This is a genomic window from Actinomycetospora callitridis, from assembly GCF_028737265.1.
GTDB classification, from domain to species: Bacteria; Actinomycetota; Actinomycetes; order Mycobacteriales; family Pseudonocardiaceae; genus Actinomycetospora; species Actinomycetospora callitridis.
In genome coordinates, this window is the sequence record NZ_JAQZAK010000002.1 from 169,842 (window position 1) to 225,290 (window position 55,449).

60 protein-coding genes and 1 pseudogene (2 of these 61 running past the window's edge) are annotated in these 55,449 nt (G+C 75.1%); 22 read left to right on the top strand and 39 right to left on the bottom strand.

The window, feature by feature from the left end:
- Window positions 1-1,349 carry the 3' portion of a sensor histidine kinase gene (locus PH191_RS06730; RefSeq protein ID WP_274193855.1) on the top strand. Its footprint begins 361 nt before the window's first position, so 1,349 of the gene's 1,710 nt are visible here — the last part of the coding sequence; its start codon lies beyond the left edge, outside the window; it ends in the stop codon at window positions 1,347-1,349.
- Here PH191_RS06730 and PH191_RS06735 read toward each other — a convergent pair.
- Window positions 1,313-2,020 (bottom strand): response regulator transcription factor, encoded by a 708-nt coding sequence (locus tag PH191_RS06735; protein WP_274193856.1) that lies wholly within the window; start codon window positions 2,018-2,020, stop codon window positions 1,313-1,315. The two genes, PH191_RS06730 and PH191_RS06735, sit on opposite strands and share 37 nt — an antisense overlap.
- Window positions 2,021-2,142: 122 nt before the next feature.
- Between PH191_RS06735 and PH191_RS06740 the strand changes: the two genes are divergently transcribed.
- Complete coding sequence (locus tag PH191_RS06740; protein ID WP_274193857.1) at window positions 2,143-3,591, top strand: cation:dicarboxylate symporter family transporter; 1,449 nt, start codon at window positions 2,143-2,145, stop codon at window positions 3,589-3,591.
- 153 nt (window positions 3,592-3,744) lie between these two features.
- Here PH191_RS06740 and moeZ read toward each other — a convergent pair whose 3' ends face one another.
- From moeZ to PH191_RS06755, 3 genes are all read right to left on the bottom strand, one after another.
- Window positions 3,745-4,920 carry an adenylyltransferase/sulfurtransferase MoeZ gene (gene moeZ / locus PH191_RS06745; RefSeq protein WP_274193858.1) on the bottom strand — a complete coding sequence of 392 codons (1,176 nt, stop codon included), beginning with the start codon at window positions 4,918-4,920 and terminating at the stop codon, window positions 3,745-3,747.
- A 99-nt stretch (window positions 4,921-5,019) separates the two neighbouring features.
- Window positions 5,020-6,063 carry a DUF3152 domain-containing protein gene (locus tag PH191_RS06750; RefSeq protein WP_274193859.1) on the bottom strand — a complete coding sequence of 348 codons (1,044 nt, stop codon included), beginning with the start codon at window positions 6,061-6,063 and terminating at the stop codon, window positions 5,020-5,022.
- Entirely contained in the window at window positions 6,060-7,178 is a 1,119-nt protein-coding gene (locus tag PH191_RS06755) for an alpha/beta fold hydrolase (RefSeq protein ID WP_420791786.1), read from the bottom strand. The genes PH191_RS06750 and PH191_RS06755 overlap by 4 nt, the downstream gene beginning before the upstream one ends.
- Window positions 7,179-7,431: 253 nt before the next feature.
- Between PH191_RS06755 and PH191_RS06760 the strand changes: the two genes are divergently transcribed.
- Complete coding sequence (locus PH191_RS06760) at window positions 7,432-8,016, top strand: TetR/AcrR family transcriptional regulator (protein ID WP_274193861.1); 585 nt, start codon at window positions 7,432-7,434, stop codon at window positions 8,014-8,016.
- A gap of 50 nt (window positions 8,017-8,066) precedes the next feature.
- Here PH191_RS06760 and PH191_RS06765 read toward each other — a convergent pair whose 3' ends face one another.
- Together PH191_RS06765 and PH191_RS06770 are read right to left on the bottom strand one after the other, a co-directional pair.
- Entirely contained in the window at window positions 8,067-8,297 is a 231-nt protein-coding gene (locus tag PH191_RS06765; protein WP_274194678.1) for a DUF3107 domain-containing protein, read from the bottom strand.
- Window positions 8,298-8,366: 69 nt separating this feature from the next.
- Complete coding sequence (locus tag PH191_RS06770) at window positions 8,367-9,116, bottom strand: ferritin-like fold-containing protein (RefSeq protein WP_274193862.1); 750 nt, start codon at window positions 9,114-9,116, stop codon at window positions 8,367-8,369.
- Between the two features lie 272 nt (window positions 9,117-9,388).
- Between PH191_RS06770 and PH191_RS06775 the strand changes: the two genes are divergently transcribed.
- From PH191_RS06775 to PH191_RS06790, 4 genes are all read left to right on the top strand, one after another.
- Window positions 9,389-11,185 carry a DEAD/DEAH box helicase gene (locus PH191_RS06775; RefSeq protein ID WP_274193863.1) on the top strand — a complete coding sequence of 599 codons (1,797 nt, stop codon included), beginning with the start codon at window positions 9,389-9,391 and terminating at the stop codon, window positions 11,183-11,185.
- Between the two features lie 12 nt (window positions 11,186-11,197).
- Entirely contained in the window at window positions 11,198-12,550 is a 1,353-nt protein-coding gene (locus PH191_RS06780) for an Rv3212 family protein (RefSeq protein WP_476293560.1), read from the top strand.
- A gap of 75 nt (window positions 12,551-12,625) precedes the next feature.
- Window positions 12,626-13,630 (top strand): alpha/beta fold hydrolase, encoded by a 1,005-nt coding sequence (locus tag PH191_RS06785; protein ID WP_274193865.1) that lies wholly within the window; start codon window positions 12,626-12,628, stop codon window positions 13,628-13,630.
- Window positions 13,630-14,460 (top strand): oxygenase MpaB family protein, encoded by an 831-nt coding sequence (locus PH191_RS06790; protein ID WP_274193866.1) that lies wholly within the window; start codon window positions 13,630-13,632, stop codon window positions 14,458-14,460. The genes PH191_RS06785 and PH191_RS06790 overlap by 1 nt, the downstream gene beginning before the upstream one ends.
- A 1-nt stretch (window position 14,461) precedes the next feature.
- On the opposite strand, the gene PH191_RS06795 is transcribed toward PH191_RS06790, so the two are convergent.
- The 5 genes from PH191_RS06795 to PH191_RS06815 are packed head-to-tail and all read right to left on the bottom strand — an operon-like array spanning window position 14,462 to window position 17,482.
- Window positions 14,462-14,986, bottom strand: a complete 525-nt coding sequence (locus tag PH191_RS06795) for a hypothetical protein (protein WP_274193867.1) — start codon at window positions 14,984-14,986, stop codon at window positions 14,462-14,464.
- On the bottom strand, window positions 14,983-15,837 hold the full coding sequence (locus PH191_RS06800; RefSeq protein ID WP_274193868.1) for a RecB family exonuclease: 855 nt from the start codon (window positions 15,835-15,837) through the stop codon (window positions 14,983-14,985). Before PH191_RS06800 ends, PH191_RS06795 begins: the two co-directional genes overlap by 4 nt.
- 11 nt (window positions 15,838-15,848) lie before the next feature.
- The gene (locus PH191_RS06805) at window positions 15,849-16,724 is read right to left on the bottom strand and encodes a PHP domain-containing protein (RefSeq protein ID WP_274193869.1); all 876 of its coding nucleotides are present in this window, start codon (window positions 16,722-16,724) and stop codon (window positions 15,849-15,851) included.
- 33 nt (window positions 16,725-16,757) lie between these two features.
- Entirely contained in the window at window positions 16,758-17,309 is a 552-nt protein-coding gene (locus PH191_RS06810; RefSeq protein WP_274188211.1) for a PH domain-containing protein, read from the bottom strand.
- 14 nt (window positions 17,310-17,323) lie between these two features.
- On the bottom strand, window positions 17,324-17,482 hold the full coding sequence (locus tag PH191_RS06815) for a hypothetical protein (RefSeq protein WP_274188210.1): 159 nt from the start codon (window positions 17,480-17,482) through the stop codon (window positions 17,324-17,326).
- Between the two features lie 103 nt (window positions 17,483-17,585).
- On the opposite strand from PH191_RS06815, the gene PH191_RS06820 reads away from it, so the two are divergent.
- Window positions 17,586-18,068 (top strand): NUDIX hydrolase, encoded by a 483-nt coding sequence (locus PH191_RS06820; RefSeq protein WP_274193870.1) that lies wholly within the window; start codon window positions 17,586-17,588, stop codon window positions 18,066-18,068.
- A 59-nt stretch (window positions 18,069-18,127) separates the two neighbouring features.
- Here the strand turns inward: PH191_RS06820 and PH191_RS06825 are convergent, their stop codons facing one another.
- Window positions 18,128-18,643: a MaoC family dehydratase gene (locus PH191_RS06825; RefSeq protein ID WP_274193871.1), complete on the bottom strand. Its 516-nt coding sequence runs from the start codon at window positions 18,641-18,643 to the stop codon at window positions 18,128-18,130.
- 296 nt (window positions 18,644-18,939) lie between these two features.
- Here PH191_RS06825 and PH191_RS06830 point away from each other — a divergent pair, with 296 nt between their 5' ends.
- Window positions 18,940-20,055 carry a magnesium and cobalt transport protein CorA gene (locus PH191_RS06830; RefSeq protein ID WP_274193872.1) on the top strand — a complete coding sequence of 372 codons (1,116 nt, stop codon included), beginning with the start codon at window positions 18,940-18,942 and terminating at the stop codon, window positions 20,053-20,055.
- A gap of 18 nt (window positions 20,056-20,073) precedes the next feature.
- Here the strand turns inward: PH191_RS06830 and PH191_RS06835 are convergent, their stop codons facing one another.
- The 3 genes from PH191_RS06835 to PH191_RS06845 all read right to left on the bottom strand — a co-directional run bounded on the left by PH191_RS06835 (window position 20,074) and on the right by PH191_RS06845 (window position 22,995).
- Window positions 20,074-20,592, bottom strand: a complete 519-nt coding sequence (locus tag PH191_RS06835) for a YflT domain-containing protein (RefSeq protein ID WP_274188206.1) — start codon at window positions 20,590-20,592, stop codon at window positions 20,074-20,076.
- A gap of 126 nt (window positions 20,593-20,718) precedes the next feature.
- Window positions 20,719-21,912 (bottom strand): acyl-CoA dehydrogenase family protein, encoded by a 1,194-nt coding sequence (locus PH191_RS06840; protein ID WP_274193873.1) that lies wholly within the window; start codon window positions 21,910-21,912, stop codon window positions 20,719-20,721.
- 123 nt (window positions 21,913-22,035) lie between these two features.
- Window positions 22,036-22,995 (bottom strand): HpcH/HpaI aldolase/citrate lyase family protein, encoded by a 960-nt coding sequence (locus PH191_RS06845; RefSeq protein ID WP_274188204.1) that lies wholly within the window; start codon window positions 22,993-22,995, stop codon window positions 22,036-22,038.
- A 158-nt stretch (window positions 22,996-23,153) separates the two neighbouring features.
- Between PH191_RS06845 and PH191_RS06850 the strand changes: the two genes are divergently transcribed.
- From PH191_RS06850 to PH191_RS06860, 3 genes are all read left to right on the top strand, one after another.
- Entirely contained in the window at window positions 23,154-24,416 is a 1,263-nt protein-coding gene (locus PH191_RS06850; protein WP_274194679.1) for a magnesium transporter MgtE N-terminal domain-containing protein, read from the top strand.
- Window positions 24,409-25,053 (top strand): DUF1003 domain-containing protein, encoded by a 645-nt coding sequence (locus tag PH191_RS06855; RefSeq protein WP_274193874.1) that lies wholly within the window; start codon window positions 24,409-24,411, stop codon window positions 25,051-25,053. Before PH191_RS06850 ends, PH191_RS06855 begins: the two co-directional genes overlap by 8 nt.
- Before the next feature lie 190 nt (window positions 25,054-25,243).
- Entirely contained in the window at window positions 25,244-26,380 is a 1,137-nt protein-coding gene (locus PH191_RS06860; protein ID WP_274193875.1) for an Mrp/NBP35 family ATP-binding protein, read from the top strand.
- 155 nt (window positions 26,381-26,535) lie between these two features.
- Here the strand turns inward: PH191_RS06860 and rsgA are convergent, their stop codons facing one another.
- A complete protein-coding gene (rsgA, locus tag PH191_RS06865) occupies window positions 26,536-27,597 on the bottom strand; it encodes a ribosome small subunit-dependent GTPase A (protein WP_274193876.1) in 1,062 nt (353 codons plus the stop codon).
- A gap of 298 nt (window positions 27,598-27,895) precedes the next feature.
- Window positions 27,896-28,768 carry a dioxygenase family protein gene (locus PH191_RS06870; protein ID WP_274193877.1) on the bottom strand — a complete coding sequence of 291 codons (873 nt, stop codon included), beginning with the start codon at window positions 28,766-28,768 and terminating at the stop codon, window positions 27,896-27,898.
- 83 nt (window positions 28,769-28,851) lie between these two features.
- Here PH191_RS06870 and PH191_RS06875 point away from each other — a divergent pair, with 83 nt between their 5' ends.
- A complete protein-coding gene (locus PH191_RS06875) occupies window positions 28,852-29,379 on the top strand; it encodes a MarR family winged helix-turn-helix transcriptional regulator (RefSeq protein WP_274193878.1) in 528 nt (175 codons plus the stop codon).
- On the opposite strand, the gene PH191_RS06880 is transcribed toward PH191_RS06875, so the two are convergent.
- The 5 genes from PH191_RS06880 to sigE all read right to left on the bottom strand — a co-directional run bounded on the left by PH191_RS06880 (window position 29,330) and on the right by sigE (window position 33,851).
- Entirely contained in the window at window positions 29,330-30,124 is a 795-nt protein-coding gene (locus tag PH191_RS06880) for an adenylate/guanylate cyclase domain-containing protein (protein WP_274193879.1), read from the bottom strand. The genes PH191_RS06875 and PH191_RS06880 overlap by 50 nt on opposite strands.
- Before the next feature lie 83 nt (window positions 30,125-30,207).
- Window positions 30,208-30,648: a Sec-independent protein translocase protein TatB gene (tatB, locus tag PH191_RS06885; protein ID WP_274193880.1), complete on the bottom strand. Its 441-nt coding sequence runs from the start codon at window positions 30,646-30,648 to the stop codon at window positions 30,208-30,210.
- Window positions 30,649-30,656: 8 nt separating this feature from the next.
- Window positions 30,657-32,345, bottom strand: a complete 1,689-nt coding sequence (locus PH191_RS06890; protein ID WP_274193881.1) for a S1C family serine protease — start codon at window positions 32,343-32,345, stop codon at window positions 30,657-30,659.
- A 193-nt stretch (window positions 32,346-32,538) separates the two neighbouring features.
- A complete protein-coding gene (locus tag PH191_RS06895) occupies window positions 32,539-33,219 on the bottom strand; it encodes a hypothetical protein (protein WP_274193882.1) in 681 nt (226 codons plus the stop codon).
- Complete coding sequence (sigE, locus tag PH191_RS06900) at window positions 33,216-33,851, bottom strand: RNA polymerase sigma factor SigE (RefSeq protein ID WP_274193883.1); 636 nt, start codon at window positions 33,849-33,851, stop codon at window positions 33,216-33,218. The genes PH191_RS06895 and sigE overlap by 4 nt, the downstream gene beginning before the upstream one ends.
- Window positions 33,852-34,069: 218 nt before the next feature.
- Between sigE and PH191_RS06905 the strand changes: the two genes are divergently transcribed.
- Window positions 34,070-34,837: an O-methyltransferase gene (locus PH191_RS06905; protein ID WP_274193884.1), complete on the top strand. Its 768-nt coding sequence runs from the start codon at window positions 34,070-34,072 to the stop codon at window positions 34,835-34,837.
- 49 nt (window positions 34,838-34,886) lie between these two features.
- Here the strand turns inward: PH191_RS06905 and PH191_RS06910 are convergent, their stop codons facing one another.
- From PH191_RS06910 to PH191_RS06935, 6 genes and pseudogenes are all read right to left on the bottom strand, one after another.
- Window positions 34,887-36,437, bottom strand: coding sequence for a leucyl aminopeptidase family protein (locus PH191_RS06910; protein ID WP_274193885.1), 1,551 nt, complete (start codon window positions 36,435-36,437; stop codon window positions 34,887-34,889).
- A 26-nt stretch (window positions 36,438-36,463) separates the two neighbouring features.
- The gene (locus PH191_RS06915) at window positions 36,464-36,631 is read right to left on the bottom strand and encodes a DUF3117 domain-containing protein (RefSeq protein ID WP_274188192.1); all 168 of its coding nucleotides are present in this window, start codon (window positions 36,629-36,631) and stop codon (window positions 36,464-36,466) included.
- A 164-nt stretch (window positions 36,632-36,795) separates the two neighbouring features.
- Window positions 36,796-37,401, bottom strand: coding sequence for a DNA-3-methyladenine glycosylase I (locus PH191_RS06920; protein WP_274193886.1), 606 nt, complete (start codon window positions 37,399-37,401; stop codon window positions 36,796-36,798).
- A 7-nt stretch (window positions 37,402-37,408) separates the two neighbouring features.
- Window positions 37,409-37,876 (bottom strand): SRPBCC family protein, encoded by a 468-nt coding sequence (locus PH191_RS06925; protein WP_274193887.1) that lies wholly within the window; start codon window positions 37,874-37,876, stop codon window positions 37,409-37,411.
- A 223-nt stretch (window positions 37,877-38,099) separates the two neighbouring features.
- Window positions 38,100-38,378, bottom strand: a pseudogene (locus tag PH191_RS06930) (DivIVA domain-containing protein); the annotation flags it as partial.
- A gap of 37 nt (window positions 38,379-38,415) precedes the next feature.
- Window positions 38,416-39,363: a glucosyl-3-phosphoglycerate synthase gene (locus PH191_RS06935; protein WP_274193888.1), complete on the bottom strand. Its 948-nt coding sequence runs from the start codon at window positions 39,361-39,363 to the stop codon at window positions 38,416-38,418.
- A 123-nt stretch (window positions 39,364-39,486) separates the two neighbouring features.
- On the opposite strand from PH191_RS06935, the gene folP reads away from it, so the two are divergent.
- Window positions 39,487-40,353: a dihydropteroate synthase gene (gene folP, locus PH191_RS06940; protein ID WP_420791787.1), complete on the top strand. Its 867-nt coding sequence runs from the start codon at window positions 39,487-39,489 to the stop codon at window positions 40,351-40,353.
- On the top strand, window positions 40,353-41,102 hold the full coding sequence (locus PH191_RS06945; RefSeq protein WP_274193889.1) for a dihydrofolate reductase family protein: 750 nt from the start codon (window positions 40,353-40,355) through the stop codon (window positions 41,100-41,102). Before folP ends, PH191_RS06945 begins: the two co-directional genes overlap by 1 nt.
- Here the strand turns inward: PH191_RS06945 and PH191_RS06950 are convergent.
- Together PH191_RS06950 and PH191_RS06955 are read right to left on the bottom strand one after the other, a co-directional pair.
- On the bottom strand, window positions 41,090-41,638 hold the full coding sequence (locus tag PH191_RS06950; RefSeq protein WP_274193890.1) for an LOG family protein: 549 nt from the start codon (window positions 41,636-41,638) through the stop codon (window positions 41,090-41,092). The genes PH191_RS06945 and PH191_RS06950 overlap by 13 nt on opposite strands.
- A gap of 10 nt (window positions 41,639-41,648) precedes the next feature.
- The gene (locus tag PH191_RS06955) at window positions 41,649-42,428 is read right to left on the bottom strand and encodes an LOG family protein (protein ID WP_274193891.1); all 780 of its coding nucleotides are present in this window, start codon (window positions 42,426-42,428) and stop codon (window positions 41,649-41,651) included.
- A 134-nt stretch (window positions 42,429-42,562) separates the two neighbouring features.
- On the opposite strand from PH191_RS06955, the gene wrbA reads away from it, so the two are divergent.
- Window positions 42,563-43,195: an NAD(P)H:quinone oxidoreductase gene (gene wrbA, locus PH191_RS06960; RefSeq protein ID WP_274193892.1), complete on the top strand. Its 633-nt coding sequence runs from the start codon at window positions 42,563-42,565 to the stop codon at window positions 43,193-43,195.
- Between the two features lie 81 nt (window positions 43,196-43,276).
- Here the strand turns inward: wrbA and dapE are convergent, their stop codons facing one another.
- Both dapE and PH191_RS06970 read right to left on the bottom strand, forming a co-directional pair.
- Window positions 43,277-44,356: a succinyl-diaminopimelate desuccinylase gene (gene dapE, locus PH191_RS06965; protein WP_274193893.1), complete on the bottom strand. Its 1,080-nt coding sequence runs from the start codon at window positions 44,354-44,356 to the stop codon at window positions 43,277-43,279.
- A gap of 11 nt (window positions 44,357-44,367) precedes the next feature.
- Entirely contained in the window at window positions 44,368-45,045 is a 678-nt protein-coding gene (locus PH191_RS06970; RefSeq protein WP_274193894.1) for a DUF1275 family protein, read from the bottom strand.
- Between the two features lie 20 nt (window positions 45,046-45,065).
- Here PH191_RS06970 and dapD point away from each other — a divergent pair, with 20 nt between their 5' ends.
- From dapD to PH191_RS06985, 3 genes are read left to right on the top strand one after another with little or no spacing between them, the layout of a single operon-like run.
- Entirely contained in the window at window positions 45,066-46,052 is a 987-nt protein-coding gene (gene dapD / locus PH191_RS06975; RefSeq protein WP_274193895.1) for a 2,3,4,5-tetrahydropyridine-2,6-dicarboxylate N-succinyltransferase, read from the top strand.
- A 10-nt stretch (window positions 46,053-46,062) separates the two neighbouring features.
- Complete coding sequence (locus PH191_RS06980; RefSeq protein ID WP_274193896.1) at window positions 46,063-46,545, top strand: cation:proton antiporter regulatory subunit; 483 nt, start codon at window positions 46,063-46,065, stop codon at window positions 46,543-46,545.
- A 9-nt stretch (window positions 46,546-46,554) separates the two neighbouring features.
- Window positions 46,555-47,733, top strand: a complete 1,179-nt coding sequence (locus PH191_RS06985) for a cation:proton antiporter (RefSeq protein ID WP_274193897.1) — start codon at window positions 46,555-46,557, stop codon at window positions 47,731-47,733.
- Here the strand turns inward: PH191_RS06985 and PH191_RS06990 are convergent.
- Window positions 47,702-48,403: a hypothetical protein gene (locus PH191_RS06990; RefSeq protein ID WP_274193898.1), complete on the bottom strand. Its 702-nt coding sequence runs from the start codon at window positions 48,401-48,403 to the stop codon at window positions 47,702-47,704. The genes PH191_RS06985 and PH191_RS06990 overlap by 32 nt on opposite strands.
- A 132-nt stretch (window positions 48,404-48,535) precedes the next feature.
- On the opposite strand from PH191_RS06990, the gene PH191_RS06995 reads away from it, so the two are divergent.
- A complete protein-coding gene (locus tag PH191_RS06995) occupies window positions 48,536-50,566 on the top strand; it encodes a sensor histidine kinase (protein ID WP_274193899.1) in 2,031 nt (676 codons plus the stop codon).
- On the top strand, window positions 50,563-51,228 hold the full coding sequence (locus PH191_RS07000; RefSeq protein WP_274193900.1) for a response regulator transcription factor: 666 nt from the start codon (window positions 50,563-50,565) through the stop codon (window positions 51,226-51,228). Before PH191_RS06995 ends, PH191_RS07000 begins: the two co-directional genes overlap by 4 nt.
- Here the strand turns inward: PH191_RS07000 and PH191_RS07005 are convergent.
- The 6 genes from PH191_RS07005 to mshB all read right to left on the bottom strand — a co-directional run.
- On the bottom strand, window positions 51,219-52,400 hold the full coding sequence (locus PH191_RS07005; RefSeq protein ID WP_274193901.1) for an MFS transporter: 1,182 nt from the start codon (window positions 52,398-52,400) through the stop codon (window positions 51,219-51,221). The genes PH191_RS07000 and PH191_RS07005 overlap by 10 nt on opposite strands.
- Window positions 52,401-52,407: 7 nt before the next feature.
- Entirely contained in the window at window positions 52,408-53,514 is a 1,107-nt protein-coding gene (gene dapC / locus PH191_RS07010) for a succinyldiaminopimelate transaminase (protein ID WP_274194681.1), read from the bottom strand.
- A 32-nt stretch (window positions 53,515-53,546) separates the two neighbouring features.
- A complete protein-coding gene (fdxA, locus tag PH191_RS07015; RefSeq protein WP_274193902.1) occupies window positions 53,547-53,867 on the bottom strand; it encodes a ferredoxin in 321 nt (106 codons plus the stop codon).
- Between the two features lie 204 nt (window positions 53,868-54,071).
- Window positions 54,072-54,902 (bottom strand): hypothetical protein, encoded by an 831-nt coding sequence (locus tag PH191_RS07020; RefSeq protein WP_274193903.1) that lies wholly within the window; start codon window positions 54,900-54,902, stop codon window positions 54,072-54,074.
- 29 nt (window positions 54,903-54,931) lie between these two features.
- A complete protein-coding gene (locus PH191_RS07025; RefSeq protein WP_274193904.1) occupies window positions 54,932-55,435 on the bottom strand; it encodes a hypothetical protein in 504 nt (167 codons plus the stop codon).
- Window positions 55,432-55,449, bottom strand: partial view of an N-acetyl-1-D-myo-inositol-2-amino-2-deoxy-alpha-D-glucopyranoside deacetylase gene (mshB, locus tag PH191_RS07030; RefSeq protein WP_337994045.1) — the end only. Its footprint extends 846 nt past the window's final position; only the last 18 of its 864 coding nucleotides appear in the window; the start codon falls outside the window, past its right edge; it ends in the stop codon at window positions 55,432-55,434. The genes PH191_RS07025 and mshB overlap by 4 nt, the downstream gene beginning before the upstream one ends.

Below are 55,449 nucleotides of genomic sequence, written 5' to 3' on the forward strand. Positions count from 1 at the left end.
ACCAGGGCACGTTCCTGCCCGCCGCCGGCGGCGCGACGCTCGTGGAGACGTTCCCCGGGACGCTCGGGCTGTCGGTGCGGGCGATCGTGCCGGTGCTCGGGGCGGACGGCATCGTCGTCGGGATGGTCGCAGCCGGTCAGCTGCGGGTGCAGGTGGCCGACCGCATCGCCCGGGAGCTCGCGGTGCTCGCGCTGGCGGCCGCGGTGGCGATCGCGCTGGGGGTGGGGCTCGCCTGGCTGGCGGCGCGCCGGGTCAAGCGCGACACCCTGGGCCTCGAGCCGCACGAGATCACCGCCCTGCACCGCCACCACGAGGCCGTGATGGCCGCGATGCGCGAGGGCCTGCTGGTGCTCGACGCGGACTCCGGGCGGGTCGTGGTGCTCAACGCCGAGGCCGCCCGGCTGCTGGGCCTGCCCGCCACGCTCGCGCCCTCGCGCGCCGCCGGGCCGACGCTCGACGAGCTCGGCGTCGACCCCGCCCTGCGCGAACGGCTCGCCGACCGCTCCCCCGTCACCGACGAGACGATGCTCGTGGGCGAGCGGCTGCTGCTGGTCAACCGCGCCGAGGTGGCCGGGCCGGCGCCCGACCTGGTCGTGACCCTTCGGGACCGCACCGAGCTGGAGGCGATGACGCGCGAGCTCGACGACGCCCGCTCGGTGACCCGCGCGCTGCGCTTCGCCGCCCACGAGCACGCGAACCACCTGCAGGCGGTGTCGACGCTCATCGAGCTCGGCGCCCAGGACGACGCCCGCGACCTGGCCCAGCGCTGGACCCGCGACCTCCTCGACGCCGGGGACGGGGCCGGCGACGGGGACCTGCGCGACCGTCTCGCGGACCCCGCGCTCGCGGCGCTCGTGCTGGACAAGGCCACCGACGCCCGCGACCGGGGGCTCGCGCTGCGCATCGGGGAGGGCACCGCGCTCGCCGCGGCCGACACCGGGGACGACCAGGCCTCGACCGACCGCGTCACCGTCGTCGGCAACCTCCTCGACAACGCCCTGGACGCCGCGCTCGAGAGCGCCCACGACGGGCGGGGCGGCGGCGTGGTGGAGCTCGACCTGCACGTCGAGGACGGGGCGGTCGTCGTCCGGGTCGCCGACGACGGGCCGGGCCTCGCCGATCCGGAGGCGGCGTTCACGCCGGGCTGGTCCACCAAGCACGCCGAGGAAGGACGCCGAGACGGGCGCGGCCTCGGCCTCGCCCTCGTGCGCCGCGTCGTGGACCGGCGCGGCGGGAGCGTCGAGGTCGGGGCGGGCGAGGACGGCCGCGGCACCGTGTTCACCGTGCGCCTGCCGATCAGCCCGCGGCCGGCTCAGTCGCCGGTCGACTCCCCCGCGGCCAGCCGGTAGCCGACCCCCCGGACCGTGACCACCGCGCCGGGGGCGTCGAGCTTGCCGCGCAGCGCGGCGACGTGGACCTCGAGCGAGTGCAGGCCCTGCTCCCGCCCCGGGTCGTCGGGGGCGAACCCCCAGACGTCGTCGAGCAGGTCGGCCCGGGAGACGACGGCGCCGTCGCGGCGGGCGAGGGCCGCGAGCAGGTCGAACTCCTTGCGCCGCAGCGTCACCTCGCGGCCCGAGACCTCGACGACGCGGCGCGACAGGTCGATGCGCACCGGCCCGGCCTCGATCACCGGGGCGACGACGTGCCCGGCACTGCGCCGCAGCACGGCGTCCATGCGCGCGGTGAGCTCGTCGATCGCGAAGGGCTTGACGACGTAGTCGTCGGCCCCGCTGCGCAGCCCGAGCACCCGCGCCTGCTGGTGGCCGCGGGCGGTCACGGCGATGATCGGCACCGTCGACCGGGCCCGCAGCCGGCGACACACCTCGACGCCGTCGAGGTCGGGCAGCCCCATGTCCAGCAGCACGAGGTCGGGCGGGTCGGCGGCGGCCTCGGGACCGGCGACGGCCTCGAGCGCCGCCGTGCCGGTGCCGACGGCGGACACGCGGTACCCCGCGGCCCGCAGCGCGGCCGTGAGCGCGTCGCGGACGGGCGCACTGTCCTCGACCAGCACGACCAGCACGGCCCACCCCGTTCCTCAACTCGTGCGCAACTCCGCGGCGTTCACGTCGCCGACGCCTCACACGCGCCTTAGCCTCACCTGCCAGGTGAGACGCACGCCACCCCAGGGCAGAGGAGACGACGATGTCGACGCAGGCAGCGGACGCGGGGCCCGCGCCGGGCTCCGGAGGGAGCTCCGGAGGCTCCAAGCGGCGCGGGGTCTGGACCCAGCTGTGGTTCTGGGTGGTGGTGGGCATCACGGCCGGCGTCGTGGTCGGCCTCCTCGCGCCCGACTTCGCCTCGGACCTGAAGTTCCTGCCCGACATCTTCATCCAGCTGATCAAGATGATCACGGCGCCGGTCATCTTCTGCACCGTGATCGTCGGCATCGCCTCGATCGGCAGCCTCGCCGCCGCCGGCGGGATCGCGGCGCGGGCGCTGGCGTACTTCCTGCTCATGACGCTGGTCGCGCTGGGGCTCGGGCTCCTCGTGGTCAACATCGTCAAGCCGGGCGCGGGCTTCCCGCCGATCCCGCCCGACCCCTCGACGCTCGCCGAGGCGCAGGCCGACATCGCGGAGGGCGGGAGCGAGGGCGGAGCGATCGGGTTCATCCAGGACACCCTGCTGCCCGAGAGCTTCTTCGGCCCGTTCGTCGAGAACGAGATCCTCCGCGTGCTCGTGCTGGCCATCCTCGTCGCGGCGGCCACCTCGATGCTCGCCCCCAGCCTGCGCAAGCGGGTCGTCGGCGGCATCGACCTCATCGCCAAGGTCATCTTCGGCATGATCCGCCTGATCATGTTCCTCGCGCCCCTCGCGGCGTTCGGCGGGATCGCCTACACCGTCGGCGCGCTCGGCGGCGAGAGCCTCGGCAACCTGGCCGCCCTGATGGTCACGTTCTGGGGCACGTGTCTGATCTTCGTGGTCGTCGTGCTCGGCGGGGTCTCCGCGTACTCCGGGTTCAACATCTTCAAGCTGATCCGGATGATCAAGGACGAGATCCTCATCATCGTCGGCACGTCCTCGTCGGAGACGGTGCTGCCGCGCCTGCTGGCCAAGCTCGAGTCGGCCGGGGCGTCGCGCTCGACGGTCAGCATGGTGCTGCCCACCGGGTACTCGTTCAACCTCGACGGCACGTGCATCTACCTGACGATGGCGGCGCTGTTCATCGCCCAGGCCGGCGGGCAGGACCTGCCCTGGGGCGTCCAGATCGGCCTCGTCGCGCTGATGCTGCTGACGTCCAAGGGTGCGGCGGGCGTGTCCGGCGCGGGCCTGGTGACCCTCGCGGCCTCGCTGCAGGCCTTCGGCGGCGACTTCTACACCACCGAGTCGATCGCCATCGGCATCGCGATCATCGCCGGCATCGACCGCATCATGAGCGAGGGTCGCGCGCTGACCAACGTCATCGGCAACACCGTCGCCGTCATGGTCATCTCGGGGTGGAACGGCGACCGCGACGACGAGCGCTTCCAGGCCGCGCTCGACGACCCCGAGCTGGTCCGCGACGCCATCGAGCAGGAGACCCACGGGGGCGAGGACGAGACCGACGACACCCCGGCCGACCGCACCCCGGCCACGGCGGGCGCGAGCGCCTGACCGGAGGGAGCGAGGGTCACCCCGGCTGCGCCCGACGCAGTCGGGGCGTCCTTCGCTGCGACCCCGCCACCGCGACCCCGCAGACACGAACGCGCCGTTCGCTGCTTCTATCGCAGCGAACGGCGCGTTCGTTCCGTTTCCGGGGGGCTCGCGTCAGTAGGTCGGCAGGCTCGTGTCGACCTGCTGGGCCCAGCCCGTCACGCCGCCGCCGACGTGGACGGCGTTGGAGAAGCCGGCCTTGTGCAGCGCCGAGAGGGCCTCGGCGGAGCGGACGCCCGACTTGCAGTACAGGATCGTCTGGCGGTCCTGGGGGATCTCGGCGAACGCCTCGCCCGAGAGGATCTTGTCCTTCGGGATGAGCTTGGCACCGGGGATCTTCACGATCTCCCACTCGTGCGGCTCACGGACGTCGATGAGCTCGAACTTGTCGCCCGCGTCCATCTTCTGCTTGAGCTCGGGCGCCGTGATCGTGTTGCCGACCGCCGCCGTCTGCGCCTCGTCGGAGACGGTGCCGCAGAAGGCCTCGTAGTCGATCAGCTCGGTGATCTCCGCGGCGTTCGGGTCGCGACGGATCTTCACCTCGCGGTACTCCATGTCGAGCGCGTCGTAGATCTTCAGACGGCCGAGCAGGGTGTCGCCGATGCCGGTGATCAGCTTGATCGCCTCGGTGACCATGATCGAACCGATCGACGCGCAGAGCACGCCCAGCACGCCGCCCTCGGCGCACGACGGGACCATGCCCGGCGGCGGGGGCTCGGGGTAGAGGTGCCGGTAGTTCAGGCCCTGGCCGTTCGGCGCGTCCTCCCAGAAGACCGAGACCTGGCCCTCGAAGCGGAAGATCGAGCCCCAGACGTAGGGCTTGCCGAGCAGCACCGCCGCATCGTTGACGAGGTAGCGCGTGGCGAAGTTGTCGGTGCCGTCGAGGATCAGGTCGTAGTCGCGGAAGATGTCCAGCGCGTTCGACGAGTCCAGCGGGACCTCGTGGAGGTTCACCGTGACGAGCGGGTTGATCTCGGCGACCGACTCCTCGGCCGACTGCGCCTTCGGCTTGCCGATGTCGGACTGCCCGTGGATCACCTGGCGCTGCAGGTTCGACTCGTCGACGACGTCGAAGTCGACGACACCGAGCGTGCCCACGCCCGCCGCGGCCAGGTAGAGCAGCGCCGGGCTGCCCAGGCCGCCCGCACCGACGACGAGCACCTTGGCGTTCTTCAGGCGCTTCTGACCCTCGACGCCGACGTCGGGGATGATCAGGTGGCGGCTGTACCGGGCGACCTCGTCCTTGGTCAGCTCCGCGGCCGGCTCCACCAGGGGCGGCAGGGATGCCATGACGGCCCTCAACTCCTGTCGGTTCGATGCTCACGTCCTCACGACGCACAACCGTCGCGGCCCCCGGGATTGTTCCTGACCGGCGGTGCCGCCGACGGTTCAGCCGGCGGGGGCGACGGCGCCCTGCGGGTACGGCCACGCGTTGGGCTGGCACGTCTTCCCGTCCCGCGGGATCTGCGTGCCCTGCGGGTTCTCCTCGGTGAGCTGCGCGAGGTAGTCGTTCGCCGTCCCGAAGCTCTGCTGCATCATCACCGGCGCCAGGGCCCCGTTGACGGGGCAGGGCACGTGCGGGTTGTTGAAGACGTGCCCGACCTCGTGGTTGATCGCGTACTGGCGGTACAGCCCGAGCTGCCCGTCGAACGCGCCGGCGCCGCGCACCCAGCGCGCGCCGTTGATGAGCACGCGCCCGATGTCGGACTTCCAGCACGACGCCTCGTACCGGATCGCGTAGCCGCACTGACCGCGCGCGGTCATCTGCGCCGACAGGCTGACGCGGAAGTCCGGGTCGCCGGTGTCGACGCGCCGCACGGCGATCTGGCCCGAGCCGACCCAGCTCCGCGGGTCGGTGAGCGTCGCGTCGACGGCGGTGGCGAAGGCCTGGTCGCCCTCGGGGAGGACGGCGCCGTCCTCGACCTCGACGGTGTACGTGTAGACGCGCCCCGTGCCGGCCTGGGGCGTGGTGCCCGGGATGACGTGCCACGTGCCGGAGCCCGTCACCGGGAACGCGCCCCCCGCGGGCAGCTCCGCGGTGGGGATGTCGACGTTCTGCCCGGCGCCGGGCGGGGCCTCGCCCACCACCGGCGCGGCCGTCGGCGGCGCGAGCAGCGGCGAGGCCGATCCGGCGTCGCCGTCGGGGGACACGGCCTCGACGACGGCGAGCACGGTGAGCACCACGAGCGCCGGGACCACCCACGTCCGCCAGGAGCGCAGCACCGAGGTCGCCGGGCCGCTGCGGGCGCGTCCACGCGACGGAGCGCGTCCGGAGCGGCTCCCGGCTCCCGCGCGCTCGCGGACCGCGGTGGCCGCGGGGCCCTCCGCACGGCCTCCGCGCGCGCCGCGACCGTCACCCGGGTACGGGAGGTCGGGCGAGGAGTCGGCGGACGCGTCCTCCCCGCCGGCAGGGCGCCGCGCCGGCCGGGTCACGCGGGAACTGTCCCACACGGGGTCGGGCCGGACCGCTCGACGCCCGCGCGGACGAGATCGTCATCTGTCCGGGTGGCGGACCGGGTGGCCGCAGGTCCCGCCGCCGGCCACGACCCGTCCGCGGCGCCGTCGACCAGCCCGAGCACGGCCCTCGCGACGATCTCGGGGCGCTCGATCTGGGCGACGTGGCCCACACCGGACAGGCGCAGCAGGCGCCCCGCGGGCAGCGTCGCGGCGGTGCGGGCGGCGCGTCCCACGCCGACGAGACGGTCGAGCTCGCCCCACACCACCAGCGTCGGCGCCGTGACCTGCGCGGCGGCGGCCCACAGCGAGCGGGACCGCGGCGCGAACCACGTGCCCACCAGCCCCAGGAACGAGCGGTGCAGCGCCTCGGGCGCCCACGCGAGCTCCGCGCGCTCCTCTGCCTCCGCGGCGGCCATGGCGAAGGCGTGCGGGCCGACCGCCTCCGGGTCGGCGTGGCAGAGCGCCATGGTGTGGGCGAGCCGGTCGCGGGGCGTGCGGGCCGCCTGCTCGGCCCGGGCGCGTCCACCGAGCAGGGGCAGCAGCGCGAGCGCCGCACGCCTGCCGCCGAGGCGCGAGGGCAACGGGCGCAGGTCGGGCACGGCCGGGCTGACGAGGGTCAGCGTGCGCACCAGGTCGGGACGTGCGGCGGCGACGAGCAGCGACACCGCACCGCCGAGCGAGTTGCCGAGCAGGTGCACGGGCCCGCAACCCTGCCGGTGGAGGTCCTCGAGATAGGCGACGACGGTGTCCGCGTGCGCCGCAGGCCGGTAGTCGCCCGTCGACGGCGGGCGCGTGCGCCCGAAGCCGGGCAGGTCGACGGCGTACCCGTGGCAGCGGCCCGAGAGGGCGGCGGCGAGCTCGGTCCAGTTGTTCGACGAGCCCCCGAGGCCGTGGACGTAGACCGCGGTCTCGCCCGTCCCGGGCCCCGGCGTCTCGCGGACGTGCAGCGTCACCCCGCCGGCCTCGACCTCGCGCCCCGGCCAGTACGGCGTCGGCGCCGCGGGGGTGCCGATCGGGGCGAGCGCGGCGGGGTCGGCGAGGGGGACCGGTCCGGTGGACGGCACGGAGCGGCGGACGATCACGCACACCATCATGCGGTGTCCCCGCGGCGACGTCACGGTGACCCGCACGTGAACGGCGGACGACCGGCGCCGCTCGCCTGCCGGGTCCTGGTGCGTCGACCGCGTGGCGCAACGCCACACGATCGTCACCCGATGGGTAGGGTCGTGCCTTCGGGGCGGCCGACACTCACGAGCCGCCGACGCGGTCGAGCGGGGGACTGGGATGAACGGGCGCGCGAGCCTTCCGGGGGCGAGTCCCGGGTCCGCCGCGGGCCGCCCGCGCATGACGCGCTCCGCGCGCCGTGCCCAGCTGCTCGACGCCGCCCGGGAGGTGTTCGGCGCCCACGGCTACCACGCCGCGGCGATGGACGAGATCGCCGAGCGCGCCGGGGTCAGCAAGCCGGTGCTCTACCAGCACTTCCCCGGCAAGCTCGACCTCTACCGCGCCCTGGTGCAGGGCGCCGCGGACGACATGGTGCGCACGGTGCGCGCCGCGATCCGCTCGACCACCGACAACAAGGCGCGCGTCCAGGCGACCATCCAGGCCTACTTCGACGTCGTCTCGTCGCGCGACGGCGCGATGCGCCTGGTGTTCGAGACCGACACGCGGGCGACGCCCGAGATCGCCGGGCTCGTGGACCGCGCGACGTCGGACTGCATCGACGCGGTCACCGAGGCCGTCACCAACGACGCGGGCCTCGAGCCCGAGCGCGCCCGCCTGCTCGCCGTCGGGCTGGTGGGCCTGTCCACCACCGCCGCGCGCTACTGGCTCGACGCCGGCCTGCAGCCGCCCCGCGAGGACGCGATCACGCTGATGTCCCAGCTCGCCTGGCGCGGCATCGGCGGCTTCCCCCGCCAGGAGGGATAGCGGCCGAGAGGGGTGATCGTCGGGGCGCTGGCGCCCCGACGACCCCCTGACTAGCTCCCTACACCGAATCCCACGCGACGGCCCTCCGACGGCGCGATCTCCACGTAGGCGATCCGGGCCGCGGGGATGACGTACCGGCGGCCCTTGTCGTCGGAGAGCACGAGGGTGCCGCCGGTCGAGGCGAGCGCCTCGTCGACGAGCCCCTGCACCTCGTCGGGCGTCTGGTCGCTCGCGACCACCAGCTCGCGCGGGCTCTCCGCCACGCCGATCTTGACCTCCACGCGTTCCTCCACCTCGGACGTCATTGGTGCCCGCGCGAGGCTAGTCCACCGGCGGGCCGGGGGTCGGTCCTACAGCCCGAGCGCGTGCAGCCGCTTCGAGTGGCGCGACTTCAGCGCCTTGAACACCACCTGGCGCGACGTCCCGCCGAGCAGCGCCGTCGCCGCCTCGGGGTGCGCGTCGAGCACCTCGGCGGCCGCGGCGAGGGTCTCCCCGAGCAGTCGGCGGCCCCAGAGGGCCAGGTGGCCGCGGGTCTGCTCGTCGGCGACGAGGTCGACGACGGCGTGCTCCGCGAATGCGTCGAACCCGCTCTCGCCCGCGGCCTCGCGGCCGGCGTCCGGGCCCCGCAGGAGCTCCGCGACGGCCTCGTCGCCCCCCTCCGCGTCGTCCGGGACCGCGCCCGTCGTGGCGACCAGGTCGACGGCGAGCGTGCGGGTCACGTACGCGCCGACGAGGGCCTCGCCCCAGTTCCGCGGGGCGGTCCGGGCCGCGAACGCGTCGAGGACGGCCGCGAACGGCGCCATGGCCGCGACGAGGTCCACGCCCCGGTCGGTCAGGTGGGCACGCACGCGCTCGACGTGCGCCATCTCCGCGGCCGCGAGGGCGGCCATCTCGGCGCGCCCGGTGAGGTCGGGGGCGAGTGCGGCGTCGGCCGCGAGGCGGGTGAAGGCGGTCAGCGCGCCGTACGCGACGGCTCCGAGCAGGTCGACGGGTGGGGCGGCGGGGGCGCTGTCGGGGGCGCTCCCGGGAGCACCGCCGGGGGTGCTGTCGGCAGCCCCCGTGGCGGTGGTGGCGGGGCGGCCGCGCTCGGGCTCGGTCACGGCGCTCCACCCTAGGGCCCGGTGCCCGGGACCGGCGGTGACGCGGGCCTCCCGGGGCGGCGGGTAGCATGGGTGCGTCCCGCGGTGGCACGCACCGTCGCCGACCTCCCGGTCGCCGTCATGTCCCGCGGAACGCACCCGAGCGTGCGGGCGCCTCAGCCGGCTCTCCCGCGTCCGGTGACGTGGGGTCACGCTCCGACGATGGAGCGGGCCCGTGCACCACCCCGTGCACCGTCGCCGCCCCGACGTGGTCGAGCCAGCCGGCCCGCCTCGTGCGCACGAGCCGCGAGGAAGGCAGACCCCTGACCACCGTCACGACCGACACCCGATCCGAGTCCGAAGGCCACGGCGCCGACGAGGAGCCGGCCGTCGAGCCGCTCAAGGCCGACGCGCCCGTCGCCGAGGACTCCCCCACCTTCGCCGAGCTCGGCGTCGACCCCGCGATCGTCGCGGCCCTCGGCCGCGCCGGGATCGTGCGCACGTTCGCCATCCAGGAGCTCACGCTGCCGCTGGCGCTCGCCGGCGACGACCTCATCGGCCAGGCGCGCACCGGCACCGGCAAGACCCTCGGCTTCGGCGTCCCGCTGCTGCAGCGCTTCGGCCGCCCCACCGAGGACGGCACCCCGCGCGTCCTGGTGGTCGTCCCCACCCGCGAGCTGTGCGTGCAGGTCGCCAAGGACATCGAGGCCGCGGGCGCCGACCTCGGCACCCGCGTCCTCTCGATCTACGGCGGGCGCCCCTACGAGAGCCAGATCGCAGCGCTGCAGCGCGGCGTCGACCTGGTGGTCGGCACCCCGGGCCGCCTGCTCGACCTCGCCCAGCAGGGACACCTGGTGCTGGCGAAGATCGGCGGGCTGGTGCTCGACGAGGCCGACGAGATGCTCGACCTGGGCTTCCTGCCCGACGTCGAGCGCATCCTCGGCATGCTGCCCGACCAGCGCCAGACGATGCTGTTCTCGGCCACCATGCCGGGGCCGATCATCACGCTGTCGCGCACGTTCCTGACGCAGCCGACGCACATCCGCGCCGAGCAGGTCGACTCCTCGGCCATCGGCGAGAAGACCGCGCAGTTCGTCTACCGCGCCCACGCGCTCGACAAGGTCGAGATGCTGGCCCGCACGCTGCAGGCCACCGACCGCGGCCCGACGATGGTGTTCACGCGCACCAAGCGCACCGCGAGCAAGGTCTCCGAGGAGCTCGCCGAGCGCGGCTTCGCCGTCGGCGCCGTCCACGGCGACCTCGGGCAGGGCGCCCGCGAGCACGCGCTCAAGGCGTTCCGCGACGGCCGGATCAACGTGCTGGTCTGCACCGACGTCGCCGCGCGCGGCATCGACGTCACCGGCGTCACGCACGTCATCAACTACCAGTGCCCGGACGACGCCAAGACCTACATCCACCGCATCGGCCGCACCGGTCGCGCCGGCCTCACGGGCATCGCGGTGACGCTGGTCGACTGGGACGACCTCCCCAAGTGGAAGCTCATCTCGGACGACCTGGCGCTCGGCGCGCCCGAGCCGCCGGAGACGTACTCGAACTCGCCGCACCTCTACGCCGACATGGGCATCCCCGAGGGTGCGACCGGGCGCGTCGCCCGTCGTCGTCGCCCCGCCGAGGAGGAGGCCGAGGACGGCCCGAAGCGTGAGACGCGCGAGAGCGCCGGCGGGCGTGAGCGTTCCGCAGGCCGGTCGCGCGGGCGTCCCCGCGGCGGTGAGGGCGGCGACGCCAGCCGCGGCACCGGCGAGGACGCCGAGGGCAGCGAGGAGCAAGGCCCCGGGCGGGGCGGGCGCCGCTCACGGTCGCGCACCCGCCGCCGTGCCGGCGAGGTCGTCGCGGGGTCCGAGGGCGGCGAGGGCACCGAGGGCGCAGCCCCGGCCGAGGCCACCACCGACACCGACGGCGGCACCGTGGGCGACGCCGTCTCCGAACGCCCCGAGGAGGCGTCGGACGGAGACCGTCCGCGCCGCCGGCGCCGTCGCGGTGGCCGGGGCTCCGGCTCCCGCTCCGGTGGCGGCTCGGGTGCCGAGGAGACCGCGAACGAGTCGGCGTCCGCCGCCGCCACCAGCGAGTAGGCCCGGCGCGCGGTGAGCTCGCCGACGTCGTCGCGGACGTCAGGGCCGGCATCCGGTCCCACGGCCGACCGGGCGGATCCTCCGGACCCGCCCGGTCGACGCCGGCTGCCCCCGCCCGAGCGGCGGCGTCGCGGCGACCTGGTGGCCGTCGCGTTCCTGGCGGTCGCGGCCGTCGTCGGCACGCTGCTCGTCCTGGCGTCCGGCGACGCCGGCGACACCGAGGCCCGCGTGGCCCCGGTGCCGCTCGCGCCGGCGCCCGACGGGCCGGTGCCGACCGCGCTCACCGAGGCGTGGCGTGCGGAGAGCCCGGCGACCCCGGCACCGCTCGCCATCGGTCCGGCCGTCATCACCGCCGGCCCCGACGGCGTCGCCGGTCTCGACCCGGCGACGGGCCGCGAGGCGTGGCGCTACTCCCGCCCCGAGGCGCCCTGCACCGTCGGATCGGGCTTCGGCGACGTGCTCGCGGTGTTCCGCACCGACGGCGCCCTGGGCACCTGGTGCTCCGACGTCGCCGCCCTCGACCCGGCGAACGGGGCGCGCGGGCCGTCCCGCAACGCCGACCTGCGCGAGGGCACCCGCCTGCTCGCCGACCGGGACCACGTCACCGGCACGGGCGCCGACCACGTTGAGACCTGGCGCTCGGACCTGGTGCTGACCACCGAGGTCGGCCGCGTCGCGACGCCCGTCCAGCCCCCCGACGCCCAGCCGCGGGCCGGGTGCACCAACGGCTCGATCGCGGTCGGCGGCGGCACCGTCGGCATGATCCAGCGCTGTCCCGGCGACGACTCCGACCGCCTGACCGTGGTCGACGCCGACCCCTCGAGCTCCGAGAAGCCCGAGGAGCGCTCCAGCACGCTGCTCGGCGTGCGCGGCGCCCGGCTCGTCGCGCTCACCGACCAGCGCGCCGCCTGGGCCGCGCCGGACGGCACCCTGCACGTCGTCGGCACCTCGCCCGACACCGCCGACCTCGCCGGCACGGTCGACGTGCTGGGCCCGGCCGCGGGGCCCACCACCGACCCGCCGGACCTGGCCGCGACCGTCCGCCCCGTCGGGACGGTGCTGCTCTGGTGGACCGGCACCGCCACGGTCGCGCTCGACTCCGGGGACCTGCGTCCGCGGTGGACCGTGCCCGGGGCGCTCGGTGCGGGTGCGGCCTGGCCGGGCAGCGCGCCGGCCGCCGTCGCCCTCGTGCCCGTCCCCGACGGCCTGGCCGTGCTCGACGCGGCCACCGGGGCCCCGCGCGGCCCGACGATCCCGGTCGCCCGCGGGCTGCCGGCCGGCACGCCGGTCGCGGTGGCCGCCACGGGCACCACGGTGGTCGAGCTGCGCGGCTCCACGGTCGTCGCGCTGCGCCCACCGGGCTGAGGAGGCCGGACGGGCGGGCCCGATGGGGTCGGCGACACGCCCCGGACCGGGCCGGGATGCGGCAGAGTGACGTGGGTGGGCCGCCCCGAGACCCCTGACACCGCCCGGCCGGTCGGCGCCGCGGCGGACGGGGTCGCGTCCCCCGCACCGGCCCGTCCGCCCGACGCCTCCCCGGCGCTGCCCCCCGCCCGCGGGAGGGCCCAGCGCCACCCGCACGGGGCCCGCACGGTCACCGTCGACTCCGCGCTCGGGCCGCTGACGGCCTGGCGGGCCGACGCGGACGAGTCCGCCGCGGTCGAGGGCCCGCCCGCGACGGCCGTGCTGCTGCCCGGGTACTCGGGCTCGAAGGAGGACTTCGCGCCCCTGGTCGACGCGATCGCCGAGGCCGGTATCGGGGTGCTGGCCCTCGACCTGCCGGGTCAGTACGAGTCGCCCGGCCCCGACACCGAGGCCGACTACCGCCCGGGTGCGCTCGGACCGGTGGTGGCCGGGGTGGTCGCCGACGAGGCCGCGGCCGAGCGACGGGTGCTGCTGCTCGGGCACTCCTTCGGCGGGCTCGTCGCGCGGGCGACCGTGCTGGCCGGGGCGCCGGTGCACGGCCTGACCCTCATGGACTCCGGGCCCGGCGAGCTGCCGATGGGCGGGCGCCGCACCCAGCTCGACGTGCTCGAGCCCGTCCTGCGCCGCCGCGGCATCGACGCGGTCGTGGCGCTGCGCGACGCGTCGGGTGAGTGGTCGTCGACCGATCCCGAGGTCGTGGCCCTGCTGCGCGAGCGCCTGCGCCGCTCGGCGGTCGCCGGGCTGCTCGGCATGGGCGACGCGCTGCGCTCCGAGCCCGACCGCACCGCCGAGCTCGTCGCCGCCGTGCGGGCCCGGCGGGTGCCGTGCCTGATCGTCTGCGGGGTCGACGACGACGCCTGGCCGGTGAGCATGCAGCGCACGATGGCCGATCGCCTCGAGGCCGAGTTCGCGAGCATCCCCCACGCCGCGCACGCCCCGAACGTCGAGAACCCGACCGCCCTGCTCGACGTCCTCGTCCCCACGTGGCGGACCTGGCTGCGGGACGACATGCTCGGGTAGTGCGCTCCGACGACGGCTACTTCGGTCCCGGCAGCGTCACCTGGCGCGTGCTCGCCGACCCGGCCGCGGGCCCCGGCGGCATCTCGTCGCTGTTCATGCAGGCCCTGCACCCGCTCGCGATGGCGGGCGTCGAGCAGCACTCCGACTTCCACGACGCCTTCTGGCCGCGGCTGCAGCGCACCGCGGAGTACGTCATGACGGTGACGTTCGCCGACCGCGCGAAGGTCGACGGGGCCGCCGCCCGGGTGCGCGCCGCGCACGAGTGGGTCCGGGGCACCGACCCGGTGACCGGCCGCCCCTACGCCGCCGGCGACCCCGACCTGCTGCGCTGGGTGCACGTCACCGAGGTCAGCTCGTTCCTCGAGGCGGTGCGCCGCGCCGGCGCCCCGATCAGCGACGCCGAGGCCGACGAGTACTACCGCGAGCAGGTCGTCGCGGCGCAGCTGCTCGGGGCGGTCGACGTCCCCGCGAGCTGCGCGGACGTGGCCGACTACGTCGCCGACGTCCGCCGCACCGACCTGGTCGCGTCGTCCACCAGCCGCGCCGCCGCGCTGCGCCTGCTCGTGCCGCCGATGTCGCTGCGCACGACGCTCACCACCCCGGCCCGTCCGGCCTGGACCGCGCTCGCGGCCCTCGGTTTCGCCCTCCAGCCGCGCTGGGCGCGCAGCCTGCACGGCGTCCCCACCCTGCTGACCACCGACCTCGCCGCGACGCTGACCCTGCGCGCCCTGCGCACCGCCGTCCTCCGCCTGCCCGAGGACTGGCGCCGCGGACCGGTCGCGCGCGAGGCGCTGGCCCGTGAGCGCGAGGCACTCTCGGAAGCGTCCTGAGTCAGGCCCACCAGGTGGTGGACAGCACCACCAGGAGGATCACCGGGACCGCCGCCGCGGCGACGAGGGCGGGCCCGGACGGCGTGCGTCGGTGGGCGGCGACGGCCGTGGCGCCGATCGCGAGCACGGCGGCGACGACGTGCCCGGCGACGGTGTCGGCACCCGCTCCCGGGCCGCCGAGGAGGTAGGGCGCCGCGATGACCGCGAGCGCGAGCACCACGAGGCCGCCCGCGAGGACCCGGGCGACGGCGACCAGGCGACGGCGGGGCCGGGCGAGCCGGTCGCGGCGGTAGGCGCGCGGCATGCCGCTGGTGGGGAAACCCCCGGTGCCCGGGAACCCCGACGGCGGGGTGGGGCGCCCGGTCGGGCGGGGTCGGGGCGCGCCGCCACCCGGCGTCTGCCCGGCCGCGGTGCGTCCGTGCGGCGGTGTGGGGTCGTCGTGCGGTGCCCAGGCCTGGGGCGGCGTGGGGCGCCAGGGGCCCCACGCGTCGTCGGGGTCCGGCTCGGGCGCGGCGGCGCGGCTCACGGCGCGAGCCCCGCCCACGCCGGCTCGGCCGGGGCGGCGGCGCGGCCCTCGGGGCAGTGGCGGCGCACGTCGCACGAGCCGCAGCGGGGACCCGGTGCGGGTGGGAAGAGGCTCTCGGCGAGGCGCGGGTCCTCGTCGAGGGCGTCGGCGGCGGCGCCGAGGGCGACGGCCCCGGCCTCGGCGCGGGCCCGGTGCGCGGCCAGGGACTCCTCGTCGTGGTCGACGCCCGCGACGGTGCCGCTCGGCAGGTGGTGCAGCTCGACGCGGTGGCACGGGCGCCGCAGGGTCCGGCGGGCGGCGAGCACGTAGAGGGCCAGCGCCGGCGACCGGCGAGCGTCGTCGGCGTCGGGCACCCGCCGGCCGGTCTTGTAGTCGACGACGACGACGTCGCCGTCGCGCTCGTCGAGGCGGTCCGCCCAGCCCTCGGCCACCATCGCCCCGACCGGCGCGCTGAGCCAGCGTTCGAGGCCGACGGTCTCCCCCATCGGCTCCGGGGCGCCGGCGACGGCGTGGCGCTCGACGTAGTCGGCGACCCACGTGCGGGCGCGCTCGCGGTGGGTGGCGGCCTGGGCGTCGTCGCGGAACCCCTCGGAGGACCACTGCCGGTCGACCTCGGCCGCCGCGCGGGCGGGGCTGCGCCGGGCGGGCGTCGCGCTGTACACCGCCTGCAGGGCGTTGTGCACGACGGCGCCGAGCGTGCTCGCCGCCCGGGGACCGCCGCGCGGGAGCGGGGGACGATCCAGGTAGGTCAGGCGGTACCGCCGCCGGCAGTCCTCCCAGGTGGCGAGGCGCGACGGGGTCACGCGCACCAGGCGGGCGGGCATGCCCTCCAGACCCAGCTGCATGCTCATCGCCGTCCACCCTAGGTGGCGGGGACTGCTCCGCCCGCGAGGACCTCGACGCCCGCCGCCCGTGCCACGAGCGCCTCGAACTCCGCCGGCGCCGTCGTCTCCACCGCGATCGGCGTCGTCTTGTTCGTCCCGTGGTAATCGCTCGAGCCGGTGACCAGCAGGCCCGTCTCCGCGGCCACCTCGCGCAGGGTCGCGCGATCGTCGTCGACGTGGTCGGGGTGGTCGACCTCGACGCCGTCGAGCCCCTCGCGGGCCAGGTCGCGGAGCACGGAGGCCTCCACGACGTCCCCGCGCTTGCGCGCGAACGGGTGCGCGAACACCGCCACGCCCCCGGCGGCGCGGATCATCGCGACGGCCTCGGCGATCGGGGTGTTGTACTTCTCGACGTAGTACGGGCCGCCCTTGCGCAGGATCTCCCGGAACGCCTCGGAGACCGAGCCCACGACCCCGGCCTCGACGAGGGCCTGCCCGATGTGGGGCCGGCCGGCGGGCGAGTCGGCGGGCAGCCGGGCGAGCAGCGCCTCGCCGTCGATCGGTAGCCCGCCCGCGGCCATGCGCTCCCCCATCGCCCGGAGGCGGTCGCGCCGCGAGTTCCGCACCCGCTCCTGCTCGGCGACGATCGCGGCGTCCTCGGGGTCGAACAGGTAGCCCAGCAGGTGGGCGGTGACCTCCCCGCCCCGCCCGTCCGGGCTCACGGTGGAGAACTCGGCGCCGCGGACCAGCGTCATGCCCGACGGCCGCGCGGCGGCGGCCTCGGCCCAGCCGGCGGTGGTGTCGTGGTCGGTCAGCGCCAGCACCGTGACGCCCGCGGCGGCGGCCGTCGCCACCAGCTCGGTGGGGGTCTCGGTGCCGTCGGAGACCGTGGAGTGGGTGTGGAGGTCGATCAAGGCAGCACGCCGATTGGGATCACGACGCCAGTATCAGCGCCGGCGGCCCCGCGCCCCACCGAACCCGGACCCCGGGAGGGTGTACGAGCGGGTCTGGCGCTTGTCGCCGAACACCAGCTCGGAGATGGCCTCGTAGACCTCTTCGGGGTCGGGCAGATAGTGGATCTGGTTGAGCGCCTGGATCTGGCCGGCCGACTCGATGACCATCGTCCCGTAGCCGAGCAGGCGCCCGTTGAACGTGCGGATGAAGCTGAGGTCGGTGACCTTGGTCAGCGGCATCATGCCGACGTTGTGGGTGAAGATCCCCTTGGTGAGCATCACCCGCTTGTCGGTGACGACGACCTTCTCGACCCACCACTCGCTGACCTTGTAGCTCGACTTCAGCAGCACGAGCAGCGCGCCGTACCAGAACAGGTTGTCCAGCACGACGTTCTGCGGGAGGAACGCGGCGCCGAGCGCGAGCAGGACGAACAGGATGACGGCCTGCAGGACCTCGCCGACGATGACCGCCCAGTGGCGCCGGAAGCGGATCACCCGCCGTTCGGTCGGCAGGACGTACTCGTCGACCTCGCGGGGTGCCAGCACGACGGCCTCCGGACCTAGAACAACGCTTGGATGAACGCGACCACGGAAGCGGCCGCGTCACCCAGGATAGTGAGGATGTTCAGCACGAGGTCGGCTGAATTCTGCGGCTGTGAGATGACGAAGAAGAGTGCGAACGCGACACCCACGATGATGCCGATCTTCTTCGCGTTCACCAGGTTCCCTCGCGGTGCTCGGTCGACGGTCGTGCGTCGGCAGTATGGGCCGGTCCGGGCGCGGACGGCCATCGGGTCACGGGTGATACTAGGGTGAACTCCTGTGACGACGCGTGATCCGGGGTCGGTGCCCGGCGCGTCGTCCCCGGACGAGGTCCTCTGCGTCGGCGGCATCGTCACCGACGCCGCCGGACGGCTCCTCCTGATCCGCCGCGCCCACCCGCCCGAGGCCGGCCGGTGGTCGCTGCCGGGCGGCAAGGTCGAGCCCGGCGAGACGGTGCCCGAGGCGACACGCCGCGAGGTCGCCGAGGAGACCGGGCTCGACGTCGAGGTGGGCGACGAGGTCGGCCATGTGCGCCGGCCCGCGCCCGACGGGCGGGTCTTCGCGATCCACGACCTGCGCTGCCGCCCGCGCGACCCGGCCGCGACCCCGCGCGCCGGCGACGACGCCGCCGACGCGCGCTGGGTCGACGCCGCCGCCTACGACGCGCTCGACGCGGCCGGGGAGCTCGTCACCGGGCTCACGGCCGCGCTGCGCGGGTGGGACTGCCTGCCGCGCGATCTCGGACGCGCCGGAGGTCGATAGTCAGCGCGACGAAGGAGCGCTGACCACCGCATCTCCTTGGCGCGACTGGCTGGTCCCCCCTAGTCGCGCTGGGGAACGGGGCGGCGGGGCTGCTCGGCTTCCAGGGCCTCGTCGGACCCCTCGGCCGCCGGACGCTTGGGCACCATGACCTTGCGGCGGTAGATGCAGACCACCACGCCGTCCTGGTTGTAGCCGATCGTCTCGACTCCGACGACGCCGCGGTCGTTCTTCGACGACGACTCCTTCTTGTCCAGCACCGTCGACTCGCCGTAGATCGTGTCGCCGTGGAAGACCGGCTTGACGTGGCGCAGCGACTCGACCTCGAGGTTGGCGATCGCCTTGCCGGACACGTCGGGCACCGACATCCCCAGCAGCAGCGAGTAGACGTAGTTGCCGACGACGACGTTGCGGCCCTGCTGGGTCCCGGACGCGTAGTGGTTGTCCAGGTGCAGCGGGTGGTGGTTCATCGTGATCAGGCAGAACAGGTGGTCGTCGTACTCGGTGACCGTCTTGCCGGGCCAGTGCTTGTAGGTCGCACCGACCTCGAACTCCTCGAAGTACCGACCGAACTGCACGAATCCGCCTCCTGAACGTCTGTGGTCATGGCGGTGTCGGACGGGCGACGGGAGAGTCCGCCGTCCGGCGCCGCATGTGGCGGCCGTTAGGATGACGGATCGACCGACGTGGTGTCGTGCGGGGCGAGGGAGGTGAGACGTGGACGACTCGAGGTCCGACCTTCCGCCGAGTACGGGCCGCGTCTCCTCCCGGACGCCCGCCGCGCGCTGATCGGCGCGGCTCGGCCGGGGAGGGACGCGGTGGCTCATCCGCCCGTAGCCCCCGTCTCCACACCGTCCGGTCCCCGGAGGTCCCCATGCCCAGCCTGCCCACGCTGCGCAACGCCGGTTCGCGCGTGATCCGCCCCGGCCGTCCCCGCACCCAGGACCCGCGGGTGCCGCACGTGCCCCTGTCCGCCTTCGTCGTCGACTGTGCGGTGTACGTCGACGGCAAGCGGCTCGCCGGCCGGTGGACCCACCGCGAGGCGATCGCGGAGGTCCGCCGCCGCGAGGAGGGCTTCGTCTGGATCGGCCTGCACGAGCCCGACGCCGAGCAGATCACCGACATCGCCGAGGTCTTCGGGCTGCACCCGCTCGCCGTCGAGGACGCGGTGCACGCGCACCAGCGCCCGAAGATCGAGCGCTTCAGCGGCACGCCGGGCGGCGGGGACGACATGCTGTTCTCGGTGTTCAAGACCATGCGCTACGTCGCGCACGCGTCGCCGACGACGGCCAACGAGATCGTCGAGTCGGGCGAGCTCATGGTCTTCCTGGGCCGGGACTTCGTCGTCACCGTCCGCCACGGCCAGCACTCCGGCCTGCGCCGCGTCCGGCACCAGCTCGAGTCCGAGCCCGAGCACCTCGCGCAGGGCCCGGCGGTCGTGCTGCACGCGATCGCCGATCACATCGTCGACGCCTACCTCGACGTCTCCCAGAGCGTCGAGGGCGACATCGACACGATGGAGGCCGAGGTCTTCGCGCCCTACAGCGAGGTCGGCGCGGAGCAGATCTACCTGATGAAGCGCGAGGTCCTCGAGCTGCGCCGCGCCGTCGGCCCCCTCGTGACGCCGATGCGCCGGCTCACCGAGGGCTACTCCCCGCTCGTGCCGTCGGAGGTGCGCAGCTACTTCCGCGACGTCGACGACCACCTCGCGACGGTGGCCGAGCGCGTCGCGTCGTTCGACGAGCTGCTCACGACCCTCGTCGACGCCGTGCTCGCCAAGATCACGCTGCGCCAGAACAACGACATGCGCAAGATCACCGCCTACGCCGCCCTGCTGGCGGTCCCGACGATGCTCGCCGGCATCTACGGCATGAACTTCGACTACATGCCCGAGCTGCACTGGGAGTTCGGCTACCCCGCGGTGATCCTCGTGATCCTGACCATCTGCGGGGTGCTCTGGCGGACCTTCCGCCGCAACCGCTGGCTCTGAGCTTCCTCTCGCGGACGATCAGGTGTCGGTGCCCAGCGCCAGCTTGCTCAGCATGTCCCGGGCCTTCTCGGCGTTGCGGGGCTGGCAGAGGACGTCGTAGCGCCCGGCGACGATCTGGCTCTGCGAGGTGAAGTCCCGCCGGCCCCGCGAGGCGCCGTAGGTGATCGCCCCGGACACGACGCCGAAGATGATGCCGATGACGAGGCCGGTGAGGATCGACCCGAACCCGCTGCCGACGGGCGCGAGCAGCGAGAGCACCAGGCCCACGAACAGACCCAGCCAGGCGCCGGACGCGGCGCCGGTGAGCAGCACGCGGCCCCAGGTCAGGCGGCCGATGACCCGCTCGACGAGCATGAGGTCGACGCCGACGATGGTCACGTCGGCGACGGGGAACTCGTTGTCCGCCAGGTGGTCGACGGCGCGCTGGGCCTCCTCGTACTTGGCGTAGGAGCCCACGGGCCAGCCCGACGGCGGCTCGGGGAGGTTCGGCAGCCCGGGCTGGGCGCCGGGGCGGTTCCCGGTGAACGGCGCAGTCACGACTCTTCCCTCGCTGTCCTTCTGGGCGGTCCTTCACTCATGTCAACGGTGCACCCGGCCGGGGAGTGCCCGGGCCGGGTGCACTGTGACGCGAAACGGTACCGCCGATCGGTGCAGCGAAGGTGATCAGCGCAGCTTGTAGTCCTTGAGCAGGCCGCGGCTGATGATCGTCTTCTGGATCTCCGAGGTGCCCTCGCCGATGAGCAGGAACGGCGCCTCCCGCATGAGGCGCTCGATCTCGTACTCCTTCGAGTAGCCGTAGCCGCCGTGGATGCGGAACGACTCCTCGGTGACCTCCTTGCAGTACTCGGAGGCGAGCATCTTCGCCATGCCGGCCTCGACGTCGTTGCGCTCGCCGCGGTCCTTGAGGCTGGCGGCGTTGACCATCATGTGGTGCGCGGCCTCGACCTTGGTGGCCATCTCGGCGAGCTTGAACGCGATGGCCTGGTGCTGGGCGATCGGCTTGCCGAACGTCGAGCGCTGCTGGGCGTACTCGATGCCGAGCTCGAAGGCGCGGATCGCGATGCCGCAGGCGCGGGCGGCGACGTTGACGCGGCCCACCTCGACGCCGTCCATCATCTGCGCGAAGCCCTTGCCGGGCGCGTTGCCCAGCACCTGGCTCTGCGGGATGCGGTGGCCGTCGAACACCATCTCGGTGGTGTCGACGCCCTTGTAGCCCATCTTGTCGATCTTGCCGGGGATCGAGAGGCCCTCGGCGACCTTGCCGAAGCCGCGGGGCTTGTCGACCAGCAGCGTCGTCAGGTTCTGGTAGGGCTTCTCGGCGCCCTCGTCGGTCTTGACCAGCACCGCGGTGAGGTTCGACGAGCCGCCGTTGGTCAGCCACATCTTGGCGCCGTTGACGACGTAGTCGTCCCCGTCGGCCTTCGCGCTGGTCTTGATCGCGGCGACGTCGGAGCCGAGGTCGGGCTCGGACATCGAGAACGAGCCGGTGATCTCGCCGGTCGCCATCTTCGGCAGGTAGTGCGCCTTCTGCTCGGCGGTGCCGTGCTGGCGCAGCATGTAGGCGACGATGAAGTGGGTGTTGATGACGCCGGAGACGCTCATCCACCCGCGGGCGATCTGCTCGACGACGAGCGCGTAGGTCAGCAGCGACTCGCCCAGACCGTCGTACTCCTCCGGGATCATGAGCCCGAACAGGCCCATCTCCTTCATCCCGTCGACGATGTCCTGCGGGTAGACGTCGTCGTGCTCGAGCTGCTGCGCGTGCGGGATGATCTCCTTGTCCACGAAGTCGCGGACGGTGGACAGGATCTCCTGCTGCACATCGGTGAGACCGGCGGTCTGGGCGAGGCGTGCCATGCGTCGTGCTCCTGCTCGTGAGTGGTTACCGGCCAGTATGCCGTCGATCCGTCCCGGCGAAGGGCGCCTCTCGCCGCTCTGTCCGGCTGAAGGTGCCCTGCGCGCGGGAACGCGGGCGACGGCTCACGACTCCGGCGGCGTCCAGCGCTCGCCGCGGGTCATCCCGGCGGCGCGGCCCTTGCCCGCGATGACGAGGGCCATCTTGCGTGACGCCTCGTCGATCATCTCGTCACCGATCATCGCCGAGCCCTTCTTCCCGCCGGCCTCGGAGGTGAAGTACTCGTAGGCGTCGAGGATGTTCTCGGCGTGGTCGTAGTCGTCCTGGTCGGGCGAGAAGACCTCGTTCGCGGCGTCGATCTGGCCGGGGTGCAGCACCCACTTGCCGTCGAAGCCCAGCGCGGCCGACCGGCCGGCGACGCGGCGGAAGCCGTCGACGTCGCGGATCTGCAGGTACGGGCCGTCGATGGCCTGCAGGTCGTAGGCGCGGGCCGCCATGAGGATCTGCATGAGGATGTAGTGGTAGGCGTCGCCCACGTCGTAGCCGGGGGGCTGCTCGCCGACCACCAGCGACTTCATGTTGATCGAGGCCATGAAGTCGGCCGGGCCGAAGATGATGGTCTCGTTGCGCGGCGAGGCGGCGGCGATGGCGTTGACGTTGGTCAGGCCCATCGCGTTCTCGATCTGGGCCTCGATGCCGATCCTGCCGACCTCGTAGCCCATGGTCTTCTCGATCTGGGTGAGCAGGAAGTCCAGCGCGTGGACCTGCTCGGCGTTCTGCACCTTCGGCAGCATGATCGCGTCGAGGTTGGCCCCGGCGCCCTCCACGACCTCGGTGACGTCGCGGTAGGTCCACTCGGTGGTCCAGTCGTTGACGCGCACGACGCGCGTCTTGCCCTCCCAGCCGCCCTCGTTGAGCGCGGCCACGATCGTCTTGCGGGCCTCGGGCTTCGCCAGCGGTGCGCAGGCGTCCTCGAGGTCCAGGAAGATCTGGTCGGCGGGCAGTGTCCGGGCCTTGTCGATGAACTTCTGGCTCGACCCGGGCACCGCCAGACACGACCGGCGGGGGCGGTTCTCGACACTCACGAGTAGCTGACCTCCATGTCCACGTGACCGGCGCCGATGCTGACACGCGCCACGGCGCAGCATCGGCCGAGGTGGCGACCCTCTCACCCGTGTGCGGATCCGACTCGATACAGCCCGCCGCAGGTCCCGACGGTTAGCCTGCTCCGGTGACTACCGCCATGGGCAGGGTGTTCGTCGCCCGCATGGTCGGGCTGCCCGTCCTCGGACCGGACGGCGAGCGGATCGGCCGGGTGCGCGACGCGGTGTGCGCGGTGGCCGTGGGTCCGCGGCCGCCGCGCGTGCTCGGGCTGGTCGTCGGCGTCGGCTCGCGGCGCCGCATCTTCGTGCCGATGCTGCGGGTGACCACCGTCGACGCCGCCGCGGTCACGCTGGCCACCGGGCAGGTCAACCTCCGCGCGTTCGCCCAGCGCCCCAACGAGGTGCTCGTCGTCGGCGAGATGCTCGACGCCCGCGTCCGCGTGGTCGACCACGACGCCGACGCCCAGGTCGTCGACGTCCTCATGGAGCACCAGCGCAGCCGCGACTGGCTGGTGACGCGCCTGGCGGTGCGCGAGCTCGTCGGACGACTCGGACGGCGGGGACCGGTGCAGGTGCTGCCCTGGGCCGCGGTGTCGGGGCTGTCGCTCTCGGAGTCCGGGCAGGGCACCGAGCAGCTGCTGGCCACCTTCGAGGACATGCGGCCCGCCGACATCGCCCACGCGCTGATGGACCTCCCCCAGCGGCGCCGCCACGACGTCGCCGACGGCCTCGGCGACGACCGCCTGGCCGACGTGCTCGAGGAGCTGCCCTCCTCCGAGCAGCAGGACCTCCTGCGCCACCTCACCACCGACCGCGCCGCCGACGTCCTCGAGGAGATGGACCCCGACGACGCCGCCGACCTGCTCGCCGACCTGCCCGGCGCCGAGTCCGAGGAGCTCCTCGGCCTCATGGAGCCCGAGGAGTCCGAGCCGGTCCGGCGCCTGCTGACGTACTCGTCGAACACCGCCGGCGGCCTCATGACGCCGGAGCCGATCGTGCTCGCGCCCGGGGCGACGATCGCCGAGGCGCTCGCCCACGTCCGCAACCCCGACATCACCCCGGCGCTGGCCTCGATGGTGTTCGTCGCCCGGCCGCCGTCGGCCACCCCCACCGGGCGCTACCTGGGCTGCGTGCACGCCCAGCGGCTGCTGCGCGAGGCGCCGTCGGACCTGGTCGCGGGCGTGCTCGACTCCGAGCTCACCCGCCTCGGGCCCGAGGCGTCGCTGGCCGAGGTGACCCGCTACTTCGCCACCTACAACCTGGTCTGCGGCCCGGTCATCGACGAGGCGGGACACCTGGTCGGCGCGGTGACCGTCGACGACGTCCTCGACCACCTGCTCCCCGAGGACTGGCGCTCGCACCCCGACCCGGAGCCGGCCGCGAGGGGTGGCGGCCATGCCTGAGCCCAGCACCCGCCGGCGCCTCGACCAGCCCGCCGGCACGCGCCGCCTGCGCCTCGGCGTGGACGCGGAGTGGTTCGCGAAGGTCGCCGAGCGCCTCGCCCGGTTCCTCGGCACCGGGACGTTCCTGCTGTGGCAGTCGGTGATCGTGCTGATCTGGATCACGCTGAACGTCTTCGCGATCAGCCTGCAGTGGGACCCCTACCCCTTCATCCTGCTCAACCTCGCGTTCTCCACCCAGGCCGCGTACGCCGCGCCGCTGATCCTGCTGGCGCAGAACCGCCAGGACGACCGCGACCGCGTCTCCCTCGAGGAGGACCGCACGCGGGCGGGCCGGCTCTCCGCCGAGACCGAGTACCTGGCCCGCGAGCTGGCGTCGATGCGCCTGCAGCTCGGCGAGGTCGTCACCCGCGACTACCTGCGCGGCGAGCTCGAGCAGGCGCGCGGTGGCCGGGACGGGCGCGACGACCGGGGCGGCAAGAGCGACAAGGCCCTGGAGAAGGCGGTCACGAAGGCCGTCGACCGCGCCGTCGACCGGCAGCTGGGCACCGTCGTCGAGCAGGCGCTCGTGCGGGCCCTGGAGCGGACGTCGGAGCGGGCCTCGACCACCGACGGCGGGGCGCACAGCAACGGCCGGTGACGGGCCGGTGACCCGGCAGTGACGTGCGACGCGCCCGGGCCGGACAACACGGACCGGACCGGCACGTAGCATGGCGGTGAGCCGACGGGGGCTGGGCGCGCTCGAGAGAGCCCGGCGCAGCCTCCGCCCCCGGTCCCGACGCAGGGCACTCCCCCGGGACCCCCACGTCCGAGAAGTCGAGAAGGGTCCGATGGCCGAAGCACCGTCCGTCGACGCGATCCGGTCCGCACTGGCCGGCGTCGAGGATCCCGAGATCCACAAGCCGATCACCGAGCTGGGCATGGTCAAGGACATCCGCGTCCTCGACCACGGCAAGGTCGAGGTGGCCGTCTACCTGACCGTCGCCGGCTGCCCGATGAAGGACACCATCACCTCGCGGGTGACCACGGCGGTCTCGGCGGTCTCCGGTGTCACCGCGGTGTCGGTCGAGCTCGACGTCATGAACGACGAGCAGCGCCGCGAGGTCCGCAAGACCGTCCGCGGCGACGCCGACGAGCCGGTCATCCCGTTCGCCCAGCCGGGCTCGCTGACGCGCGTCTACGCCGTGGCGTCGGGCAAGGGCGGCGTCGGCAAGTCGTCGGTGACGGTGAACCTGGCGGCCGCCATGGCCGACCGCGGCCTGTCCGTCGGCGTGGTCGACGCCGACATCTACGGGCACTCCGTGCCGCGCATGCTCGGCACCGACGAGCGGCCCACCAAGGTCGACGACATGATCCTCCCGCCGCAGAGCCACGGCGTGAAGGTCATCTCGATCGGCATGTTCACCCCGGGCAACACCCCCGTGGTCTGGCGTGGCCCGATGCTGCACCGCGCGCTGCAGCAGTTCCTCGCCGACGTGTTCTGGGGCGACCTCGACATCCTGCTGCTCGACCTGCCCCCGGGCACCGGCGACATCGCGATCTCCGTCGCGCAGCTGATCCCGAGCGCCGAGCTGCTCGTGGTCACCACGCCGCAGCAGGCGGCCTCCGAGGTCGCCGAGCGCGCGGGCGCGATCTCGCTGCAGACCCGCCAGCGCCTCGCGGGCGTCGTCGAGAACATGTCGTGGATGGACATGCCCGACGGGTCCCGCATGGACCTGTTCGGCTCCGGCGGCGGCCAGAAGGTGGCCGACTCGCTGGCCAAGTCCGTCGGCGGCAACGTCCCGCTGCTGGGCCAGATCCCGATCGACACCCGCCTGCGCGAGGGCGGCGACGCGGGCATGCCACTGGTGCTCACCCAGCCCGAGTCCCCCGCCGGCGCCGCCCTGCGCGCCGTCGCCGAGAAGCTCTCGGTGCGCTCCCGTGGGCTCGCGGGGATGTCGCTGAACATCTCGCCCGCCGGGCGGTAGCTCGCGGGCGTAGAAGCAGCGAACGCGCTGTTCGCTGCTTCTAAGCGCGCAAAGTCCCCGCTCGCTCGGGGCAGTGCGACCGAGGGGCCGCAGCGAACGCGCTGTTCGTACGCATAGAAGCAACGAGCAGCGCGTTCGCTGCGTCGACCGGGGCCTCAGCGGCCGCGCTCGCGGTAGGCGGCGCGCTGGGCCTTGGTGATCGTCTTCGACCGGCCCCGGCGTTCGGCCGCCAGCCGGGCGTCGGTGCGCGCCGCCGCCCACTCGTCCTCGCGCTGGAGCTTGCGGTAGGCCTCCCAGCGCCGCTCCGGGAGCTCGTGGGCCTCGACCGCGGCCCGCACCGCGCACCCGGGCTCGCGATCGTGCGCGCAATCGGCGAAGCGGCAGCCGTCGGCGAGCTCGACGACGTCGGTGAACGCCTTGTCGATGCCCTCGGCGGCGTCGACGAGCCCGACGGCCCGCAGGCCCGGCGTGTCGACGAGGACGCCGCCCTCGAAGGGCACGAGCTCGCGGTGCACCGTCGTGTGGCGGCCCTTGCCGTCGGAGGCGCGGACCTCCCCGACGGCCAGGGCCTCCTCGCCGAGCAGGGCGTTGGCGAGCGTGGACTTGCCGGCCCCGGAGGGACCGACGAGCACCGTGGTGCCGCGCGCGGCCGTCGCCACCTCGTCAAGTCCCTCGCCGGTCACGGCGCTGACGGCCAGGACCTCAACACCGGGCGCCGAGAGGGCGAGCTCGGCGACCGCGTCGGCGACCGCCTCGAGCCGGTCGGACTTCGTCAGCACGACCACGGGCGTCGCCCCGCTCTCCCAGGCCAGGGCGAGCAGGCGCTCCATGCGGCCGGCACGCCCGCCGGACTCGCACGGGACGGTGACGAGCACGGTGTCGACGTTCGCGGCGAGCACCTGGGCCTCGGAGCGCCCCGACACGGTGGCGCGCACCAGGGCGGTGCGCCGGGGCAGGACGGCGGCCACGGACGGGGTGCCGCTGCGGGGATCACTGCCGGGGTCGACGAGCACCCAGTCCCCCACCGCGGGCGGGACGGGGCAGCGGGCGCGCAGGCGGCCGCGGTCGGTGAGGACGTCGACGCGGCCGCGGTCGACGCGGGCGACGCGGCCGGGCAGCCGGCCGGGCCCGTCGTGCGCGAGGGCGAGCTGCTCCCACGCGTCGTCCCAGCCGTAGCGGGACAGGGTCGAGATCGATGAGGGTGAAACAGAGAGCACTGGAGGGGACCCTTCGAGGAGCCGCCGTCACGTGACGGTGGCGAGGAACCCTGGTGCGCAGCACTCAGCGCGAGCCGGTCGGCGTCACCAGGCGGTGCGTCGGACGGCGCCTCTCATGGCGCCGGTGCGGGCCGCCATGGCGTTCACTCCTCGAAACCCGAGCCCGGGATCGTCCCCGGTCCGCGTCAGCATGCTCCGGGAATCCGGCCGTCGCCAAGCCCTTTCCCGGCGAACGAACGGGGAGTTCGTCCGCCTAGAAGCAGTGAACAGGCCGTTCGCTGCAACGGGAAGGCGAGCCTCAGGCCACCTGGAGCGACCGGCGGGACAGGCCCCACATGGTGCCGTCGATCGTCGTCGTCACCGGCGCCTCGGGGTCGGTGGCCGCACCGAGGGTGACGAACAGCGGCACGAAGTGCTCGGCCGTCGGGTGCGCGTAGGGCATGCCCGGGGCCTCGCGGAAGCGGTGCAGCGTCTCGAGGTCGCCGCGGTCGAGGGCGTCGGCGGCCCAGGCGTCGAAGTCGCCCGTCCAGCCCGGGGTGTCCTTCCCCGCGAGCATCTCGCGGGACAGGTACGGCAGCCCGTGGGTCATGAAGCCCGAGCCGATGACGAGCACGCCCTCGCTGCGCAGCTCGCGCAGCCGTGCGCCGATCGCGAGCAGGCGGTCCGGGTCCTCGGTCGGCATGCTCATCTGCAGGACGGGCACGTCGCCGAGCGGGTACATGACCTTGAGCGGCACCCAGGCGCCGTGGTCGAGCCCGCGGCGCGACGCGTGCGCCGGCCGGCCGTCGGGCAGCGTGGCGGCGACGCGGGCGGCGAGCGCGGAGGCGTCGGGCGTCGCGTAGGTCATCCGGTAGAAGCGCTCGGCGAAGCCGCCGAAGTCGTACACCAACGGTGTGTCGGCCTCGGCGCTCGTCAGCGTCAGCGGCGCGGACTCCCAGTGCGCCGACACGATGAGGATCGCCTGGGGCGTCGGCAGCCGGTCGGCCCACGCGCAGAGGCGCGTCATCCACTCCGCGTCGTCGAACAGCGGCGGGGCGCCGTGGCTGAGGTAGAGCGCGGGCAGCGGCCCGTCCTGCGGGGTCCAGGGCGTGCGGCCGGCGGCCCGCTCACGGGCGCCCGGCTCGAAGGCGTCGAACGCCGCTCCCGGGTGGGCGGTGGCGAACGGGTCCATGGCAGCACGCTCCAGTCGGTGGTTGATCGTTCAACACCGAACACTACCTGCGAAGAGTTGAAGCATCAAGTAATGTGGGACCCATGACCGAGGGGCCCTGGCTGGACGACGACGAGCAGCGGGCGTGGCGGCGCACGGCCGCCGTGATGACGCTGCTGCCCGCCGCGCTCGACGCGCAGCTCCAGCGCGACGCCGGACTGACCCAGTTCTCCTACCTGACGTTGGCCATGCTCTCCGAGACGCCGGGCCGGACGCTACCGATGAGCGCGCTGGCCGCCACGGTCAACTCGTCGCTCTCCCGCCTCTCGCACGTGGTCGCGCGGCTCGAGCAGCAGGGCTGGGTCGTCCGCGAGCCCTCGCCGGACAGCGGCCGGGTCACCGTCGCGCGGCTCACCGACGCCGGCATGGAGAAGGTGCGCGAGACCGCCCCCGGCCACGCCGCCGAGGTCCGCCGGCTCATCTTCGACGCGCTCGACTGCGACGGCGTCGAGTCCCTGGCGTGCGTGGCCGCCGCCATCCTCGGGCGGCTCGACCCCTCCGGCGGGATGCGGGCGAACCCGCTCAGCCAGGAGGCCCCCCGGGCTTCCGGCGACCGACGCGCCACGGGGTGATGTCCGGGGGCACGCCCTTGCCTCGGCGGCGGCTCAGCGGGAACGTCGCGTAGGAGCCGTCCAGGAGTGCGCGGGTCGGGCTCGAGACGCACACCTCGCCGGCGCCCGCCGCGTCCGTGATCCGGGCCGCGATGTTGACGTCGCGCCCGTAGTAGTCGCCGCCGAGCTGCTGGGGACGGCCGACGTGCACGCCGGCGCGCAGGTGCAGGCGGTGGCCGTCGACGTCCAGCTCCTCGACGGCGTCGCGGGCCGCGAGCGCCACCTCGACGGCGTCCTCCACGGTCGGGTGGACGGCCATCAGCCCGTCGCCGAGGCGCTTGACCACCCGGCCCCGCCGGCGCACCAGCGGCTCGACGGCCGCGCCGACCCGTCGCAGGGCGGTGACGGCGAGGTCGTCGCCGACCTCGAGCGTCCAGTCCGAGAAGCCCGCGAGGTCGGTGAACAGCACGACGACGTCGTCCCCGTCGGGCCGCTCCTCGACCCCGGCGTGGGCCTGCCAGAGCTGCAGCGCCGTGAGACCGACCTCGCGCAGCACGCTGGGGCGCGTCGCGGCCAGCGGGGCGAGCTGGGCGGCCAGGCGGCCGACCGCGTCGTCACCGGTCGAGAGCGGATCACCGTAGAACGGGTCGCCCGGGAGCCACGAGCGCGTCCACTCGACGGCCGCGAGCAGCCGCGGGTCGCTGTCGAGGCGGCTGGCCGCCTCGAGCACCCGCCGGCGCATCGGCTCGCCCTGACGCACGATCACGCTGATCGACGCTAACAGCGGAGCCCCGATCGGCTCCCGGCTCACCCCCGTGAGGAGCGCCACGAGACCTCGCAGCGACCCCGTCAGGTCGCGTCGGGGTCCAGCGGGGCGATCTCGCCCGGCCCGAGGGGGCGGTCCGCCTCCCGGCGCGTGGTCGAGGGCACCGGGATTCCCGCGGCCGCCGGCGGGACCGCCGGGGCCGGGGAGGCGGCCGGGGCGCCCGGCGCGGTCGAGCCGCTCCAGGTGCCGTCGACGGGCGGGTCGGTGAACAGGTGCTGGCGCACGGCACGGCGGGGGTTGAGGTCGCGCACCGAGCGCAGGTCCTCGAGGGGCTTGCGCAGGTCCTCGAACTCGGAGCCGAGCTCGGACCGCAGCTGGTCGCGGGCACCGGTGGCGTAGTCGCGGACCGTCCGGACGGTGTTCGCGACCCACGCCGCGGCGGCGGGGAGCCGCTCGGGACCGAGGACGAACAGGCCGACGAGGGCGAGGACGAGCAGCTCGGGCCAGCCGATGTTGTCGAACATCCCGCCCCCTAGAGCGTGACCTGCAGCGACAGCGGACGGCCCTGCCGCACGACGCCGAGGGTGATCGCCTGGCCCGGAGGGTGCTCCCGCACGGCCACGACGAGCTCGTCCGCCGACGCGATCGGGCGGTCGTCGACGCGCAGGACCACGTCGCCCTCCAGCAGCCCGGCGCGCGACGCGGGTCCACCCTGGCGCACGTTGAGCACCTGCGCACCGTCCGAGGCGCCGTCCGTGACCGACTTCGCGTTCACCCCGAGGTCGCTGTGGGTGTACCCGCCGGTACGGATGATCGACTCGGCGATGACGCGGACGTCGTCGATCGGGATGGCGAACCCGAGCCCGATCGACCCGCCCTCGCCACCGCCCAGCGTGCGGATCGCGGTGTTGATGCCGACGACGGCCCCCGAGGTGTCGACGAGCGCGCCGCCGGAGTTGCCCGGGTTGATCGCCGCGTCGGTCTGGATGGCGTCGATGACGGGATTCGACTCGGCGGACTCGGCGTCGAGGCGCACCGGGCGGTCGACCGAGCTCACGATGCCCTCGGTGACCGTGCCGGCCAGGCCGAGGGGCGACCCGATCGCGATGACCCCGTCGCCCACCTGCAGATCCGACGAGCGCCCGAGCTGCGCGACCACGGGGTTGGCCAGTTCGACCTTGACGACGGCGACGTCGGTCTGCGGGTCGCGGCCGACGACCCGCGCCGGGGCCCGCAGCCCGGAGGCGAAGACGGCCTCGAGGGTGGCCCGCGGGTCGGTGGCCGCGAGCTCGACGACGTGGTTGTTGGTGACGATGTAGCCGTCGGGGCTGAGCACGACGCCCGACCCGGTGCCGCCGCTCGACCCCGCCTGGAGCTCGAGGGACACCACGGCCGGCGCGACCCGGCCGGCCACGTCGGCGACCGAGCCCGGCGGGCGCTCGCGCCCCGGCGAGACGGGGGTCAGCGAGGCACCCGGGTCGACGAGACGGTCGGCGCCGCCCGCGACCGCCCAGCCGACGACGCCCCCGACCCCGCCGAGCACCAGCGCGACGACGGCGAGCAGGGCCAGCGCCGTCGGCTGCACGCGGCGCCCGAGGATCAGCTCGCGTGCGGAAAGGCGGGCGCCGACGGGACGCTCGGCGCTGCTCCCGTGCGACTCGCGCAGCGCCGGGCCGCCGAGCTCGGCGGCGGCGTCCGGGTTGCGCCAGGGGTCGGCGGACGACGTGTCGTCCCAGAAGTCGTCGGAGCGGTCGGCGTCCGCGTCGGCGGGGCGGTCGGGGCGCTGCAGCGGGGCGGACGTGTCGCTCGCGCCGCCGGGGCGCCCGAACGCGGAGACCAGCGCCGGGGCCGGCGGCTCGTGACGTCCGGACGGACGGGAGCCCGGGTGCCCGTTGGCGCCGGGTCCGAACGCGCCCCGGACGCCCTCGGGGCGGCCGAACACCGCCGCCAGCTCGCGCTCTCCGGGGGCGGACCGGTGGCCGTTGCCGGCGCCGTTGCCGGCGCCGTTGCCCGAGCCGTTGCCCGAGCCGTTGCCCGTGCCGTTGCCGGTGCCGTTCCCCGAGCCGTGGCCGTTGCCCGTGTGGCCGTTCGTGGCCGGTGACGCGTGGCCGTTGGTGGCGTGGCCGTTCGTCGGGGCGTCGACGCCCGAGCTGCCACCCGGGCCGGCAGCCGACTCGGTCTCCGGCGCGGCGGCGCCGCCGGGCTCCGTGGGGCCGGTCATCGGGTCACTCTCGCGATCCGGACAAACCGGACGATGTGGCCGCTGCTGCCCGAGCGGTGGGCGGGGAGGGTCCCGGGCTCAAGGGTGGTGCTCATCGCCCCACCACCGTAGAGCCTCGGGGCGCGGCCTGCGTCGACACCGTCACAGCGTGCGACCAGTGCGGTGAAGGGCCGGTCAGCGCAGGAGGAACGGGTCAGGGCGCGCCGGGGCCGTGCGGCGCGGACGCCGGGCGCGACGGGCCCTCGTGGCGGACGGCATCGCGGGCGGAGTCGCTCGCGGAGTCCGTGTCGCGGGTGGCGAGCTGGGCGGCGGCCGCCGTGGGCGTGACCCGCGGCGCGACGCTGCCGGGCGCGGCCGGCGCAGTACCCGCGACCACGGCCGGGCCGGCGAACGCCGCGAGGGCCGCGGCGCCGACGACGACGCCGGAGCTCACGGCGACGGGCAGACCGAGCGTGCGTCGGCGACCCCATCGGGACCGCCCGGTCTTCGTCACACCACCGGTGACGTCCGCGGTGTCCGGGGTGTCGGCGGTGCGTCCGGCCTGCGCGGGCACGACGAGCGTGCCGTCGGCGGCCACGGCGAGACCCGCGGGCGCGCCGGGCAGCGGCGCGACGTCCGGGATCGAGCACAGGGTGCTGAACAGGGAGCTCGGCACGCACGGGTCGCCCGCGGCCCGCACCCGGCGCCGGGCCTGCCGCTGGGCGGCGACCTCGGCGGCGCAGGTCAGGCAGCGATCCACGTGCGCGGCCGCGCGGTGCGCCGGGCCGGGCGGGAGCTCCTCGTCGACGAAGGCGACGACCGCGTCGAGGGCGAGGTGCCCGGACTCGGTGAACCGCTCCGACCAGCCCGACCACCCGGAGCGCCCCGAGATCATGCGGGCCTCCCGACGGGGACGGCGGCGACGCGCTCGGCGGCGCGGGACTCGAGCGAGGCGCGCAGCGCCTGGCGCCCGCGGTGGATGCGACTCCTCACGGTCCCCAGTTTGACACCCAGAGTCGCCGCGATCTCCTCGTACGACAGGCCTTCGACGTCACAGAGCACGACGGCGGCGCGGAACTCGGGCGCCAGGGCGTCGAGCGCGGCCTGCAGATCGGGGTCGAGGTGGGCGTCGGACCACACCTGCTCCGGGCTCGGGTCGCCGCCGGGGAGACGGTCGGTGTCCTCGGGCAGTCCCTCCATCCGCAGGCGGGCGCGGCGGCGCACCATGTCGAGGAAGAGGTTGGTGGTGATGCGGTGCAGCCAGCCCTCGAACGTCCCGGGCTTGTAGCCGGCGAGCGAGCGGAACACGCGGATGAACGTCTCCTGCGTGAGGTCCTCGGCGTCGTGGGCGTCGCCCGTGAGGCGGAAGGCGAGCCGGTACACGCGGTCGGCGTGCTGGCGCACGACGTCGTCCCACGTCGGCGGGACCCAGACCTCGCCCTCGACGGCGTGGTCGGAGGCCGACTCGACGTCGGTGACGGTCTCGACGGGGCGGTCGAGGACCGCGGTGGCGGGGCGGTCGGGCATCGGGGTGCGTGCTCCTCGGCTCGTCCTGGCGGTGCCGGTCGGGGGTTCCGGCGACCTGACACCACCATGGCGGGCCCTCATGTCACGGACGTGAGGTCGTGCTGAGAGACGGCTGAGGATCCTGGGGGTTGCTCGTCACGCGCCCCGACCCCGACCGGGTGAGCGGCGAGTCGGCGCGGCACGCCGTCCGGGCCGCCCGGACGATCTAGCCTGCTCGGATGGCGACGGGGCGCCCCGGGGGGCGCGGTGGAGGCGTGCGCGGCACGCCCCGCGCGCTGCGGGCGGTCCGGCGTGACGTCCCCGCGGCGAACGGTACGGCGACCGACGGCGACGGTGCGGGCGAGGCCCCCGCGGCCGTCCGCGCGGGCTCCCGCCTCGGCGAGCGCGCCGAGGCCTTCCTCGCCGAGGACCCCCTGCTCGCCGGCCTGCGCGAGCAGTCGGTGGCCGAGGGCGTCGTCGCCGTCGCGCCGGCGACGGCGGCCGCGCTGACCTTCCTCGCGACGTCGACGCGGGCGCGCGCCGTCGTGGAGATCGGCACCGGGCTCGGCGTCGGCACCGTGGCCCTGCTGCGCGGGATGCCCTCCGACGGCCTGCTCACGAGCATCGACACCGACGGCGGCCGCCAGGCGCGGGCCCGGGCGGCGTGCGTCGAGGCGGGTTTCGGGCCGGGCCGGGTGCGGATGATCACCGGGTCGTCGCGGCAGGTGCTGCCGAAGCTCTCCGACGGCGGGTACGACCTCGTCGTCGTCGACGGCGTCACCACCGACTTCCCCCGCGACCTCGAGGCCTCGCTGCGTCTGCTCCGCCCGGGCGGGGTGGTCGTGCTGGACGACGTGCTGTGGCAGGGCCGCGTCGCCGACCCGGTGCGCCGCGAGGCCGTCGCCGGCGCGCTGCGTGAGACGGTGCGGGCCGTGCGCGAGGACGAGCGCCTCGTCCCGCTGCTGCTCCCGGTGGCCGAGGGCCTGCTCTGCGCGGCGCGACGCTAGGGGCTCCGCCCATGTGAGTGATCCGTGTCGTCAGGACGACCCGGATCACTCACGTGGGCCGCAGGCCCCTCGCCGCGCAGAACTCGACGAGCGTCCGGGTGGCGAAGCCCGTCGCGCCCTTGGCGACCTCCTCGTGCGGGGAGTCGCAGCGCGCCGGTCCGGCGATGTCGAGGTGCACCCACGGCCGCCCGTCGGTGAAGCGGCGCAGGAACAGCGCCGCGGCGATGCCGCCGGGGCCGGGCGGGGCCTGGCGCACGTCGGCGATCGTCGAATCGACGTCGGTGTCCAGGTGCGCCGACAGCGGCATCGGCCACCACGCCTCGCCGACGGCGGCGCCGGCGTCGACGATCGCGGTGCGGAGGTCGGGCGAGCTCGCGAACACCCCGCCGGTGCGCACGCCGAGCGCGACCTTCATGGCCCCGGTGAGCGTGGCGACGTCGACGACGACGTCCGGCGCGAGCTCCTCGAGCGCGAACGCGATCGCGTCCGCGAGCACCATCCGGCCCTCGGCGTCGGTGTTGGTGACCTCCGAGGTGGTGCCCCCGCGGTGCCGCACGACGTCGCCGGGCCGGTAGGCCGAGCCGGACACGTGGTTCTCGGCCAGCGGCACGAGGCCGGTGACCCGGACCGGCACGTCCAGGCGCGCCACCGCCCGCATCGCGGCGACCACGGCGGCGCCGCCGGAGCAGTCGGTGCGCATGTCCGCCATGCCGGCGTTCGGCTTGATCGAGATGCCGCCGGTGTCGAAGGTGATGCCCTTGCCGACGAGGACGACGTGGCCCGCGTCCGGTGCGGCCTCGGCCGGTGACCAGCGCAGCTCGAGGAAGCGCGGCGGGCGTGACGAGCCACCGCCGACCGCGAGGACGCCGCCGAACCCGTGCTCGGCGAGCCAGGTCTCGTCGCGGACCGTCACCTCGAGGCCCGCGTCGGCGACGAGGTCGGTCGCGGTGGTCGCGAACCAGTCCGGGGACTTGGTGCCCGACGGGGTGTCGGCGAGGTCGCGGGCGCGCGCCGTGGCGGTGGCGAGCTCGACGGCCCGCTCGACCGCCTCGTGGTGCTCGGCGGGGACGTCGAGGTGGACCGTCACGCGGGCGCCGGGGCCCGTCGACTTCACGGAGAACCGGTGCGAGCCCAGGACGACGCCGAGCGCCAGCGACGCCCAGTCGTCGGCGGTCCCGGGGAGGTCCTCGGGGCGCGCCGGCGCCAGGGTGGCCGTACGGGGGCCGTCGCCGGCGCCCACGGCTGCGCCCGGGGCGTCCCGCAGCGCGCGCACAGCGGCGGCCCCGGCGGCACGCCAGTCGCGGGGACGGCCCTCGCCGACACCCACCAGCCACTGCGCGGGGGCCGGGCCGGGGAGTGCGGCGACGGAGCCGGCCGACGGGCGCCAGCCCGGCGGCGCGCCCTCGACCGCCCCGTCCCCGTCGTCGGTCTCGTCGTCGCCGGCGCTCTCGGTCGACTCGTCGGAGGTGGTGTCGGACCCGTCTGTGCCGTCGCGTCGGCGCCACCGCAGGACGGCGACGGGGCCGTCCGGGACCGCGGTGGTCAGCGTGGCGAGCGGGGTGGGCAGGGCCGGGGACGCGAAGGGCGCGTCCCCGGTCACGGCGTCCCGCCCGGCGGTTGCGGTGCTCAGCCGACCACGCCCGTCAGAGCCTCCCGCAGGTCGCCCGCCTCGTCCGCCGTCATCTCGACGACGAGGCGCCCCCCACCTTCGAGCGGCACGCGCATCACGATGCCGCGCCCCTCCTTGGTGACCTCGAGGGGACCGTCTCCGGTCCGGGGCTTCATGGCCGCCATAGCGTGCTCCCTCCGCGAGCTGCGTCGTTCCCGTTCCCCGCGTCGCCCGCGTGGGCGTCCGGAGAGCGAGCGCCGTGTGACAGGCGACGATTCTTCACCATGCGACCGACCGGCACGACACCGGAGCGATCATCCGGGCGTGTCCGCCCCGGTCACGCGGCCGGTCAGCCCCCCGGTGCGCCGATCGCGCGGAAGCATCCGGCCACGTGGTCGTCGACCATCCCGGTCGCCTGCATCAGCGCGTAGCAGGTCGTGGGGCCCACGAACCGGAAGCCGCGGGCCCGCAGCGCCTTCGCCATCGCGGCCGACGCGGGGGTGGTCGCGGGCACGTCGTCGAACCCGCTCGGCGGCTGCTCCCGCGGGGGCGGGGCGAACGACCAGAGCAGGGTGTCGAGGTCCTCGTCCCGGTCGGCCAGGGCCAGCACGGCGCGGGCGTTGGCCACCGTCGCCTCGATCTTGGCGCGGTTGCGCACGATGCCCGCGTCGGCGAGCAGGCGTGCGGTGTCGGTCTCGTCGAAGCGGGCGACGGCCTCGGGGTCGAACCCGGCGAAGGCCTCCCGGAACGCGGGGCGCTTGCGCAGCACGATCAACCAGGAGAGGCCGGACTGGAACGCCTCGAGGCTGATCCGCTCGTAGAGCGCGTCGCGGCCGTGGAGCACCCGGCCCCACTCGCGGTCGTGGTACTCGGCGAGCAGCTCGCCACCCGCGCCCCAGGGGCAGCGGCCGACCCCGTCGTCGCCGACGATCGCCACATTCCCCGGGGAGCTCACCGCCTGCTCACCGCGACCAGCTCTCCTCGCACCGGCGGGCCAGGACGTCGAGCGAGCGCTTGACGCCCCAGGCGAACGCCGGCTTGACCAGCGGCCACCCGAGCGCCCCGAGGGCGCCGAGCGGCAGGTCGAGCTGCTCGCTCCACACGAACGTCGACGCCTCGCGGCCGTCGTCGGTGCGGCGCTCCAGGACGGTGAACACGCCGCTGCCGCGCACGACGCGGCCGGTGTGGCGGACGGTGGCCCGGTGCGGCGGGTCCCAGCCGACGATCTCCATCGTGTCGGTGACACCGAGGGGCCCGACGCCGGTGGTCGCCGCGAGTTCCGACCCGACGCTCGTGCCGTCGCCGCGGGTGACCTTCACGGCGGTGCCGAGCATCCACTCACCCTGGGACTCCCAGTCGGTGACCTCGCCCCACACCGTCTCGACCGGTGCGTCGACGTCGACCGACACCGTGATCTCCCGTCGCGCCATCCGGCGTTCCTCCCGCGTGCTGTCGGGACCCGCGTCAGCGTCCGGGGCCGTCGACGCCGGACATTCCCCGCCCGGCACCGGACGACGCCCCTTGTGACGCAGCTTGTGCCGGGCCGAGCGCGTCCCGGCCCGTCACGGTCGGGTCGGTCGGCGTCGGGTCGGCCAGGTCGCTCGCGGGTTCGGCGTGGCCGTTGAGCGTCGCCGCGGGTGCCTCGCCGTCGGACTCCATCGCCTCGATACGGGCGCGCAGGGCGTCGACCTCGGCCGCGAGGCGCTCGAGCGCCCAGTCGACCTCGCTGCACTTGTAGCCGCGCAGGGCCTGCTGGAAGCGCAGGTCGCGCACGTCGCCGGCCGTGAGGTCGCGGGCGGGCAGCCGCGTGGGGGTGGCGCCGGGCGGCATCGGGGCGAGCTCCTCGCCCCGGCCGAAGACGAAGGCGGCCAGCAGGTAGACCGCGGCGGCCACGAGGCCCACCACGATGACGTACACCAGCGCGCTGCCCATGGCCCTCGATCGTAGGGGTGCCGGCCGATGCTCTCCGTCAGCTCCCGGTGGCCCGCTGTGTCGCGAGCGGCGGGCGGTCCGCGGTGGCGACGGCCTGCTCGTCGGGCAACCAGTCGCCGTCGACGGGCACGAACTGCGTCAGCGGGTCCGCGCCCGGGTGCCCGGGGACGCAGCGGCGCAGCACGGCGTCGAGCACCTCGGCGGCCGTGGCGCCCAGGGCCCGCAGACTGCGATGGCGGTGCTTGCGCACGCCGAGGTCGACCTGGGCGATCGCGTCGAGCCCGCGCGTGGTGTGGGTGTCGAGGAGCAGGCCGATCTCGACGCCGTAGCCCGCGGCGAAGGGCAGCGACTCGAGCAGCTCGCGGGTCGCGGCGTACTCGCCGCCGAGGGGCTGCACGACGCCGGAGAGCTCGGGACGCAGCGCGGCGAGGGCCGGGCGGGCGGTCAGCTCGGTGACCCGGCCGCCGCCGGTGAGGGCCGCGTCGGCGTCGGCCATCCCGGACAACGGAAGCCTGAGAGGTCGGTGGTAGAAGCCCTTGACCAGCGCCACGCCCTCGACGGTGAGCAGCGGGCCGAGCAGGTTCACGACGAAGTCGGGGCCGAGGTCGACCAGGTCGGAGTCGAGGAAGACCACCAGGTCGCCCGACGTGGCCGCGAGCGAGCGCCACAGCACCTCGCCCTTGCCCGGCCGGATCGGCACCTCGGGCAGCACGGCGTCGCGTGGGACGACACGGGCCCCGGCCGCGCGGGCGCGGGCGGCGGTGGCGTCGGTGGACCCGGAGTCGACGACGACGATCTCGTCGACCAGCGTGCCGAGCAGGGGGCGCACCGCGGCGACCACGCCGCCCACCGTCGCCTCCTCGTCGAGCGCCGGCAGGACCACCGACACCGTCCGCCCGGCACGGGCCGCAATCAGCTCCGACGCGGTCCACGTGGGGCGGGTCCACGTCCGCCGCGGGAACCACTGCTCGGTCGCGTCCCTCACCGACGGTCCTGAGCGTGCCGGGGAGATCGTGTATCAAGACGGCATGGTGACCGAGCACCGGGACGTGGCCCGCGGCGTGGGGACGGGGTCCGGGTGGTGAACGTCGTGGCCGGGCCGTCCGCAGTGACGGAGATGGTGATCCGCGGCCGGCGTCTGAGCCGGGACCGCGCCCTGATCATGGCGATCGTCAACCGCACCCCGGATTCGTTCTACGACAACGGCGCCACGTGGGCACCGGAGGCGGCGCAGGCCGCCATCGGCGACGCCGTCGCCGCCGGCGCGGACGTCGTGGACCTCGGCGGTGTCCCCGCGAGCCCCGGTCAGGACGTCTCGGTCGCGGAGGAGCTCGACCGGGTGGTGCCCACCCTGCGCTGGGCCCGGGAGCGGTTCCCCGACCTCGTGATCAGCATAGACACCTACCGCGCCGAGGTCGCCGACGCGTGCCTCGCCGCCGGCGCCGACCTGGTCAACGACAGCTGGGCGGGCTGGGACCCGGAGATCCTGCCCGCCGCCGCCGCCCACGGGGCCGGGTACGTCTGCGCCCACACCGGAGGCCTGACGCCCCGCACCGACCCGGTGCGGCCCACCTACACCGACGTCGTCGCCTCCGTCGTCGACGACACCACGGCCCTCGCCGAGCGCGCGATCGCCGCCGGGGTCCCCGCCGAGGGCATCCTGCTCGACCCGACCATCGACTTCGGGAAGAACACCCTGCAGAGCCTCGAGGTCCTGCGCGGCCTGCCGCGGCTCATCGCCACCGGGATCCCGGTCCTGCTCGCGATGTCGAACAAGGGCGTCGTCGGCGAGACGCTCGACGTGCCCCTCGACGGCCGGCTGACCGGCACGCTCGCCGCGACGGCCCTGGCCGCGCAGGCGGGGGTGACCATGGTGCGGGTGCACCAGGTGGAGGAGACCCGCCAGACGCTGGAGATGGTGGCGAGCATCGCCGGGCACCGGCCGCCCTCCCGCGCCGAGCGCTGGATGAGCTGATGCAGCAGGTCTGGCCGCTGCCCGCGCGCGATCTCGACGAGGACGCGCTCGAGGAGCTGTACACCTACCCGGGCGGCGACGAAGACAGGGACCACTGGCTCGCGGTCAACTTCGTCAGCTCCCTCGACGGCGGGATCGAGGTCGAGGGGACGTCCGCCGGGCTGTCCACCCCGGCCGACCGGCGGGTGTTCGCGCTCGGGCACGACCTGGCCGACGTGGTCCTGCTCGGGGCGGGGACGGCCGTCGCCGAGGACTACCCGGGGCTGCGGCCCGACGCCACGACCTCCGCGCGCCGCGAGCGCCACGGGCTGTCGACCGTCGCGCCGCTCGCCCTCGTGACGTCGGGGGCGTCGCTGCCCGCCGACGCCACGAGCGTCACCGACGTCCTCGTCCCGTCGATCGTGGTCACCTGCGCGAGCGCCCCCGAGGAGCGACGGCGCGCCTGGCAGGACGCGGGCGCGCGCGTCCTGCTGGCCGGCGAGGACGAGGTGGACCTCGCCGACGCGCTCCGCCAGCTCGCCGACGCGGGCCTGCGGCGCATCGACTGCGAGGGCGGGCCCGGGCTCGTCGGGAGCCTGCTCGCCCGGGGCCTCGTCGACGAGATCCGGCTGAGCATCGCCCCGCTGGCCGTGGCGGGCCGGGCGGCGCGGGTGGCCTCCGGTGCGACGGCGCTGAGCCCGCCGGCGGCGTTCGAGGTCGCGTCGCTGCTCGTCGACGACAGCACGCTGCTGGTCCGCTACGTCCGCTGACCCGCCACGAGGGCGTCGAGCGCGTCGTCGACCGTCTTCGTCCGCACCACGCCCGCCATGCCGCGCTCCGAGACGTAGCCGGTGCCCCGCAGGCCCTCGAGCCAGGAGAACAGGGGGTCGTAGTGGCCGTCGGGGTCGAGCACGACGACGGGCTTGTCGTGCATCCGCAGCGACCGCGAGGTCCACGCCTCGAAGAGCTCCTCGAGCGTCCCGAGCCCGCCGGGCAGGGCGAGGACCGCGTCGCTGCGCACGTCCATCTCGCCCTTGCGGGTGCGCATGTCGGGCACGATCACCAGGTCGTCGGCCTCGTCGTCGGCGACCTCGTACGCCACGAGGGCCTCGGGGATGACGCCGACGGTCCGGGCGCCGCCCTCGCGCGCGGCCCGGGCCACCGCGCCCATCATCGACACGCGCCCGCCGCCGGAGACCAGGCTCCAGCCCCGCGCGGCGATCGCGGTGCCGACCTCGGCGGCGAGCGCGACGGCGGACTGCGGCACCGGCCCGGAGGCGCAGAACACGCAGACGGCGAGCGTCACGAACCTGCCCTCACGATCCGACCGCCTCGCGGAAGCCCTCCTCGACGATGGTCACGACCTCGTCGATGTCGTCGGTGAGGTGGATGAGGTCCACGTCACGCCGGCTGATGGTGCCGGCGTCGATCGCGGGGCCGGCGAGCCACTCGAGCAGCCCGCCCCAGTAGTCGCGCCCGAGCAGGACGACCGGGAAGCGGGTGACCTTGCCGGTCTGCACGAGCACGAGCGCCTCGAACAGCTCGTCGAGCGTGCCGAAGCCGCCCGGCAGGCAGACGAAGGCCTGCGCGTACTTGACGAACATCGTCTTGCGGGCGAAGAAGTAGCGGAAGCCGACGCCGAGGTCGACCCAGGGGTTCAGGCCCTGCTCGAACGGCAGCTCGATGCCCAGGCCGACGGACAGGCCGCCCGCCTCGGACGCACCGCGGTTGGCCGCCTCCATGACGCCCGGACCCCCGCCGGTGATCACCGCGTAGCCGGCGCGCGCCAGCGCGGCGCCCAGCTCGACCCCGCGGGCGTACTCGGGGTGGTCCGTCGCGGTCCGCGCGGAGCCGAAGACCGTCACCGCCCGCGGGATCTCGGCGAGCACGCTGAAGCCCTCGACGAACTCGGCCTGGATGCGCTGGATGCGCCAGGCGTCGGAGTGCACCCAGTCGACCGGTCCGCGGGAGTCGAGCAGGCGCTGGTCGGTGGTCGACGACAGACGGGCCGGGTCCCGGTGCTCGGATCGGCGGCGGTCGATGGTGGTCGGGCGCGGGGCGGTGGCATCCCGGCCGGCCGGGTCGTCGTGGAGCATGCCGCCGAGCCTAGGAGCACCCCACGAACGGGGCCGGTCCGTGGGGTGACGGCCGGCATGCCGGCCGCGGTTTCGGGCGGGACCGGGCGTGGCATCCGAAGTTGAACCGACAACTACTCCTCTGGAGGCTCCCCATGGCCACGGTCACCCCGAAGGTCGCGATCATCTACTACAGCTCCACCGGCACGATCCACGCGATGGCCCAGGACTACGCGAAGGGCCTGGAGAACGCGGGCGCCGAGGTGCGGATCCGCAAGGTGCACGAGCTGGCGCCGCCCGAGGCGATCGCCGCCAACGAGGCCTGGGCGCAGCACGCCGAGGCGACGAAGGACGTCCCCGAGGCCACCGCCGACGACGTGCTGTGGGCCGACGCCGTCGTGTTCGGCACGCCGACGCGCTACGGCAACGTCACCGCGCAGCTCAAGCAGTTCATCGACACGCTCGGCCCGCAGTGGGCGCAGGGCCAGCTCGCCGACAAGGTCTACTCCGGGTTCACCTCGACCTCGACCGCCCACGGCGGCCAGGAGTCGACGCTGCTCGCGCTCTACAACACGATCCACCACTTCGGCGGCATCCTCGTGACCCCGGGCTACACGGACCCCATCCAGTTCACCACCGGGAACCCCTACGGCCCGTCGCACGTCGACGGCCAGGGATCGATCCCGATCTCGGACGACACGCGCCAGGCGACGCAGTACGCCGGCCAGCGCGTCGCGACCGTCACCCGGCAGATCGTCGCCGGGCGCAACGAGGTCGCCGCGATCTGAGCGAGTCGTTCCGGCGAAGGGCACCGTTCGCCGCTCTCTCCGGCTGAAGGTGCCCTTCGCGCGGTTCCGTGGCCGGCGCGGTCAGGCGCGCGTCAGGTACCCGCGCAGGACGTCGCAGGCGGCGGTGACCGCCTCGACCGGCACCGACTCCTCGCGGGTGTGCGCCAGGTTCGGGTCGCCGGGGCCGAAGTTCAGCGCCGGGATCCCGAGCGCGGCGAAGCGGGCGACGTCGGTCCAGCCGTACTTGGCCACCGGCGTCGTCCCCGTCGCGGCGACGAAGTCCGCGGCGGCGGGCGCGGCGAGGCCTGGCAGCGCGCCCGGGGCGGCGTCGGTCTCGGTGAGGTCGAAGCCGTCGAGCACCCCGGCCACGTGGTTGCGGGCGTCGTCGAGCGAGCGGTCGGGCGCGAAGCGGAAGTTCACCGTCACCTCGCACGCGTCGGGCACGACGTTGCCGGCGACGCCGCCCGCGATCCGGACCGCCTGCAGGCCCTCGCGGTAGCGGCACCCATCGATGTCGACGTCGCGGGCGGTGTAGTCCGCCAGCCGGGCCAGCACCGGGGCCGCGGCGTGGATCGCGTTCTCCCCCAGCCACGAGCGCGCCGAGTGCGCGCGGCGCCCGGTCGTGCGCACGACGACCCGCAGCGTGCCCTGGCACCCCGCCTCGACCTGCCCGGACGTCGGCTCCCCGAGCAGCGCGAGGTCGGCGTCGAGCCAGTCGCGGTGCTCGCGCTCGAGGCGGCCGAGCCCGTTGCGCGCCGCCTCGACCTCCTCGCAGTCGTAGAGCACGAGCGTGACGTCGTGCGCGGGCTCGCGGACGGCGGCGGCGAGGTGGGTCATCACTGCGACCCCGGACTTCATGTCGCTCGTCCCGCAGCCGTACAGCGTCCCGCCCTCGCGCCGCGACGGCACGTTGTCGGCGATCGGGACCGTGTCCAGGTGCCCGGCCAGCAGCACCCGCCGCGCCCGGCCGAGCCGCGTGCGCGCCAGCACCGCGTCCCCGGAGCGCAGGATCTCGAGGTGTGGTGCCTGGCTCGCCAGCGCCGCCTGGACCGCGTCGGCCAGGGCCCGCTCGTCGCCGGACACGCTCGGCACGTCGACCAGGGCCGCGGTCAGCGTGACGGGGTCGGCGAGCAGGTCGAGGGTCACGGGTGGAGCGCTCACGACGCGCGAGGCTAACCGGGTGTGCGGTCTGCTGTGTGAGGTGCGTGCGCCGGACGGCCCAGCGCGGCGAGCGCGGCGACCCCCAGGAGCACGGCGAGCACCGGCACCGACCAGCGCAGGACGGCGAGCAGCACCGCCGCCGCGGCGGCCCCCACGACCAGCGCGGCGAGCTGGCGCAGCCCCGCCACCCGGCGCCGCGCGCCGCCCGTGACGAGGGCGACCATCGCCCCGGTGAGCGTGCCGGTCAGGTAGGTCGTCGACTCCCCCAGCCGCAGCGCCGTGCTGCTCTGCGCGCCCATCGCGCCCGCGGCGACGCCCAGCAGCACGAGCACCGTCGCCCCCTGCGGCGCCGTCCCGGTCACGACCCACGCGACCACGAGCGCGGCGAGCAGGACGAGCTCGGCGACCAGCGGCCACGCGACGGCGGCAGGCCGGCGACGCCACGCGGACGCCCAGGCCGCCGCGCCCAGGGCGAACCCGAGCACCGCGACCAGGGGCGGCCACAGCGCCGTCGCGTCACCCCGCCCGGCGGCACCGCCGACGGTGACGAGGTTGCCGGTGACGACGCCCGCGAACGGCCCGCCGAGGCTCGTCACGGCCCAGAGGTCGACGACGCCGGAGGCGGCGGCCAGGAGCGTCGTCGCCGTGGCGACCCGGGCCACCCCGCGCTCGGTACCGGCGTCCGCCACGCCCGATAGCCTGGCGGACGATGAGCACCCCCGCCGCCCCGCGTTCCTCCCGTGCCGTCGGTGTCGGCCTGGCCACCGTGGCCGCCGACGGCACCGTCCTCGACACCTGGTACCCGCTGCCCGAGCTCTCGGACGCGGCCGACGGGATGGCCGAGGAGCCGGGCACGGTCATGGTGCCGGCCGGCGATCTCGAGCCCTCCCTGGTCGAGGCGCTGGGCCCCGACGAGGACCGCGGCGTCGAGGTCGTCGCCGTGCGCACCGTCGCCGACCTCACGGGCCCGCCCGCGTCCGCGTACGACGTCTACCTGCGCCTGCACCTGATCTCCCACCGGCTCGTGGCGCCGCACGGCGTCGACCTCACGGGGATCTTCGGGCACCTCGCGAACGTCGTCTGGACCAATCACGGCCCGTGCCCGGTGCCGGAGTTCGAGCGCGTCCGCGCGCGACTGCGCGCCCGCGGGCCGGTCACCGTGTACTCGGTCGACAAGTTCCCGCGCATGGTCGACTACGTCATCCCCTCCGGCGTGCGCATCGGCGACGCCGACCGCGTGCGCCTCGGCGCGCACCTCGCGTCGGGCACCACGGTGATGCACGAGGGCTTCGTCAACTTCAACGCCGGGACGCTCGGCACCTCGATGGTCGAGGGGCGCATCTCCGGCGGCGTGGTGGTCGGCGACGGGTCCGACGTCGGCGGCGGCGCGTCGATCATGGGGACGCTCTCGGGGGGCGGCAAGGAGATCATCTCGATCGGCGAGCGCTGCCTGCTCGGCGCCAACGCCGGCATCGGGATCTCGCTCGGCGACGACTGCGTCGTCGAGGCGGGCCTCTACGTCACCGCCGGTACCCGCGTGACCCTCGAGGACGGCGCGGTGGTCAAGGCCGCCGAGCTCTCCGGGCGCTCGGGCATCCTCCTGCGCCGCGACTCGGTCACCGGCGCGGTGCACGCCCTGCCGCGCACCGAGGGCGCCAAGGTGGAGCTGAACGCCGCGCTGCACGCGAACGATTAACCTGGCGACCGTGGACGTCGAGGTCACCCGTCTGCCCGGGATCGGCACCAAGCAGGAGTTCGCGACCACGTCGGGGCGCCGCATCGGGGTGCTGACGCACCGCGACGGGCACCGCGAGCTGTTGGTCTCCGGCCGGGAGGATCCGGACTCCTGCAGCGCCTCGGTCGGGCTCACCGACGCCGAGGGTCAGGCCCTGGGCACGCTGCTCGGCGCGCCGAACCTCGTCGCGCAGCTGCAGGACCAGCAGCGCGAGGTCGAGGGCATCAGCACCGCGCAGTTCCCGGTCGGCGCCGGCTCGCCGTACGACGGCCGCACGCTGGGCGACACCGCGATGCGCACGCGCACCAGCACGTCGATCGTGGCCGTCGTCCGCGACCACGTCGTGTCCCCGTCGCCGGGCCCGGACTTCGTGTTCCGCGCGCACGACCTCGTGGTCGTCGTCGGCACCGGTGAGGGGCTCGGCCAGGCCGCGGCGATCCTCGAGGACGGCTGAGCCCCGCCCGTGCACACGACCGCCCTCTCGCTCATCGAGCTGGGCGCGCTCTTCTTCGGGCTCGGCATCCTCGGTCGCGTCGCCGGGCGCCTCGGGATCTCCCCGGTGCCGTTCTACCTGCTCGGCGGGCTCGCGTTCGGTGTGGGCGGCGTCCTGCCCCTCGAGGGCATCGAGCCGTTCACGGGCGTGGCGAGCGAGGTCGGGGTCGTCCTCCTGCTGCTGCTCCTCGGTCTCGAGTACTCCGCCTCCGACCTGGTCGGCGGCCTGCGGAGGTCCTGGCTGGCCGGGATCGTCGACATGGTCCTCAACGCCGCGCCCGGGGCGATCACGGCGCTGATCCTCGGGTGGGGGCCCCTCGGCGCGCTCGCGATGGCCGGCGTGACGTGGGTGTCGTCGTCCGGGATCGTCGCGAAGGTCCTCGAGGATCTGGGCCGGCTGGGCAACCGGGAGACCCCGGCGGTGCTCTCCGTGCTCGTCATGGAGGACCTGGCGATGGCCCTCTACCTGCCGATCACCACCGCCGCGCTCGCCGCGCTCGGCCTGGTCGCCGGGCTGCGGACGGTGGCGATCGCGGTCGGTCTGCTGATCGTCGTGCTCGTCGTCGCGCTGCGCTTCGGGCGCGCGGTGTCGGCCGTGGTGGAGTCGCCGACCTCCGAGGTCTTCCTGCTGAGGGTCCTCGGGATCGCGCTGCTCGTGGCCGGCATCGCCTCGCAGCTGCAGGTCTCCGCGGGCGTCGGGGCGTTCCTGCTCGGCATCGCGATCTCCGAGGACACCGCGGAGAACGCCACCCGGGTGCTCTCCCCGCTGCGCGACCTGTTCGCCGCGATCTTCTTCGTGGTGTTCGGCCTGAACACCGACCCGAGCCAGATCCCCGCCGTCCTGCCGGCCGCGATCGTGCTCGCGATCGTGTCGACGGCCACCAAGCTGGGCGCGGGCTGGTTCGCGGCGCGCCAGATCGGGGTCGGGCGCCTCGGACGATGGCGGGCGGGGGCCGCGCTCGTCGCGCGCGGGGAGTTCTCCATCGTCATCGCCGGGCTGGCGCTGGCCAGCGGGACCGTCGACCCCGGCCTGGCCCCGCTGGCCACCACCTACGTGCTGCTCATGGCGATCCTCGGGCCGATCGCGGCCCGCGTCGTCGAGCCGGTGCACGCCCGGCTCACCCGACCGCTGAGGCCGTCGACCTCCTAGCCACGGGGGTCGCGGGTCCCGCGCCGAGCCCCACCGCGGCGGTCACCGCGAAGCCGAGCGTCGTCAGCAGCCAGGCGAGCCCGTCGAGCAGGTGGTTCGGCGCGATCACGGCGACGACGAAGTGCAGCGGCTGGGAGACGATCAGCGCGGTCGCGGCCCACCACGGGACCGCTCCCCACAGCGCCACCCCGAGCAGGACGAGGCCGAGGATGTGGCCGGCCACCCAGAGCACGGTGGCCGCGGTGCTGACGGGGTGGACCACGGACGCGGTCAGCAGCGCGGCGGTGGTGGCGTTCGGCAGCCCGGCCTCGACGCCGGCGAGCGCGATCTGGTCGGGGCCCACCAGGAACGGCAGGGTCGCGAAGGCGAACCACGCGAGGACGGTGGCGACCGTGCCCAGGACGGGGCGGGCCCGCACCGCGACCGCGCCGACCACGAGGACGCCGAGCGGCAGGGTGAGCAGGGCGAGCAGGCTCAGCCACAGCACGGCGGACTGGGCGCCCGGGTGGGACGCGACCTTCGCGATGAGGGTCGCGGGCTCGTCGGTGGTGTCGTAGGGCAGCAGCCAGCGCAGCGCGGCGATCGCGAGCGGGCCGATCGGGGTGACGATCAGGGCGGTGCGCCGCCAGGCGGGCGAGAGGGGCAGGGGCAGCGGAAGAGGCAAGGTCATGCCGGTCACGGTCCGGTGCCGGGCATCCCGCCGGACAGGGGTGCACTCCCGGCCCGGACCGGGCCGTCGCCCGGGTCGGACCGGGACCCCGACCGGGGACAACGGGGCGCCCGGTCGGCCACACTCGGCACCGTGACCACGGCCGTGACCAGCGACGGGACCCAGGGCGGGACCGGTCGACGCTCGACCGTCGCCGCCTGGGGGCTCTTCGCGCTCGTCGTCCTCGAGATCGTCGTCGCCGTCGTGGTCGCGGGCGTCGCCGGCGTCTCGCTCGCCGAGGCCGTCGACGGCTTCGTCGTCACCAACATCGCGATCGGCCTCCCGTGCGCCATCGCGGGCGTCCTGATCGCCTGGCAGCGGCCCTCCCGCGCGCTGGGCTGGCTCCTCCTCGCGGCCGGGGTGGGCCAGACGGCGACGGCCGCCGCGGCACCCCTGGTCCTGCTCAGCGCCGACCGGGCGTGGCCCGAGCCGGTGCTGCGGACGCTCGACACGGTCTTCGCCTTCTCCTGGCCCTGGTCGATCGCGCTCTTCCTGCCGCTGGCACTGCTCGTGTTCCCCGACGGCCTGCTGCCCGGACGGGTCTGGCGGGCGGTCGCGGGTGTCACGGCCGCGGCGTCGGTGCTGTTCGTGCTCAACGTCGGCACCGAACCCGGCCAGGTCGTGGGGCGGCTCCTGCGGCCGTGGCTCGTGATCGACGGCTACGCCGCCCTCGCACCCCTGTGGACAGCCTCGGAGCTCCTCCAGCTGCTGGTCCTCGTCGCGGCCGTCGTCGGCCTGGTCGTGCGCTACCGCCGCGGCGACGAGCAGCGCCGCCGGCAGCTGCTCTGGCTGGTGCTCGCGCTGGTGCTGACGATCGTCGTCCTCGTGCCCTGGGGCCTCTTCGACGCCGGGCCGGTCCTGCAGCTGCTCGCCATCGCCCTGATCCCGGCCGCGATGACGATCGCCGTGCTGCGCCACCAGCTGCTCGACATCCGGCTCGTGCTCTCGCGCACGGTCCTCTACGCGCTGCTGACCGTCGGCGTCGTGGGCGTCTACCTCGCGCTCGTCGCCGTCGCGGACGTGCTGCTGCGCCGCGAGGGCGGGCTCGTCGCCCCGGGTCCGGGCACGAGCGTCCTCGCCACCCTGGTGATCGCCGTCGGGTTCAACCCGGTGCGTGTGCGCCTGCAGCGCGTCGTCGACCGGGCCCTCTACGGCGACCGGGCCGATCCCGTGCGCGCCCTCTCCCGCATGGGCGACCGCCTGCGCGCCGGGACGGAGCCCGACGACGTCCTGGTCGCCGTCGCCGAGGCGCTGCGGCTGCCCTACGTCGCCGTGCGCCGAGAGGGCGAGGTGACCGCGGCCCACGGCACGGAGCCGACGGGGCCGGCCACCACCGAGACGCTCCCCCTGCGCTACCGCGGCGAGGACGTCGGCGAGCTCGTCGTCGGCGTCCGCCGGGGACAGCGCGCCCTCCAGCACGCCGACCGGGCCGCCCTCGAGCTGCTGGCCGTCCCGCTGGCCGTCGCCGCGCACGCCACGCGGCTCTCGGCGGCGGTGCAGCGCGCGCGGGAGGAGCTCGTCGGCACCCGGGAGGAGGAGCGTCGCCGCCTGCGCCGCGACCTCCACGACGGCCTCGGACCCGCGCTGACCGGGATCGCTTTCTCCGCCGATGCCGCCGGCAACGTCCTGACCGCCGACCCTCCGCGGGCGGAGGCCCTGCTGCGGGCGCTGCGGGCCGCGGCCACCGACGCGATCGACGACGTCCGCCGCCTCGTCTACGCCCTCCGACCGCCCGCCCTCGACGAGCTCGGCCTGGTCGGGGCGCTCCGGCGCCACGTCGACGGGCTGGGTGGGGACGCGGTGACGGTGACCGTGCACGAGGACGGCGATCTCCCGCCCCTGTCGGCCGCGGTCGAGGCGGCGGCGTACCGGATCACGGTCGAGGCGGTCACCAACGCGGTCCGGCACGCGGCCGCGTCGCACGTGGACGTCCGGATTACGAACAACGGGGCGCTCGAGCTGGCGGTGACCGACGACGGGGCCCCGCCGGCGCCGTCGGACGGGTCCTGGACCCCGGGCGTCGGGCTCACGTCGATGCGGGAACGGGTCGCCGAGCTCGGCGGCACCCTCGATGCCGGGCCGGTGCCCGAGGGTGGCCGGGTCACCGCGAGGCTGCCGCTGTGAGCGCCCCCGAGGGACCCCTGCGCGTCGTCGTCGCCGACGACCACCCCGTCATCCGCGACGGGCTCTCCGCGCTGCTGTCGTCCGTGCCGGGCCTCGAGGTCGTCGCGACCGCGGCGACCGGCCGGGAGGCCGTCCGCGCCGCGGTGACCGAGACCCCCGACGTCCTCGTGCTCGACGTGCAGATGCCCGACCTCGACGGGGTCGCGGCCGCCACCGAGGTCCTGCGGGCGGCGCCCTCGGTCGCGGTCCTGATGCTCACGATGTTCGACGACGACGACACCGTCTTCGCCGCGATGCGCGCCGGCGCCCACGGCTACCTGCTCAAGGGCGCGACCCAGGAGGAGATCGTGCGCGGCATCCGCGCGGTGGCCGCCGGGGAGGCGATCTTCGGGCCGGGGATCGCCCGCCGCGTGCTGGGCCTCCTCGCCGGGGCCGACCGGTCCGCCGAGCCGTTCGGGGAGCTGACCCAACGGGAGCGCCAGGTCCTCGAGCTGCTCGCCACGGGCCTGACGACCACGGCCGTCGGCGCGAAGCTCGGGCTCGCGCCGAAGACGGTCACCAACCACGCGTCGTCGGTGTTCGCCAAGCTGGGCGTCAGCGGGCGGGCCGAGGCCGTCGCCCGGGCCCGCCGGGCGGGGCTGGGCGGCGCCGGTCAGCTGTAGGTGACCCGGCGCGGTCCGAGACGCACCACCGCGACGCCCTGGACCACGACGCCCGCGGCGATCACCGCCAGGGCCGCGCGGAAGCCCGCGAGGTCGATGAGCACGCCCATCACGGGCGGGGCGACGGCGGCGAGGAGGTAGGCCGAGCCGAGCGTCAGCGCCGACACCGACGCCGAGGTGGCCCCGTCGGGGGTGCGCCACGCGACCACGGCGAGGCCGAGCGGGAACCCGGCGCCCACGGCGACCGAGGCGAGGACGACCCACACCCAGGGCCCGACGACGGGCAGCACCGGGGCGACGAGGGTCCCGGTGACGCCGATCGCCCCGCACACGACGCAGAACGCGGCCCACGGCGCCCAGGCGTGGCGCCGCTCCGCGGCCAGCGGCACCAGCAGGGCGGCGGGGATCTGCACGACGTTCCACACCGAGAGCAGCACCGCGGCGCGAGCCGTCGAGAACCCCTGCGCCTCGTAGAACGGGGCCAGCCAGGTCAGCCACCCGTAGAACTGCACCGACGACATCGCCTGGAACAGCACCGCGAGCCGGGCGAAGCGGTTGCGCCACGGCAGCCGCACCGGCGCCGCCGCGGGGATGTCGTGCAGGCGCCGGGTGGCCGGCCACCACACGACGAGGGCGAGCACGGCCGGCACCGTCCACGCCGCCAGCGCCCACCACCACCCGCCGAGCGCGTCCTGCAGGGGCAGCGCGGTCAGCGAGGCGACCGTCGCCCCGCCCATCATCGACACGGTGTAGAGGCCGGTGGCGGCGCCGGCCCGCTCGGGCAGGTGGTCGCGGACGACGCCGGTGATCGCCACCCCGACGACGCCGATGCCGAGCCCGATCGCGAGGCTGCCGGCGACGAGGGTCACGGCGGCCGGCACCCCGTGGATCGCCGAGCCGAGCGCGATCGCGGCGATGCCCAGGGCTGCGGCCTGCTCGCGGCCCACACGCCGCGCGAGGATCGGCGCGGCGAAGGAGCCGGCGCCCATCATCAGGATCGTCGCGGCCTGCACGAGCCCCGCGAACCCGGCGGAGAGCCCGAGGTCGGCGCGGATCGTCTCCAGCAGCGGCGGGTAGGCCGAGAGCGCGGCCCGCAGGTTGACGCCCAGCGCCAGGACGGCGAGGAGGACGACGACCGGGCGGACGGCGGGTCGGGTCCCGGTTTCGGTCACTACGGGATCACCCCGCCAGGCGCTCCGCGGCCGCGGCGATGCGCTCGTCGGAGGCGGTCAGGGCCACACGGACGTGCGCCCCGCCGGCCGGGCCGTAGAACTCGCCGGGGGCGACGAGGATGCCGCGGCCGGCGAGGCGGTCGACGGTGGCGCGGCAGGGCTCGTCGGCGGTGGCCCACAGGTACAGGCCGGCCCGGGAGTGCTCGACGCGCAGGCCGGCGGCCTCGAGCGCGGGGCGCAGGACGTCGCGGCGGGCGTCGTAGCGCGCGCGGGTCGCGGCGACGTGCTCGTCGTCGCGCAGCGCGACCGTCATCGCCTCCTGGACGGGCCGCGGCACGATCATCCCGGCGTGCTTGCGCACCTGGAGCAGGCCGGCCACGAGGCGGGGGTCGCCGAGCACGAGCCCGGCGCGGTAGCCGGCGAGGTTCGACGTCTTCGACAGCGAGTGGACCGCGAGCAGGCCCTCGACGCTGCCGCCGTGCACGACCGGGTCCAGCACGGACGTCGTGACGACGCCGCGCCCGGGCAGGGCGAGGTAGCACTCGTCGGACGCCACCACCGCGCCGAGCGCCCGGGCCTCCTCGACGCGCGCGGCCAGCGCGCCGGCGTCGAGGACGCGGCCCGTGGGGTTCGACGGCGAGTTCAGCCACACCAGCCGCGTGCCGCCGGGCAGCGGCTCGCCGTCACCGACCCGTGCCGGCTCCGCGCCCGCGAGCTGCGCGCCCACCTCGTAGGTGGGGTACGCGAGGTCCGGGAAGGCGACCACGTCGCCGGGGCCGAGGCCGAGCAGCGTCGGCAGCCAGGCCACCAGCTCCTTGGAGCCGATCGTGGGCAGCACCGCGTCCGGGTCCAGGCCCTCGCCGTCGGTGCGCCCGGCGCCATGGCGGCGCGCCAGCGCGTCGACGGCCGCCTCCCGTAGCGCCGGGGTGCCCCAGGTCTGCGGGTAGCCCGGGGAGTCCCAGGCGGCGCCCAGGGCCTCCCCGATCGCCGTCGGCACCGGGTCGACCGGCGTCCCGACCGACAGGTCCACGACGCCGTCCGGGTGACTGCGCGCGACGGCCGCCGCAGCGGTCAGGCTGTCCCACGGGAAGTCCGGCAGCGCGGGGAAACGCACCCCCACGCCGACGGACCCCCTCGAGGTCGAGGTCACTCCCCCTGCGGCGGGAGCGCGGGCACGGGGCCCGCGTCACGGTCGACCTTGCCGACCTTGGAGGCACCGCCCGGCGACCCCAGCTCGTCGAAGAAGTCGACGTTCGCCTGGGTGTAGACCGACCACTGGTCGGGGACGTCGTCCTCGTAGTAGATGGCCTCGACGGGGCAGACCGGTTCGCACGCCCCGCAGTCGACGCACTCGTCGGGGTGGATGTACATCATCCGGCCCCCTTCGTAGATGCAGTCGACAGGGCATTCCTCGATGCAACCCTTGTCGAGCACGTCGACACACGGTTCTGCGATCACGTACGTCACGTCTGCTCCTGCTCCTCACTCGCGTCGTCCGGCGTACCCCGGCCCGCACATGGTGGTGTCATGCGGAGCCCACGGGGGACGCCTGCGGCGAGTATTCCGGTCGCCGCCGCCTCACGCCCGTGCGGGGAGGGTCCGATTGGTCCTCCGGGCCGTGTCGGCCGCCACACCCCCCACCGTCCCCGCGTCGCGCGGCGTTGTCCACCGTCACCGTCGTCCCTGCTCACGGGCGACCCAGCGCGCCGCGGCGCGGGCCGCGCGCTTGAGCCCCGAACGCTCGCTGCGGTAGCTCCCCACGGCACCGACGACGGGCACGTTGGCCAGCGCCCGCCAGGCCCGGTTGCCCTTCGGGCGCCGGTCGAGCTCGGACTGCAGGCCCCACAGCGTGCTCCCCATCCGCCACACCGCCCGGGCCAGGGCCGAGAGCCGGCCCCGCTCCTCCTTCTCCTGCCCCACCGTGCCGCTGAGCTCGCCGGCCTCGCGCTCGACGTCGGCGGCGTGGGGGTCGCCGTGACGGGACGGGTCGACGTCGCGCCCGAACAGCACCGACGCCAGCAGCCGCACCTGCTCGTCGCGGCCGTTGAGCCCGTGCTCGCCGGCGATCGCGCAGATCACGAGGCCCTGCGCGGCGAGGCCGAGGATGTCCGACACCGGCAGCCGGCGGGCCAGCGCGCCCCCGATCCCGGGGATCGACGCGACGACGGAGGTGAAGCGCCCCACCCGCGACACCCACCAGTCGTCGCGCTCCTCGGGGCTCATCGTCTGCCAGCGCGGGGTGCCGGGGAGCTTGGAGGTGGCCAGGCGGTCGAGCGCCCGGGCCCGCCCGGTGCGCGCGACCTCGGCAGCCTTCCCCCGACGGCTGGTCGGCGCCTCCTCGGGGGCCCGACCGCCGCTCTCCTGCAGTTCGAGGGCGCGGCGGCGGGCGAGGCGTCCGAGCCGGAACGGGTCGGCGTCACGCAGGCCCCGCAGGACGGGGCCGGTGGCGGCCACGAAGGGGCGCAGGACGCGGACGACGTGGTCGTCCGGGATGGCGGGCATGGCCGCTCGGTTCCCGACCGTCGCGCCGCTCAACCGTCCCCGGTGTCCTGTCTCACGGGTCCGGGGATGGGCGGGAGGGGGTCGTACCGGCCCGGACGGCGCATCCCGACGACCAGCGCGGGCAGGACGCCGGCGGCGAGGAGCAGGACCGCGCGCCAGTCCGGCGGGAGCACACCCGCCCCCGCGGGGCTCCACAGCCCCGCGCCGACGATCGTGAGCGTCCACGTCGCCAGCGGGGCGAACAGGGCCGTCGACCGGGGCATCACGGCGTCGGCGGCGAGCACGAGCAGCGGCGTCGTCACGGCCGCGACCAGCGCGGACAGCGGGAGCGGGATCCCCGTGGCCTCGGTGCGCACCGTCAGCCACGCCATCTCGGTCCAGGCCAGCAGGATCGCGTCGACGGCGAGGATCACCACCACGACCACGGCGAGGACCGGGCGGCGCCCGGGCCGGCGGGTGGTGGAGCGAGGGACGCCCTCGCTGCTCCCTGCGCGGTCGGGGACGCCCTCGCTGCTCTCGTCGGACGCGGTCACCGAGGCGGGAGCAG

Bases quoted from the DNA above. Each gene is read 5' to 3' on its own strand.
- PH191_RS06855 (WP_274193874.1), top strand. From the start codon at position 24,409: ATGCCTGAGCCCAGCACCCGCCGGCGCCTCGACCAGCCCGCCGGCACG.
- moeZ (WP_274193858.1), bottom strand. From the start codon at position 4,920: ATGGCATCCCTGCCGCCCCTGGTGGAGCCGGCCGCGGAGCTGACCAAG.
- PH191_RS06860 (WP_274193875.1), top strand. From the start codon at position 25,244: ATGGCCGAAGCACCGTCCGTCGACGCGATCCGGTCCGCACTGGCCGGC.
- PH191_RS06945 (WP_274193889.1), top strand. From the start codon at position 40,353: ATGCAGCAGGTCTGGCCGCTGCCCGCGCGCGATCTCGACGAGGACGCG.
- PH191_RS06850 (WP_274194679.1), top strand. From the start codon at position 23,154: ATGGGCAGGGTGTTCGTCGCCCGCATGGTCGGGCTGCCCGTCCTCGGA.
- PH191_RS06830 (WP_274193872.1), top strand. From the start codon at position 18,940: ATGCCCAGCCTGCCCACGCTGCGCAACGCCGGTTCGCGCGTGATCCGC.
- PH191_RS06870 (WP_274193877.1), bottom strand. From the start codon at position 28,768: ATGGACCCGTTCGCCACCGCCCACCCGGGAGCGGCGTTCGACGCCTTC.
- PH191_RS06740 (WP_274193857.1), top strand. From the start codon at position 2,143: ATGTCGACGCAGGCAGCGGACGCGGGGCCCGCGCCGGGCTCCGGAGGG.
- PH191_RS06990 (WP_274193898.1), bottom strand. From the start codon at position 48,403: ATGACCTTGCCTCTTCCGCTGCCCCTGCCCCTCTCGCCCGCCTGGCGG.
- PH191_RS06760 (WP_274193861.1), top strand. From the start codon at position 7,432: ATGACGCGCTCCGCGCGCCGTGCCCAGCTGCTCGACGCCGCCCGGGAG.
- dapD (WP_274193895.1), top strand. From the start codon at position 45,066: ATGAGCACCCCCGCCGCCCCGCGTTCCTCCCGTGCCGTCGGTGTCGGC.
- PH191_RS06875 (WP_274193878.1), top strand. From the start codon at position 28,852: ATGACCGAGGGGCCCTGGCTGGACGACGACGAGCAGCGGGCGTGGCGG.
- PH191_RS06955 (WP_274193891.1), bottom strand. From the start codon at position 42,428: ATGCTCCACGACGACCCGGCCGGCCGGGATGCCACCGCCCCGCGCCCG.
- PH191_RS07020 (WP_274193903.1), bottom strand. From the start codon at position 54,902: ATGCCCGCCATCCCGGACGACCACGTCGTCCGCGTCCTGCGCCCCTTC.
- PH191_RS06755 (WP_420791786.1), bottom strand. From the start codon at position 7,178: ATGGTGTGCGTGATCGTCCGCCGCTCCGTGCCGTCCACCGGACCGGTC.
- PH191_RS06905 (WP_274193884.1), top strand. From the start codon at position 34,070: ATGGCGACGGGGCGCCCCGGGGGGCGCGGTGGAGGCGTGCGCGGCACG.
- PH191_RS06840 (WP_274193873.1), bottom strand. From the start codon at position 21,912: ATGGCACGCCTCGCCCAGACCGCCGGTCTCACCGATGTGCAGCAGGAG.
- PH191_RS06890 (WP_274193881.1), bottom strand. From the start codon at position 32,345: ATGACCGGCCCCACGGAGCCCGGCGGCGCCGCCGCGCCGGAGACCGAG.
- PH191_RS06800 (WP_274193868.1), bottom strand. From the start codon at position 15,837: ATGAGCATGCAGCTGGGTCTGGAGGGCATGCCCGCCCGCCTGGTGCGC.
- tatB (WP_274193880.1), bottom strand. From the start codon at position 30,648: ATGTTCGACAACATCGGCTGGCCCGAGCTGCTCGTCCTCGCCCTCGTC.
- sigE (WP_274193883.1), bottom strand. From the start codon at position 33,851: ATGCCCGACCGCCCCGCCACCGCGGTCCTCGACCGCCCCGTCGAGACC.
- PH191_RS06925 (WP_274193887.1), bottom strand. From the start codon at position 37,876: ATGGCGCGACGGGAGATCACGGTGTCGGTCGACGTCGACGCACCGGTC.
- PH191_RS06895 (WP_274193882.1), bottom strand. From the start codon at position 33,219: ATGATCTCGGGGCGCTCCGGGTGGTCGGGCTGGTCGGAGCGGTTCACC.
- wrbA (WP_274193892.1), top strand. From the start codon at position 42,563: ATGGCCACGGTCACCCCGAAGGTCGCGATCATCTACTACAGCTCCACC.
- PH191_RS06915 (WP_274188192.1), bottom strand. From the start codon at position 36,631: ATGGCGGCCATGAAGCCCCGGACCGGAGACGGTCCCCTCGAGGTCACC.